Origin of the sequence: Neobacillus sp. KR4-4 (assembly GCF_042136325.1) — a bacterium.
GTDB lineage: Bacteria > Bacillota > Bacilli > Bacillales > Cytobacillaceae > Neobacillus.
Map to the genome: position 1 here is coordinate 1 of NZ_JBHHJU010000008.1, position 57,671 is coordinate 57,671.

At 40.1% G+C, this 57,671-nt stretch carries 49 protein-coding genes, 21 tRNA genes, 2 rRNA genes and 3 pseudogenes (1 of these 75 running past the window's edge); 66 read left to right on the forward strand and 9 right to left on the reverse strand.

The window, feature by feature from the left end:
- From ACE198_RS10055 to ACE198_RS10170, 24 genes are all read left to right on the forward strand, one after another.
- A 23S ribosomal RNA gene (locus ACE198_RS10055) occupies positions 1 to 177 on the forward strand; the annotation flags it as partial.
- Between the two features lie 76 nt (positions 178 to 253).
- Positions 254 to 370 (forward strand): 5S ribosomal RNA (gene rrf, locus ACE198_RS10060).
- Between the two features lie 39 nt (positions 371 to 409).
- A tRNA-Glu gene (locus ACE198_RS10065) sits at positions 410 to 484 on the forward strand.
- 39 nt (positions 485 to 523) lie between these two features.
- Positions 524 to 599: transfer RNA gene (locus ACE198_RS10070), tRNA-Val, on the forward strand.
- A gap of 21 nt (positions 600 to 620) precedes the next feature.
- A tRNA-Thr gene (locus ACE198_RS10075) sits at positions 621 to 696 on the forward strand.
- 21 nt (positions 697 to 717) lie between these two features.
- Positions 718 to 790: transfer RNA gene (locus ACE198_RS10080), tRNA-Lys, on the forward strand.
- A 38-nt stretch (positions 791 to 828) separates the two neighbouring features.
- A tRNA-Leu gene (locus tag ACE198_RS10085) sits at positions 829 to 910 on the forward strand.
- A gap of 39 nt (positions 911 to 949) precedes the next feature.
- A tRNA-Gly gene (locus ACE198_RS10090) sits at positions 950 to 1,024 on the forward strand.
- Positions 1,025 to 1,030: 6 nt separating this feature from the next.
- Positions 1,031 to 1,119 (forward strand) — tRNA-Leu (locus tag ACE198_RS10095).
- A gap of 17 nt (positions 1,120 to 1,136) precedes the next feature.
- Positions 1,137 to 1,210, forward strand: a tRNA-Arg gene (locus ACE198_RS10100).
- 6 nt (positions 1,211 to 1,216) lie between these two features.
- Positions 1,217 to 1,293: transfer RNA gene (locus ACE198_RS10105), tRNA-Pro, on the forward strand.
- A 17-nt stretch (positions 1,294 to 1,310) separates the two neighbouring features.
- Positions 1,311 to 1,383: transfer RNA gene (locus ACE198_RS10110), tRNA-Ala, on the forward strand.
- A 7-nt stretch (positions 1,384 to 1,390) separates the two neighbouring features.
- Positions 1,391 to 1,483, forward strand: a tRNA-Ser gene (locus ACE198_RS10115).
- A 160-nt stretch (positions 1,484 to 1,643) separates the two neighbouring features.
- Positions 1,644 to 1,717 (forward strand) — tRNA-Asp (locus ACE198_RS10120).
- Between the two features lie 46 nt (positions 1,718 to 1,763).
- Positions 1,764 to 1,836, forward strand: a tRNA-Phe gene (locus tag ACE198_RS10125).
- A 13-nt stretch (positions 1,837 to 1,849) separates the two neighbouring features.
- A tRNA-Trp gene (locus ACE198_RS10130) sits at positions 1,850 to 1,923 on the forward strand.
- 15 nt (positions 1,924 to 1,938) lie between these two features.
- Positions 1,939 to 2,014, forward strand: a tRNA-His gene (locus ACE198_RS10135).
- 17 nt (positions 2,015 to 2,031) lie between these two features.
- Positions 2,032 to 2,106 (forward strand) — tRNA-Gln (locus tag ACE198_RS10140).
- An 8-nt stretch (positions 2,107 to 2,114) separates the two neighbouring features.
- Positions 2,115 to 2,188 (forward strand) — tRNA-Cys (locus ACE198_RS10145).
- Positions 2,189 to 2,199: 11 nt separating this feature from the next.
- A tRNA-Gly gene (locus ACE198_RS10150) sits at positions 2,200 to 2,273 on the forward strand.
- A gap of 9 nt (positions 2,274 to 2,282) precedes the next feature.
- Positions 2,283 to 2,356: transfer RNA gene (locus ACE198_RS10155), tRNA-Ile, on the forward strand.
- Between the two features lie 9 nt (positions 2,357 to 2,365).
- Positions 2,366 to 2,440: transfer RNA gene (locus tag ACE198_RS10160), tRNA-Asn, on the forward strand.
- 5 nt (positions 2,441 to 2,445) lie between these two features.
- Positions 2,446 to 2,519 (forward strand) — tRNA-Arg (locus ACE198_RS10165).
- A 219-nt stretch (positions 2,520 to 2,738) separates the two neighbouring features.
- A complete protein-coding gene (locus tag ACE198_RS10170; RefSeq protein ID WP_375375456.1) occupies positions 2,739 to 4,388 on the forward strand; it encodes a catalase in 1,650 nt (549 codons plus the stop codon).
- Between the two features lie 317 nt (positions 4,389 to 4,705).
- Here the strand turns inward: ACE198_RS10170 and katG are convergent, their stop codons facing one another.
- Complete coding sequence (gene katG / locus ACE198_RS10175) at positions 4,706 to 6,922, reverse strand: catalase/peroxidase HPI (RefSeq protein WP_375375457.1); 2,217 nt, start codon at positions 6,920 to 6,922, stop codon at positions 4,706 to 4,708.
- 982 nt (positions 6,923 to 7,904) lie between these two features.
- On the opposite strand from katG, the gene ACE198_RS10180 reads away from it, so the two are divergent.
- The 3 genes from ACE198_RS10180 to ACE198_RS10190 are packed head-to-tail and all read left to right on the forward strand — an operon-like array spanning position 7,905 to position 12,666.
- The gene (locus tag ACE198_RS10180; protein ID WP_375375458.1) at positions 7,905 to 10,484 is read left to right on the forward strand and encodes a PD-(D/E)XK nuclease family protein; all 2,580 of its coding nucleotides are present in this window, start codon (positions 7,905 to 7,907) and stop codon (positions 10,482 to 10,484) included.
- Positions 10,442 to 10,648 carry a hypothetical protein gene (locus ACE198_RS10185; protein ID WP_375375459.1) on the forward strand — a complete coding sequence of 69 codons (207 nt, stop codon included), beginning with the start codon at positions 10,442 to 10,444 and terminating at the stop codon, positions 10,646 to 10,648. The genes ACE198_RS10180 and ACE198_RS10185 overlap by 43 nt, the downstream gene beginning before the upstream one ends.
- A complete protein-coding gene (locus ACE198_RS10190) occupies positions 10,645 to 12,666 on the forward strand; it encodes a UvrD-helicase domain-containing protein (RefSeq protein ID WP_375375460.1) in 2,022 nt (673 codons plus the stop codon). The genes ACE198_RS10185 and ACE198_RS10190 overlap by 4 nt, the downstream gene beginning before the upstream one ends.
- On the opposite strand, the gene ACE198_RS10195 is transcribed toward ACE198_RS10190, so the two are convergent.
- Positions 12,601 to 13,041: a 3'-5' exonuclease gene (locus tag ACE198_RS10195; protein WP_375375461.1), complete on the reverse strand. Its 441-nt coding sequence runs from the start codon at positions 13,039 to 13,041 to the stop codon at positions 12,601 to 12,603. The genes ACE198_RS10190 and ACE198_RS10195 overlap by 66 nt on opposite strands.
- A 13-nt stretch (positions 13,042 to 13,054) precedes the next feature.
- Between ACE198_RS10195 and ACE198_RS10200 the strand changes: the two genes are divergently transcribed.
- The 6 genes from ACE198_RS10200 (at position 13,055) to ACE198_RS10225 (ending at position 19,779) form a co-directional block, all read left to right on the forward strand.
- Complete coding sequence (locus ACE198_RS10200) at positions 13,055 to 13,891, forward strand: PD-(D/E)XK nuclease family protein (protein WP_375375462.1); 837 nt, start codon at positions 13,055 to 13,057, stop codon at positions 13,889 to 13,891.
- A gap of 82 nt (positions 13,892 to 13,973) precedes the next feature.
- Positions 13,974 to 14,975 carry a helix-turn-helix transcriptional regulator gene (locus ACE198_RS10205; RefSeq protein WP_375375463.1) on the forward strand — a complete coding sequence of 334 codons (1,002 nt, stop codon included), beginning with the start codon at positions 13,974 to 13,976 and terminating at the stop codon, positions 14,973 to 14,975.
- Positions 14,976 to 15,065: 90 nt separating this feature from the next.
- Positions 15,066 to 16,445 carry a PD-(D/E)XK nuclease family protein gene (locus ACE198_RS10210; RefSeq protein WP_375375464.1) on the forward strand — a complete coding sequence of 460 codons (1,380 nt, stop codon included), beginning with the start codon at positions 15,066 to 15,068 and terminating at the stop codon, positions 16,443 to 16,445.
- Between the two features lie 669 nt (positions 16,446 to 17,114).
- Positions 17,115 to 18,113 (forward strand): DnaD domain-containing protein, encoded by a 999-nt coding sequence (locus tag ACE198_RS10215; RefSeq protein ID WP_375375465.1) that lies wholly within the window; start codon positions 17,115 to 17,117, stop codon positions 18,111 to 18,113.
- Positions 18,110 to 19,369: a DnaB-like helicase C-terminal domain-containing protein gene (locus ACE198_RS10220; protein WP_375375466.1), complete on the forward strand. Its 1,260-nt coding sequence runs from the start codon at positions 18,110 to 18,112 to the stop codon at positions 19,367 to 19,369. Before ACE198_RS10215 ends, ACE198_RS10220 begins: the two co-directional genes overlap by 4 nt.
- A gap of 41 nt (positions 19,370 to 19,410) precedes the next feature.
- Positions 19,411 to 19,779, forward strand: a complete 369-nt coding sequence (locus tag ACE198_RS10225) for a hypothetical protein (protein WP_375375467.1) — start codon at positions 19,411 to 19,413, stop codon at positions 19,777 to 19,779.
- Positions 19,780 to 19,919: 140 nt separating this feature from the next.
- Here the strand turns inward: ACE198_RS10225 and ACE198_RS10230 are convergent.
- Positions 19,920 to 20,390: pseudogene (locus tag ACE198_RS10230) on the reverse strand (catalase/peroxidase HPI); the annotation flags it as partial.
- A 1,301-nt stretch (positions 20,391 to 21,691) separates the two neighbouring features.
- Between ACE198_RS10230 and ACE198_RS10235 the strand changes: the two are divergent.
- Together ACE198_RS10235 and ACE198_RS10240 are read left to right on the forward strand one after the other, a co-directional pair.
- Positions 21,692 to 21,991, forward strand: coding sequence for a nucleotide pyrophosphohydrolase (locus ACE198_RS10235; protein WP_375375468.1), 300 nt, complete (start codon positions 21,692 to 21,694; stop codon positions 21,989 to 21,991).
- 394 nt (positions 21,992 to 22,385) lie between these two features.
- Positions 22,386 to 24,320 carry a DNA/RNA helicase domain-containing protein gene (locus ACE198_RS10240; RefSeq protein WP_375375469.1) on the forward strand — a complete coding sequence of 645 codons (1,935 nt, stop codon included), beginning with the start codon at positions 22,386 to 22,388 and terminating at the stop codon, positions 24,318 to 24,320.
- Between the two features lie 351 nt (positions 24,321 to 24,671).
- On the opposite strand, the gene ACE198_RS10245 is transcribed toward ACE198_RS10240, so the two are convergent.
- The gene (locus ACE198_RS10245) at positions 24,672 to 25,373 is read right to left on the reverse strand and encodes a toxin regulator (protein WP_375375470.1); all 702 of its coding nucleotides are present in this window, start codon (positions 25,371 to 25,373) and stop codon (positions 24,672 to 24,674) included.
- Between the two features lie 263 nt (positions 25,374 to 25,636).
- Between ACE198_RS10245 and ACE198_RS10250 the strand changes: the two genes are divergently transcribed.
- The 3 genes and pseudogenes from ACE198_RS10250 (at position 25,637) to ACE198_RS10260 (ending at position 27,738) form a co-directional block, all read left to right on the forward strand.
- Positions 25,637 to 25,807, forward strand: a complete 171-nt coding sequence (locus ACE198_RS10250; RefSeq protein WP_375375471.1) for a hypothetical protein — start codon at positions 25,637 to 25,639, stop codon at positions 25,805 to 25,807.
- 96 nt (positions 25,808 to 25,903) lie between these two features.
- Positions 25,904 to 26,375: pseudogene (locus ACE198_RS10255) on the forward strand (electron transfer flavoprotein subunit alpha/FixB family protein); the annotation flags it as partial.
- Between the two features lie 181 nt (positions 26,376 to 26,556).
- Complete coding sequence (locus ACE198_RS10260; protein ID WP_375375472.1) at positions 26,557 to 27,738, forward strand: methyltransferase domain-containing protein; 1,182 nt, start codon at positions 26,557 to 26,559, stop codon at positions 27,736 to 27,738.
- Positions 27,739 to 27,849: 111 nt separating this feature from the next.
- On the opposite strand, the gene ACE198_RS10265 is transcribed toward ACE198_RS10260, so the two are convergent.
- Together ACE198_RS10265 and ACE198_RS10270 are read right to left on the reverse strand one after the other, a co-directional pair.
- The gene (locus ACE198_RS10265) at positions 27,850 to 28,611 is read right to left on the reverse strand and encodes a hypothetical protein (RefSeq protein ID WP_375375473.1); all 762 of its coding nucleotides are present in this window, start codon (positions 28,609 to 28,611) and stop codon (positions 27,850 to 27,852) included.
- 138 nt (positions 28,612 to 28,749) lie between these two features.
- Positions 28,750 to 29,802 (reverse strand): C45 family autoproteolytic acyltransferase/hydrolase, encoded by a 1,053-nt coding sequence (locus tag ACE198_RS10270; protein ID WP_375375474.1) that lies wholly within the window; start codon positions 29,800 to 29,802, stop codon positions 28,750 to 28,752.
- 94 nt (positions 29,803 to 29,896) lie between these two features.
- Here ACE198_RS10270 and ACE198_RS10275 point away from each other — a divergent pair, with 94 nt between their 5' ends.
- From ACE198_RS10275 to pqqE, 10 genes are all read left to right on the forward strand, one after another.
- Positions 29,897 to 30,373, forward strand: coding sequence for an AP2/ERF family transcription factor (locus ACE198_RS10275; protein ID WP_375375475.1), 477 nt, complete (start codon positions 29,897 to 29,899; stop codon positions 30,371 to 30,373).
- A gap of 530 nt (positions 30,374 to 30,903) precedes the next feature.
- Entirely contained in the window at positions 30,904 to 31,254 is a 351-nt protein-coding gene (locus ACE198_RS10280) for a beta/alpha barrel domain-containing protein (protein ID WP_375375476.1), read from the forward strand.
- A gap of 300 nt (positions 31,255 to 31,554) precedes the next feature.
- A complete protein-coding gene (locus ACE198_RS10285; RefSeq protein WP_375375477.1) occupies positions 31,555 to 32,490 on the forward strand; it encodes an NADP-dependent oxidoreductase in 936 nt (311 codons plus the stop codon).
- 336 nt (positions 32,491 to 32,826) lie between these two features.
- Positions 32,827 to 34,758, forward strand: a complete 1,932-nt coding sequence (locus tag ACE198_RS10290) for an outer membrane protein assembly factor BamB family protein (RefSeq protein WP_375375478.1) — start codon at positions 32,827 to 32,829, stop codon at positions 34,756 to 34,758.
- A gap of 120 nt (positions 34,759 to 34,878) precedes the next feature.
- Positions 34,879 to 35,343 carry a hypothetical protein gene (locus tag ACE198_RS10295; RefSeq protein WP_375375479.1) on the forward strand — a complete coding sequence of 155 codons (465 nt, stop codon included), beginning with the start codon at positions 34,879 to 34,881 and terminating at the stop codon, positions 35,341 to 35,343.
- A 417-nt stretch (positions 35,344 to 35,760) separates the two neighbouring features.
- Positions 35,761 to 36,015 (forward strand): hypothetical protein, encoded by a 255-nt coding sequence (locus tag ACE198_RS10300; protein ID WP_375375480.1) that lies wholly within the window; start codon positions 35,761 to 35,763, stop codon positions 36,013 to 36,015.
- Positions 36,003 to 36,929 (forward strand): pyrroloquinoline quinone biosynthesis protein PqqB, encoded by a 927-nt coding sequence (gene pqqB / locus ACE198_RS10305; protein WP_375375613.1) that lies wholly within the window; start codon positions 36,003 to 36,005, stop codon positions 36,927 to 36,929. Before ACE198_RS10300 ends, pqqB begins: the two co-directional genes overlap by 13 nt.
- 5 nt (positions 36,930 to 36,934) lie before the next feature.
- Positions 36,935 to 37,675: a pyrroloquinoline-quinone synthase PqqC gene (gene pqqC / locus ACE198_RS10310; protein WP_375375481.1), complete on the forward strand. Its 741-nt coding sequence runs from the start codon at positions 36,935 to 36,937 to the stop codon at positions 37,673 to 37,675.
- Positions 37,676 to 37,722: 47 nt separating this feature from the next.
- Complete coding sequence (pqqD, locus tag ACE198_RS10315; protein WP_375375482.1) at positions 37,723 to 38,064, forward strand: pyrroloquinoline quinone biosynthesis peptide chaperone PqqD; 342 nt, start codon at positions 37,723 to 37,725, stop codon at positions 38,062 to 38,064.
- Positions 38,039 to 39,181: a pyrroloquinoline quinone biosynthesis protein PqqE gene (gene pqqE, locus ACE198_RS10320; protein ID WP_375375483.1), complete on the forward strand. Its 1,143-nt coding sequence runs from the start codon at positions 38,039 to 38,041 to the stop codon at positions 39,179 to 39,181. Before pqqD ends, pqqE begins: the two co-directional genes overlap by 26 nt.
- A 68-nt stretch (positions 39,182 to 39,249) precedes the next feature.
- Here pqqE and ACE198_RS10325 read toward each other — a convergent pair whose 3' ends face one another.
- The gene (locus ACE198_RS10325; RefSeq protein ID WP_375375484.1) at positions 39,250 to 39,630 is read right to left on the reverse strand and encodes a YkvA family protein; all 381 of its coding nucleotides are present in this window, start codon (positions 39,628 to 39,630) and stop codon (positions 39,250 to 39,252) included.
- A 316-nt stretch (positions 39,631 to 39,946) separates the two neighbouring features.
- On the opposite strand from ACE198_RS10325, the gene ACE198_RS10330 reads away from it, so the two are divergent.
- The 3 genes from ACE198_RS10330 (at position 39,947) to ACE198_RS10340 (ending at position 42,695) form a co-directional block, all read left to right on the forward strand.
- On the forward strand, positions 39,947 to 41,212 hold the full coding sequence (locus ACE198_RS10330) for an MFS transporter (protein WP_375375614.1): 1,266 nt from the start codon (positions 39,947 to 39,949) through the stop codon (positions 41,210 to 41,212).
- A 115-nt stretch (positions 41,213 to 41,327) separates the two neighbouring features.
- On the forward strand, positions 41,328 to 42,452 hold the full coding sequence (locus tag ACE198_RS10335) for an NADH:flavin oxidoreductase (RefSeq protein WP_375375485.1): 1,125 nt from the start codon (positions 41,328 to 41,330) through the stop codon (positions 42,450 to 42,452).
- A gap of 24 nt (positions 42,453 to 42,476) precedes the next feature.
- Positions 42,477 to 42,695, forward strand: coding sequence for an RpnC/YadD family protein (locus ACE198_RS10340; protein WP_375375486.1), 219 nt, complete (start codon positions 42,477 to 42,479; stop codon positions 42,693 to 42,695).
- A 411-nt stretch (positions 42,696 to 43,106) separates the two neighbouring features.
- Here the strand turns inward: ACE198_RS10340 and ACE198_RS10345 are convergent, their stop codons facing one another.
- A complete protein-coding gene (locus ACE198_RS10345; RefSeq protein WP_375375487.1) occupies positions 43,107 to 44,069 on the reverse strand; it encodes a helix-turn-helix transcriptional regulator in 963 nt (320 codons plus the stop codon).
- Between the two features lie 111 nt (positions 44,070 to 44,180).
- Between ACE198_RS10345 and ACE198_RS10350 the strand changes: the two genes are divergently transcribed.
- The 3 genes and pseudogenes from ACE198_RS10350 to ACE198_RS10360 form a co-directional block, all read left to right on the forward strand.
- Positions 44,181 to 44,660 (forward strand): GyrI-like domain-containing protein, encoded by a 480-nt coding sequence (locus tag ACE198_RS10350; RefSeq protein ID WP_375375488.1) that lies wholly within the window; start codon positions 44,181 to 44,183, stop codon positions 44,658 to 44,660.
- 12 nt (positions 44,661 to 44,672) lie between these two features.
- Positions 44,673 to 45,134 (forward strand): phage tail protein, encoded by a 462-nt coding sequence (locus tag ACE198_RS10355; protein WP_375375489.1) that lies wholly within the window; start codon positions 44,673 to 44,675, stop codon positions 45,132 to 45,134.
- Positions 45,135 to 45,386: 252 nt separating this feature from the next.
- Positions 45,387 to 46,343 (forward strand): annotated as a pseudogene (locus ACE198_RS10360) (isocitrate/isopropylmalate dehydrogenase family protein); the annotation flags it as partial.
- 88 nt (positions 46,344 to 46,431) lie between these two features.
- Here the strand turns inward: ACE198_RS10360 and ACE198_RS10365 are convergent.
- Positions 46,432 to 47,886, reverse strand: a complete 1,455-nt coding sequence (locus ACE198_RS10365; RefSeq protein ID WP_375375490.1) for a sigma-54 interaction domain-containing protein — start codon at positions 47,884 to 47,886, stop codon at positions 46,432 to 46,434.
- Positions 47,887 to 48,330: 444 nt separating this feature from the next.
- Between ACE198_RS10365 and ACE198_RS10370 the strand changes: the two genes are divergently transcribed.
- From ACE198_RS10370 to ACE198_RS10425, 12 genes are all read left to right on the forward strand, one after another.
- Positions 48,331 to 49,854 carry an aldehyde dehydrogenase gene (locus ACE198_RS10370; protein ID WP_375375491.1) on the forward strand — a complete coding sequence of 508 codons (1,524 nt, stop codon included), beginning with the start codon at positions 48,331 to 48,333 and terminating at the stop codon, positions 49,852 to 49,854.
- A 21-nt stretch (positions 49,855 to 49,875) separates the two neighbouring features.
- On the forward strand, positions 49,876 to 51,084 hold the full coding sequence (locus tag ACE198_RS10375) for an LLM class flavin-dependent oxidoreductase (protein WP_375375492.1): 1,209 nt from the start codon (positions 49,876 to 49,878) through the stop codon (positions 51,082 to 51,084).
- A 20-nt stretch (positions 51,085 to 51,104) separates the two neighbouring features.
- The gene (locus ACE198_RS10380) at positions 51,105 to 51,230 is read left to right on the forward strand and encodes a hypothetical protein (RefSeq protein WP_375375493.1); all 126 of its coding nucleotides are present in this window, start codon (positions 51,105 to 51,107) and stop codon (positions 51,228 to 51,230) included.
- Positions 51,231 to 51,310: 80 nt separating this feature from the next.
- Positions 51,311 to 51,724, forward strand: coding sequence for a thioredoxin domain-containing protein (locus tag ACE198_RS10385; protein WP_375375494.1), 414 nt, complete (start codon positions 51,311 to 51,313; stop codon positions 51,722 to 51,724).
- A 64-nt stretch (positions 51,725 to 51,788) separates the two neighbouring features.
- Positions 51,789 to 52,964, forward strand: coding sequence for an LLM class flavin-dependent oxidoreductase (locus ACE198_RS10390; RefSeq protein ID WP_375375495.1), 1,176 nt, complete (start codon positions 51,789 to 51,791; stop codon positions 52,962 to 52,964).
- Between the two features lie 62 nt (positions 52,965 to 53,026).
- The gene (locus ACE198_RS10395) at positions 53,027 to 53,440 is read left to right on the forward strand and encodes a thioredoxin domain-containing protein (protein WP_375375496.1); all 414 of its coding nucleotides are present in this window, start codon (positions 53,027 to 53,029) and stop codon (positions 53,438 to 53,440) included.
- 53 nt (positions 53,441 to 53,493) lie between these two features.
- Positions 53,494 to 54,054, forward strand: a complete 561-nt coding sequence (locus ACE198_RS10400; protein WP_375375497.1) for an NADPH-dependent FMN reductase — start codon at positions 53,494 to 53,496, stop codon at positions 54,052 to 54,054.
- A 23-nt stretch (positions 54,055 to 54,077) separates the two neighbouring features.
- Positions 54,078 to 54,572 (forward strand): flavin reductase family protein, encoded by a 495-nt coding sequence (locus tag ACE198_RS10405; RefSeq protein WP_375375498.1) that lies wholly within the window; start codon positions 54,078 to 54,080, stop codon positions 54,570 to 54,572.
- A gap of 126 nt (positions 54,573 to 54,698) precedes the next feature.
- On the forward strand, positions 54,699 to 55,007 hold the full coding sequence (locus ACE198_RS10410) for a hypothetical protein (RefSeq protein WP_375375499.1): 309 nt from the start codon (positions 54,699 to 54,701) through the stop codon (positions 55,005 to 55,007).
- Between the two features lie 53 nt (positions 55,008 to 55,060).
- Positions 55,061 to 56,284 carry a CaiB/BaiF CoA transferase family protein gene (locus tag ACE198_RS10415; RefSeq protein ID WP_375375500.1) on the forward strand — a complete coding sequence of 408 codons (1,224 nt, stop codon included), beginning with the start codon at positions 55,061 to 55,063 and terminating at the stop codon, positions 56,282 to 56,284.
- A gap of 87 nt (positions 56,285 to 56,371) precedes the next feature.
- Positions 56,372 to 57,634: a 3-isopropylmalate dehydratase large subunit gene (locus tag ACE198_RS10420; RefSeq protein WP_375375501.1), complete on the forward strand. Its 1,263-nt coding sequence runs from the start codon at positions 56,372 to 56,374 to the stop codon at positions 57,632 to 57,634.
- Positions 57,634 to 57,671: the beginning of a LeuD/DmdB family oxidoreductase small subunit gene (locus ACE198_RS10425; protein ID WP_375375502.1), read on the forward strand. Its footprint extends 505 nt past the window's final position; 38 of the gene's 543 nt are visible here — the first part of the coding sequence; it begins with the start codon at positions 57,634 to 57,636; its stop codon lies beyond the right edge, outside the window. Before ACE198_RS10420 ends, ACE198_RS10425 begins: the two co-directional genes overlap by 1 nt.

The following is a 57,671-nucleotide window of genomic DNA, read 5'->3' on the forward strand; positions in this document are numbered from 1 at the left end:
CTATGTGCGGACGGGATAAGTGCTGAAAGCATCTAAGCATGAAGCCCCCCTCAAGATGAGATTTCCCATAGCGCAAGCTAGTAAGAACCCTGAAAGATGATCAGGTTGATAGGTCAGAGGTGGAAGCGTGGTAACATGTGGAGCTGACTGATACTAATCGTTCGAGGACTTAACCAATTTTAAGGTGAACTCTGAGTTTACAAACTTCTTCTGCATTATCTAGTTTTGAGGGAATGATTCCTCAATTAAATAGTCTGGCATCAATGGCGAGAAGGTCACACCCGTTCCCATACCGAACACGGAAGTTAAGCTTCTCAGCGCCGATGGTAGTTGGGACACGCGTCCCTGTGAGAGTAGGACGTTGCCAGGCTAACCCTTTTGGGTTATTTTTTTCGTCAATATTTAATAGGGCCCCTTGGTCAAGTGGTTAAGACACCTCCCTTTCACGGAGGTAACACGGGTTCGAATCCCGTAGGGGTCACCAAAGTTTTTTCACGCAAGTGAAAATAACTTTCAATATTTAGGAGGATTAGCTCAGCTGGGAGAGCATCTGCCTTACAAGCAGAGGGTCGGCGGTTCGATCCCGTCATCCTCCACCATATTTATCTTTTATAGATTACGCCGGGGTAGCTCAATTGGGAGAGCAACTGACTTGTAATCAGTAGGTTGGGGGTTCAAGTCCTCTCGCCGGCACCATTTATTTTTTTTGCTTTTTTTGAGCCATTAGCTCAGTTGGTAGAGCATCTGACTTTTAATCAGAGGGTCGAAGGTTCGAGTCCTTCATGGCTCACTAGAGTTTTTTGCGAAAGCAAAATAACTATTAATATTGCGGGTGTGGCGGAATTGGCAGACGCACCAGACTTAGGATCTGGCGCCGCAAGGCGTGGGGGTTCGACTCCCTTCACCCGCATCAAAGTTTTTTGCAAGAGCAATATAACTTACAATCTTTGCGGAAGTAGTTCAGTGGTAGAACACCACCTTGCCAAGGTGGGGGTCGCGGGTTCGAATCCCGTCTTCCGCTCCAACTTACGCCGGTGTGGCGGAACTGGCAGACGCACAGGACTTAAAATCCTGCGGTAGGTGACTACCTTACTGGTTCGATTCCGGTTCTCGGCACCATTTAAATTAATTCATATGCGCCCTTAGCTCAGCTGGATAGAGTGTTTGACTACGAATCAAAAGGTCGGGAGTTCGAATCTCTCAGGGCGCACTTTAACGGGAAGTAGCTCAGCTTGGTAGAGCACTTGGTTTGGGACCAAGGGGTCGCAGGTTCGAATCCTGTCTTCCCGACCATGCTTCTAATAATATATGGGGTCTTAGCTCAGCTGGGAGAGCGCCTGCTTTGCACGCAGGAGGTCAGGGGTTCGATCCCCCTAGACTCCACTTATTCGGAGGAATACCCAAGTTTGGCTGAAGGGATCGGTCTTGAAAACCGACAGGCGGGTCATACCGCGCGGGGGTTCGAATCCCTCTTCCTCCTCCATAACTCGTAATCTATTCTTATTGTCGCGGGGTGGAGCACGTTCGAATATGCTACTTCGAATAAATCTACAGCGCAACGATTGAGCCGCTGCTTGAATAAGCTTTCTGAAATCGGGGCGGTCAGTATCAAATCGTGGAACATGCTCCAAATTTAAAACTCTGGTCCGGTAGTTCAGTTGGTTAGAATGCCTGCCTGTCACGCAGGAGGTCGCGGGTTCGAGTCCCGTCCGGACCGTACTTTTATCCCCAGTAGGTAACTACTGTTGATATAGATTTTGTGTGGCTCAGTAGCTCAGTTGGTAGAGCAAAGGACTGAAAATCCTTGTGTCGGCGGTTCGATTCCGTCCTGAGCCACCTTTTTATATGGAGGGGTATAGTTTAAAGGTAGAACGAAGGTCTCCAAAACCTTTGGTGTGGGTTCAATTCCTACTACCCCTGCCAAATGATTCTATAATGGCGGTTGTGGCGAAGTGGTTAACGCATCGGATTGTGGTTCCGACATTCGTGGGTTCGATTCCCATCAGCCGCCCCATAAATTTTATAAACTATTGGGCTATAGCCAAGCGGTAAGGCATCGCACTTTGACTGCGACATGCGTTGGTTCAAATCCAGCTAGCCCAGCCATACATAAAGGCAGCATAGCCAAGTGGTAAGGCCGAGGTCTGCAAAACCTCTATCCCCGGTTCAAATCCGGGTGTTGCCTCCAATTTAATAAATGCGGGTGTAGTTTAGTGGTAAAACCTCAGCCTTCCAAGCTGATGTTGTGAGTTCGATTCTCATCACCCGCTCCACATAAATATGGGCCTATAGCTCAGCTGGTTAGAGCGCACGCCTGATAAGCGTGAGGTCGATGGTTCGAGTCCATTTAGGCCCATCATATTGTTCCGCAGTAGCTCAGTGGTAGAGCTATCGGCTGTTAACCGATCGGTCGTAGGTTCGAGTCCTACCTGCGGAGCCATAAATGCGCCTTTAGCTCAGCTGGATAGAGCATACGCCTTCTAAGCGTAGGGTCAGAGGTTCGAATCCTCTAAGGCGCGTAAAAAACAAAGTAAAAACGCTTATCTAAGCGTTTTTTTTGTACACTTTTTTAACAACCCCCGCAATCATTTATGAAGAAATCCGGGGTATTTTGCTGGAAGACTCGAGCAAGTACCTTTAGTAGGTGTTTTTTACCTGCTTTTCCAGCTTATTCTAACGCTGAATAAATTCACTATTAAGAGGAAAAATAAGGATAACTTTTTTAGGGAGGACTTATTTTGACAGAGAACAAAAATGTGAATGCTTCAAATGAACAAGATATAAATCGGGAGACGTTGACGACGCGCCAGGGCCATCCCGTGATAGATAACCAAAATATCCGTACGATTGGAAATCGTGGCCCAGCGACACTTGAGAATTACCATTTTATTGAGAAAATTTCCCACTTTGATCGGGAAGAGGTCCCAGAACGTGTGGTCCATGCACGAGGATCGGGAGCATTTGGTTATTTTGAAACCTACGGAAAAGTGGGCGATGAGCCGGTAGAGAAGTATACACGCGCGAAAGTGTTCTCTGGAGCAGGGAAAAAAACTCCGTTAATGGTGCGTTTCTCCACAGTGGCAGGTGGGAAAGATTCGCCCGAAACTGCACGTGATCCACGTGGTTTTGCGGTGAAAATGTATACGGAAGATGGGAACTGGGACCTAGTTGGGAATAATTTAAAAATTTTCTTTATCCGTGATGCGATGAAATTCCCTGATATGATTCACGCATTTAAAGCGGATCCAGCATCAAACGTCCCGAATCCACAGCGGATGTTTGACTTCGTTTCTCGTACACCTGAAGCAACGCATATGATTACATTCCTATTTTCTCCATGGGGGATTCCAGCAACATACCGCCATATGCAGGGCTCTGGTGTAAACACGTATAAATGGGTAAATGAAAAAGGCGAGGCGGTGTTGGTGAAGTATCACTGGGAGCCGAAGCAAGGAATTCGTAACCTAACACAAGAAGAGGCAAACTCGATTCAAGCAAAGAACGTTGGTCATGCGACACAAGATTTATATGAAGCGATTGAACGAGGAGAGTATCCAGAATGGGAGCTCTATGTTCAGATCATGACGGATGATTACCATCCAGAACTGGATTTTGACCCACTCGACGATACAAAGCTTTGGCCAGAGGATCAGTTCCCATGGTTACCGGTAGGCCGAATGGTCCTTGATCGGAATCCTGTTGATTTTCATGCGGAAATTGAGCAAGCTGCCTTTGGTACAGGGGTGCTGGTGGATGGAATGGATTTCTCTGACGATAAAATGCTTCAGGGGCGTACATTCTCTTACTCGGATACGCAGCGCTATCGGGTAGGTGCGAACTATCTGAGTCTGCCGGTGAACGCACCGAAAGCACCTGTTCGCACAAATCAGCATCGCGGCCAAATGGATATTCGTAACCCGAAAGAATCAGGAGAAAACCCACATATTAACTATGAGCCATCGATGCTCGGCGGATATACGGAAACAAATAGTGATAACCGTGCACCGCACCAGCCAGTATATAACGCAGCAGCCATGAGCGCGCCGATTGATCGTCCAAACAACTATGGACAAGCGGGCCATACGTATCGAAGCTTGGATGATTGGGAGCGCGATGAATTAATCAAAAACCTGTCTGAAGCACTGGCAATATGCGACAAACGAATTCAAGATGCCATGATCCATCATTTCACCCAAGCCGATGAAGACTATGGCCGCCGTGTGAAGGAAGGGATGGAGCAGGTAATGAAAGAAATCCAAGAAATGAAGACGGAAAGTCAAGTTCCAGGCCGTGAAGCGGGTAAATCGAAATTTGGTCAGGGAACCATTGCAGCCAACGAAGCAACAAAAGAGGCTGTACAGAAAGGGCACGAAGCGGGTCCTTATTAATCATGATATTTCTGATACTAATGATAAAAACCGCCGTCAAATCGACGGCGGTTTCTTCTATTTAATATAACGGATTATTGATTTCCAAATATAAGGGAAGAAATTCCGGCTAATTTGGAAAATACCACTATTTCCTTAAAAATAAGGGGAGTATTTCCGCTTATATGATTCAAATCGTTGGGTTTTGAGTATATTTAAAGCTATTAAGCGGAATATCTCCGCCTATTTTAGCTTTTTAGCCCTCATTTTTATAATTAACCGGAAATTCTCCGCTTATGACTTCTTCTATCTACGCCAAATTCAACATAGCCTCTGGCTTACTTACCAGCAAATTGAGCTTTTTTCTGTTCAACGGCCTTCAAATCAAAGCGGTCAGCATTCATCACCTTCACCCAGGCAGCGATAAAGTCACGGACAAACTTCTCTTTGTTATCATCTTGAGCATACACTTCTGCAATGGAACGGAGGACGGAGTTGGAACCAAACACGAGGTCCACTCGAGTCGCTGTACGTACAACTTCACCTGTTTTGCGATCGCGTCCTTCATAAACGTTTGCTCCGACAGGCTTCCACGCCACACCCATATCAAGCAAGTTCACAAAAAAGTCATTCGTGAGTTGGCCAACTGAATTGGTGAATACGCCATGTGCCGTGCCCCCATAGTTGGTACCCAGTACACGCAGACCACCAATAAGAACGGTCATTTCCGGTGCCGTAAGGTTTAACAGTTGAGCTTTATCAATGAGCAGTTCTTCTGGACTTACACTGAACTGCTGCTTTTGATAGTTGCGGAAACCATCAGCAACAGGCTCGAGCACGTCAAAGCTTTCTGCATCTGTTTGTTCTTGGGTCGCATCACCGCGTCCAGGAGCAAACGGAACATTTACATTGAAGCCTGCCGCTTTGGCTGCCTTCTCGATGGCGGCACTACCGCCAAGGACAATCAAATCGGCCAAGCTGACTTCTTTTTCGAATTCCTTTTGAATGCCTTCCAATACCTGAAGCACTTGTGCTAGTTGTTCCGGTTGATTCACTTCCCAATCCTTTTGTGGAGTAAGGCGGATTCGGGCACCATTGGCACCGCCGCGATGGTCAGAGCCGCGATAGGTACTGGCAGAAGCCCAAGCCGTAGTTACTAGCTTGCTTACAGTTAATCCCGAGTCTAAGATTTTTGCTTTCAGCTCGGTAATATCCGCAGCTGTTAACTCATAATTACCAGCTGGTACTGGATCCTGCCAGATGAAATCCTCTTCTGGAACTTCCGGACCAAGATATCTTGCTTTAGGACCCATGTCACGGTGTAACAATTTGAACCAAGCGCGGGCGAATACATCAGCAAATTCATTCGGGTTCTCGTAGAAACGACGACCTATCTTCTCATAGATTGGATCATGACGCAACGCCATATCAGCCGTGGTCATCATTGTTGGCACTTTAATCGATGCATCTTCGGCATCTGGGGCAAGATGCTCGTCAGCAGGGTCGACAATCAGCCATTGCCATGCCCCTGCAGGACTTTTTGTCAGCCACCATTCATAGCCATATAATAGCTCAAAATAACCATTATCCCACTGTGTTGGGTTCGCGGTCCATGCACCTTCAATACCGCTCGTGATTGTGTCACGGCCTTTGCCGGAACCGTAGGAGTTGATCCAGCCTAAGCCTTGTGCTTCAATTGGAGCCGCTTCTGGCTCTCGACCAACATGAGAGGCATCACCTGCACCATGGGCCTTACCGAATGTGTGACCGCCGGCAATCAGGGCAACGGTTTCTTCATCGTTCATTCCCATACGGGCAAAGGTTTCACGAATGTCCTTGGCACTAGCCACCGGATCTGGTTTACCGTTTGGACCTTCCGGGTTTACATAGATAAGCCCCATTTGAACGGCCGCAAGTGGATTCTCCAGGTTACGATCACCTGTATAACGATTATCCCCAAGCCATTCCGTTTCCGTACCCCAATAAATATCTTCTTCCGGATGCCAAATATCGGCACGTCCTGCTCCAAAGCCAACTGTCGGGCCACCCATGTCTTCAATCGCGACATTACCGGCTAGGACAAGCAAGTCGGCCCATGAAATCTTGTTCCCATACTTTTGCTTGATTGGCCAAAGGAGTCGTCGGGCCTTATCTAGGCTTGCATTGTCAGGCCAACTATTAAGCGGTGCAAAACGCTGGTTGCCAGTTCCGCCGCCGCCTCGTCCATCCCCAGAACGGTAGGTACCGGCCGCGTGCCATGACATACGGATAAAGAAAGGACCATAATGGCCATAGTCAGCAGGCCACCAATCTTGACTGGTTGTCATGAGATCACGAAGATCTTGCTTCAGCGCAGGATAGTCTAACTTTTTAAATTCCTCTGTATAATCAAAGTCTTCACCCATTGGGTTTGATTTTCTGTCATGCTGACGGAGTATATTCAGGTTTAACGCGTTAGGCCACCATTCCCGATTGGTCGTACCACTTGATTTGACACTAGTCGCACCGCCGTGAAACGGGCAGCCCTCGATGTTTCCATTTTGTTTACCATCCATATTTCTTATCTCTCCTTTTATGTAAATTTATTTATATATAATTATGTTTCTAGTAAAAAACTTAGACACATTAATTATAATAATTATTAAATAGTATTTATAATAATTATTATCTAGTTGTTATAATAAATTAGTGAAAATAAAAAGTCCAGAAAAATGTGGCTTAAAAAAAATTACAGTAACAAGAAGGTGGATCATGCTGTTGAAATGGAATACAGAATTTTGAAGTTTCATAGATGGATAGTGAGTAAAAAATAAGAAGAATCATTGGAAGATAGAATAGAAATGGATGAAAAAGATGTTTTCAGAATTTACTTATATTCTCATTATAATGAAGTATATTGTAAGTGGGCAAGTTATATGAGTACTTAAAGAGAAATCATCTTGGTGATATGTTCACAAAATTTAAATATTTATCAAGTGACAGCATCCTATGTCCTTTGAAAAAAGTTATATATGGCATTAATAGGTACTCGATATTCTCATAGAAATGTAGTTGGCAAGTTATGAAGCATATTGTCCAGAACAGGGAGTACATGAGGAATTGGCTATGGGTTCACACTGGAAATTTTTACGGACAGGCAGCAAAGTTACGGTCAATGGACAATCTCAGAAAATTGATCTAAGCGACTTGTGTGGAGGAAAGAAAGTAGAGGGACAGTCTCCTATTGTTATTTTATATAACCATAGAACTGTCTCTTTTTTGTTTTTCTTTTATCGAGGAACAAACTAGAAATCTCTATTTTTTAATGTGTTAAATCTTATGCCTTAAAATGAAACTGCAGGAATGTAAGTATTTTATTATGGTTCAGATTATAGATATAAACATGTTATTAAAAGGGTGGGCTATTTTTGGTATACCTTTTTGTGTAAAATAAAGGAAGTAAATAATAAGTTATTCTTTCTATTTTTTATCCCACAAAAACCTAATGACTTAAAAGAGAAAAAGTTTATGAACATAAAATACGAGGAGGGTACCATTTTGAAGATTACGCTAGGCTATTGGCTAGATTCGACCACGTATCCGGATGCACTTGGAGATCAAGAGGCATCAGTCGGTACCGTAGTAACAGGCTTTAACGGCTTAATCGGCATTATAGAAACACAGTTAGGGCTAACCGTACCGAATGTATCGGAAAACCTACGGATTGCAGAGTGGCAGGAACTTATTCGTAAACAGGATTCTGGTAAAAAGCTATTCTCAAAATCTTTTGAGACTGATTCTTGGAACACAGCGAAGGAATTGTTACGTCGCCGGGATGAGTTAATGTTAGCTGGATGGAACCCTTTAGTACATGTTGGCGGGAGTGCATGGATCGATACACTGGCAGAGCTGGAGCTTGCTAATCCTAACCGTTTATGTGGTTTTCCTGATCGAGTCCGAGGTTTAATCTCAAGGTTACAAGAGCAAGTGCAAGTACAAATCGAGAAAATCAATATTGTTGATGAAGATAAAACACTATGGGATCCCTGGTGCATTCAATTAATCGATTTATTAAAGGAAATAGGGGTAGAAACTCAGAATGTATCAACCATGTTTGAAAAAGAAATACAAAAGGATTCATATACTGACTTATCCCTTCTACAAAAGGTAATGGCAGGGGAAAAATCGTCCGAAGTGGCGAAAGGGGATGGGAGCTTGCTCCTTATTCGTTCCGAACAGGAATGGGATGCTGCAGACTTTTTGATCAGCTGGCTGCAGCAAAACACCTCGGAAGATACGGTATTCATTAAAGGGGACGGGTCATTATTCCTTGATGAGCTTCTCAATAGGCGGGGAGTACCGGCAGCAGGAGTGGACGCTCTTTCAAAATGGCGTGCAGTTCTTCAAGTTTTACCGCTTACCATCGATACTTACTGGGAACCGTTAAGGGTGGATAGGATGCTCGAATTATTAACAATTCCAACCTCTCCTGTACCAGGAAAGATCAGGTATAAATTAGCCAAAGTATTAGCCGCAAATCCAGGAATTGGCGGGCCACTCTGGGTGCAGGCAATTCAGGACGGAATAAATGCCTACGAGGAAATATGGACCGCAGAAGGTTTGGACGAAAAGGAAGTGAAGAAACGGAGAAAAAACCTTGAAGCAAGGCTTGATTTGTGGGTGAATCATGAGTATTATGACCCAACCGAAGGCATTCCCTTTGAACAACTAATGAATATTTGCCAAAAAGTTAGTCAATGGGCGGCATTGAACTATCAAACAACAAACGACCTTATGTTTGTACAAGCTACACAATATGCCCAAGAGGTAATGGAAGGACTAAAATCCCTTGGGGCAAAAAGGGTGACACGTTTGCAAGTAGGGCGCATTCTAGAATCTGTTTTAGGTGAAGGAGCCAAATTGTCCGGTTACACACAGGAAGCAGCCCAATGGCAAGTCGTCAATCATCCAGGGCAAATCTGGGGTAAGGCAGAAAACATCATTTGGTGGGGTTTTCATAAAAACATGTCCGGACCTAGTGTCAGAACTTGGACATCGAAAGAACGGGGATGGTTAAGGGAACATGGGGTCAACCTCCTTGAAGAGGACGTGCGGCGTCGAAGAGAAGCAGCTGCTTGGCAGCGGGCGGCACGTTTGTCTGACAAAAGGCTGATTCTTTTTGCTCCTGCAAAAGTGAAAGGCAAAGAAATTTCTATTCACCCATTATGGGACGAAATACGCTATGCCATTGCAAAAGATCACAATACTGAGAAAAAAATTACCATTGAAGCGGCTGATATACGGAAACAATCAAGGTTCTCAATTCCGGGAATGGAATTTGAAAGAACTCCATTACAAACAACCAAGATCCCAGACCCAATAAGAACTTGGAGGGTTCCTGAAAATATCGTCGTGCCTCGGGAAGTTGAATCTGCAACCAGTTTCGAAGGGTTAATCGGTTGTCCTTTAAAATGGACCTTTACATATGTTGCGAATGTGAAACCTGGTAAGATCCTTTCTTTACCACATGAATCCATTATGCTTGGAAATCTAGGACATGTGATATTGGAAACCCTTATTACTGAAAAAACCGACTGGAGCGAGGAAGAAGTAGGTATACGAACGGGGGACTTGTTTGATCAGTTGACACCGAGGCTGGCTGCGACATTACTAGAGCCGCAAAATGGAATTCTTCGCAGTGAAACCCGATTTAAACTGCAGAAATCCTTGCAGAAATTTTTTAAAGTGTTGAATCATGCTGGGATTACCATCCAAGATACCGAAATAGAATTACAGAAAACATGGAGTGACGGAGTTGAGTTCAACGGCAGATTGGACCTTATCGGAGAAACCGCATCAGGGAACAAGATCTTGTTTGATGCGAAATGGTCGAGAAAACCAAGTAATTACAAAGTTCGCTTGGAAAACTTATCGGTACAATTAACTCTTTATCATTGGCTCTTAGCCGAAGATGACAATCAAGAACTTCCTGTTGCCTACTTTATGCTGCGCAGCGGTGATTTCTTCAGTTTGCCGCATGGGGATTTCCCTTCTGACTACCACGTAGCGGGTCCATCACTTTTGGAGTCTCATCAGTGTTACGTCAATCTGTGCAAGATATTTGGTCACAGCTCTTAAAAGGGACGATTATCGCCCCAGGTGTTCCATCCAAAGGGAATACGGACAAGAGAACGGAAGATGGCCAGGAGTTGAGTGAAGATTCATTTGTAACAACGATAGACCCGCCATGTGCCTATTGCGAATATCAGAATCTTTGTGGTTTTAGGAGGGTGAGGAAATGAGCGGAAAGTTAAAGCTGTTAAGTGCTGGGGCTGGTGCGGGCAAGACCTCCCGTTTATCGGACGAAATTTTAACATCCATTCAAAATGGAGTGCCGGCAGAAAATATTATGGCCACCACATTTACAACGAAAGCAGCGGAAGAACTCATTGAGCGTGTTCGTCTCAAGTTGCTAGAATCGGGCGATAGCACATCTGCTGCAAGAATTCTGGATGGGTATGTTGGTACTATGAATAGTGTATTTGGACGGCTGTTACGGGAATTTGCCCTTGAAATGGGGTTATCACCTGTACAAAAAGTGTTGGCAGAATCAGAAGCTAGTTCACTTTTTCACACCATTGCAGCAGAAGTCATTGATAAATTCTACCGGGACTATCGCCAGGTTTTCATTCGTCTCGGGTTAGAGGATTGGCGTGATCATGTCCTTAAGATCTTATCACTAGCTCGTGAAAATGGATTGGAACCAGAGGATGTTCAAAACTGTGCCGACTATTCATGGGAAATCATGTCTGCATGGCTGCCCGGGACATTAGCCAATCCTGATCAGCTGGAGGAAGATTTAAAGGCAGCCTTACGGGTGGCAAAATCAGAACTGCCTGGTGGAGATTCAACGAAGGCGACTGCACAGGTTGTTGAAGATATTGATTCGGCGCTCAAGGAATGGGAACACAATGGCTACATTTCTTGGCAGCTATGGGCAAAATTAAGCAAGTTAAAACCTGGAGCGAAAAGCCGAGATGCAGTCTCACCGATTCATGCAGCTTCATCTGTGCATGATCGTCATCCAAGGCTTCATCAAGACATGAAAGACGCAATGGATGCTCTTTTTTCTTGTGCGGCAGAGGCTATGGAAACCTATGCGGTGGAAAAGAGCAAACGCGGATTAATCGATTTTACTGACCAAGAGGCATTAGCCCTTACTTTATTGCAAAACGAACAACTTGCCGAAGTGTTAAAAGACCGGATCTCCGATGTATTCGTCGATGAGTTCCAGGACTCGAGCCCGTTACAAATCGCTTTAAACATGCAGCTTCGTAGGATTGCCCAAAGAGCAACATGGGTAGGAGATGTAAAACAGGCAATCTATGGCTTTCGAGGAACAGACCCCGAGTTGATGCAGACGGCAATGACAAGCATTCCTGATTTAGCAATTGAAGTATTGGATGCCTCCTATCGCTCTCGCCAATCATTAGTTGAATTCGTCAATGCGATTTTTGTTCCAGTTTTTGAAGCTAGAGGTATGACAGCGGAGCGAATTGCATTAGATCCAAAGCGGGCTGACAAACAAGAGCAGGCCATGGCAGTTGAAATGTGGTCTTACTTGAATTCTAAAAATCAGCTAAGCGATGCTGCACATATCGCAAAAGGAGTAAAAACGGTCTTAGCTCAAAAAGATAAATATATCATAGTGGATAAAATATCCCGTGAACCACGACCTTTAAAAGCAGGAGATATCGCGATTCTTTGCAGAGCGAACGATGAGTGCGTGAGGGTGGCAGAGGCACTCTCCAAGTTAGGTATTTCCGCAACTGTAGGTGAAAGTGGATTACTAGCTACTCCAGAAGTGGTGTTCGCCGCAGCCGCCCTACGTTATTTAGTCGACCCTAACGATACATTGGCGCTTGCTGAATTAATCCACTTTTCTTCAGACACTTGGGGTGAAGGGCGTTGGTTATCCGGCTGGCTTGATCAGGAGAATCGAGAAGAGATCATGGCTGCGGAGCCATTCATCCAAGCCTTAGACCATGCAAGAGGAAAAATGGTTCAAATGAGTCCTTCTGAAGTATTGGATTTAGCATTAGTAACGGCAAAAGTGGATGAAGTCGTATTAAGATGGGGACAAGGTGATCAACGTCTAGCGAACTTAGATGCCCTTCGGAAAATTGCGATAAAGTATGAGGAGACGGCCGCAACCAATGGAAGCGCGGCCACAACAAGTGGATTTCTTTTATTCTTAAAGGTTCCGGATGACCTTGTTACCAGACTCATCGGTCAATTCATCCATCCAACCTACCTTTGAAAAATCACGAGCTGTTAGCACAAGGTAATCTCTGGCCCTTGTCATTCCTACATACATCAACCTTTGATTTTCATCGGTTAGTTGCTGAACCCTCTGTTGAAGTTCAGTTGCAGCTTGTACATAAGTATCTAAACGGACATTACTTGATTGTGCTCCGTATGGCCAAGGCCAATAATAAAGCCTGCGTCCATAAAGTGGATTTTCTACATTAAAGCCCGTTGTACTAACGGCTGTCACCCGGTCAAATACAGGCGGTTTTTTCTTACCCACAGCCGATCTTTCTAATGAATTCAGGATGACAAAAGGCCACTCTAATCCTTTTGCCTTATGATAGGTTAATACCCGAACTGCCTGATCATCAGTCGATTCTGCCACAAGGTTTAATTCTTTGTCCTTTTCGACAGTACTTGGGATTGCAGAGGCTGATCAAGAGGATGCTTCCCTAGATAATCAAGTGGGGAAAATCATAGTTAAGGGTAAGCCATTTGCTTGTAAGGTACGAGTGTTATCAATTGATGAGGATACAGAACGAACCGCTGAATCTGAATCAACTGGACATTCTGAAATGGTCTATGTCGGAAAAACGGTAGAAACTTCACCATTTGTTCCTGCACGCTTTAGCCCAAGCGGACAAAAGAGTGAGGAAGAATTAAACCTCCAACAGCAGCCTGAACTGGAATCTAGTGGTTCAAAACTTCATCGTATTGGCAATCGTCTTCCGCTTTCAGGAAACCCGGATATGACCGTGCTTGGGGAAATGGTCCATGCCTTTTTAGCTGCTGATAACCATGGCAATTCCAACGAAAATAGATTCCGAATGGCACAAGCCATGAGAACCAGGTATGACATTCACGCACTAACAGAAGATGCCATGCTTGAGGCATCGGACCGGTTGGAGCTATTTATTACACAACAGTACCCTAATCTTCTTTCTAGACACAACGAATGGCCAATTCACTTGCGGAAAGGACAGCAGAAGGCTTCCGGCTGGATTGATTTGTTGATCCTTACACCACAGGGTTGGGTCATTATCGACCACAAATCATTTCCTGGAAAAGAAGCGGACTGGCTTTTACGTGCTGCAAGTTACCTGCCTCAGCTTCAAACGTATGCAGAGGCATTATATAAAGCAACTGGAAGTCCCGTTGTAGAAGCATGGATCCATATGCCGGTAGTAGGGGCGATGGTTCACTTTAAGGAAGAAGAATTGAAATCAAAAGCCTAAAAATTGTAGAAAAGCAGCCTTTCCCCATCCAATTTCTGATGGGGAAAGATTGGTTTTCAAGTAAAATATCGGAGGAAAGAAAGTGAGTGAAAATAATACAGGAGTACGGTTATTAGCGTTAAAAGACATCTTTCGTAAAGAAACGGATGAAAATCATGAATTATCGATAAAAGAGCTTGTTGATAAGTTGAAAATCGAACTGCCGGGAAGCACAGCTGATCAAAAAGCGGTGAAACGATACATTCAAACCCTTCAGGCTTCAGGGTTTGATATCATTGAAAACGAAGATAAATATGGGAAAAAATTTTACAGTCATCAAGAAAGGCTATTTGAAAACTATCAATTAAGGCTTCTGATTGACCCCATCCTATCTGCACGATTTATAACGGAAGAAGAAAAAAAGACTATTACCAACAATGTAAAGGAACTAACGAGTAAACACATTGCTAAGACTTTGCCAGACCCAATTGTCTATCAGCAATCGATTAACCAAGACTACCAATTAATTAAGTTACATATTGATAAAATTCATGATGCCATCTACCAAAGTAAAATGATTGCGTTTCAATATGGGGATATGGATATTCATAAAAACTTCCAGTTACGGCATGGAGGAGAAATGTATCAAATCAAGCCCCATGCCCTCATTTGGGAATCCAATTTTTATTACCTGATTGGTGATGATATTAAATATAGTGAAGAGAACAATCCACGAAATTATCGGTTAGACCGGATGAGGAACGTAACCATTTCTGATGAAAGATTTGCGCGTAAAAGAAAAGATTTAAGTACATATGTTCAAAATTCGTTTCATATGTTTGGCGGACAAGATGATTGGATAACCCTGCAATTTAAACTCGAACAAAATGTCCTCAATGGTGTCATTGATAAATTTGGTATTGAGGCAGATATTCGGAAAGTGAACGATGAGGCATTCACCTTAAAGGCAAAAGCAAAACTGAGTCCAGGACTCAAGGCTTGGATCCTCGCGTGGGGAAGTATGGTGAAGGTCATTTCCCCACAAACCCTTGTGGATGAGATAATAGAAGAGATTGGAAAAGTAAAAGATCAATATAAAGAATAGGGTGTACCATTTTCAGTATACCCTTTTCATTATAATAAGTAGTAATAAGAGGATTTGTTTCAAGGTCATTGAAATATGGAGGAATACATAATGAAATCACTGAAAAGAATGCTTTATGAACTAACGATGGACAAAGAATTTGTCGCTTTAAAATTCCTGATTGATCGCCCGAATGTCTTTCATGTTGTTGGGGCTACCCATTTAGAAACTTGGCATTCAAGATTCTTATCTTGGCTTCTAGATCCCACAGAAAGACATATGCTAGGCTATTATCCGTTCCAGAGATTCTTAATGGCTATTGCCGAATCCGCTGAAGAAAATATTGACGACATTACCGATTTAGCCATGCTCAATGTAAATCAATTGAGAAATCCTGAGGTTATAGCCGAAAAGGATATCAACAAACTTGATATCGATGAGCAGGAAACCATCGAGGAAACAGAAAAAAACGACGACAAAGGGAGGCTGGATGTCTTTTTTAAGGTAAATATCGTCGATGAAAAAGACCCTGGCAGGGAAAAAAAGTTAATCCTTGCTGTTGAGCAAAAGGTATATGCCAGGGTGGATGTAAATCAATGCAATAAATACTTAAGAAAATTTGAAGAGAAGTTTAAAGACGAAACGTTTATGCTAGTAGGCTTAGTACCAAAAAGCCAAATAAAAGAATCAAATGAAGCCACGTTTGGCAGTTCCAAATGGTTCGGAATCGACTATCAGCAGCTAGTAGACATTGTTCTAATGCCTTGCCTGGAAAATCCTGATTTAAGTATTTATGCCAAACCTATTATTCAACAATATGTAGATGCATTACGGATGCCTTATAAAGGCAAACGGGAGAAATTGGCTACCATTGAAGAAGAACGAACTCTGGTCCGTTCCATATATGATCGCTTTGAAGATGTGTTTAAAGCGATTACGAAAATATCAAATGAAGAGGACAGTGATGAAAGGAATTATGTCAGCACTGTTGTGAACGATACTTATGGTGAAGTATTTAGAACAATCAAATGGATCCTTAATGAGGAAAACGATGTTGAAGAGATATGGAATTTTTCAACTGGATTCCAAAGAAACATTTTTAAGAGATGGGACGAACTCCAGATGCTAATTAAACATGAGGGAAAAGAAACTGTTATCTATGGAAAATCTGTTCCGGAACTTTGGAAAGAGACATTACAGTGGATTGAAGAGCATAATCTCCCTCTACGTCAGCTTATAGAAGAAGGCTTTATTCTTGGAGGCGGAGACAGAGGAAATCGTTATGCTATAGCGTTTAAACCTATCCATAAAAACAGAAAAAAGTTTGCCTCCATTCATACCTATGAATCTATCATAACGGGTGAGACATATTACATTGAAACCAAAATTAACCCTGAAAGTGGTATGAAAACCATTGCTAAACTATTTAAAAAACTAGGTGTAGAGGTAAAGACTCCATTATTAGAGAATAGTGTCACCGTACCTTTTTAAGAAGACATAAGATGTTCAAATGGGAAAGGGTAGCCTTTAAGCAGCGTTGGCTACCCTTTTGTGCTAGAAATAGAATGTTCAACATCCCATTAACAACTTCAAGTACAACAGTTATTCGGATTGTTTAACATTTAATCCTGAAGCCACCACCAACAGGCAGCTTTTATGAAGGTTTAAAAAAAAATCCCCTGGATTTATCCATGGGGCGAAGTCAACGTATCGGGATTAAAGTTTAATCAAATAAACGGACTTCCCAAATCAGAGATGGGAAAAAAATGTTCCATTGTAGAAACACCCTATCAGGTCTATGCGAATCGTATTATATTGTTCACCTAAAACAGGATAAATAGCTTCGTATGAAAATACGCACAAAAGTGACTGAAATGGCAAAAAACGCCTTCAAAAATCAAATTTGGAGGCGTTTTTTGACGTTTACGCTCTAAAATAGCCCTCAAATATGAAAAATGGTCATTCGCTAGATTCCACCGATTCCTATAAATTGTAGAAGAACTGAGACGAGGACTTTCACTTAAAGCCTCGCAAAGGACAAGGTGATGAAAAGGTGTCATAAATTATCCACATATTAATGAAAAACATATGACCTTTTTCTTCATCTATTTCTATATAAAGTTTGAAGAAATTTTAGTAGAAGAAAGGCAGTGGTGGAAGATGGCAAAGTATCGTATGGTGCGCACGGATTTTTGGAAGAATCCAATGGTTTCTGAGGAGATGAGTCCGGAGGACAAATATTTCTATTTGTATCTACTGACCAATCCAGAAACAACACAAATTGGAATCTATAAAATTACCAAAAAACAGATGGCTTTTGATTTGGGTTATTCGATTGAGAGTGTTCATGCGTTAATGGAACGTTTCACCGACCTTCACAAATTGATTCGTTACAATCCAGAAACAAGAGAACTTGCCATTAAAGACTGGGCAAGAAATAACCTGCATAAAGGCGGGAAACCGATCATGGATTGTATTTATTCCGAACTAAAGGAAGTGGTGGATACCTCGCTGATTCGATATGTTTCGGAATCCATTCTTAAGGAAGAAATGCGTAGTCTTTTTGATTCGTTTTGTGGACAAGAAAAACTGTTATTTGACGGGGAATATAGAGGACAAGATGAAAGTTATCCATACATAGAAGAGGATTTCGAGCAGCTAGATGATTCGTACTCGTCTCGTTATACGGTACGTGGACAAAAAGAAAATGAAAATAAAAATAAAAATAAAAAACAACAAGAATCTCTCCAACCAAATATAGTGGAAAATCCAGACAGCCAGCATCCGTCACGAATGAACCAAAAAGAGGTGGTTGTTAAAGAAATTGTGGAGTTTTGGGACAACAATGGATTTGGTTTCACGAACGTAAATGCGAAACAGCAGCTGTTATCTTGGTTAGATGATTCTAGCTTCTTGCAGCCGAAAGAGATCATTTTAAAAGCCTTGAATATTGCTTGTGCCAGTAACAAACGAAAGCTGAACTATGTGGTTGGAATTCTAAAAAACTGGGAAAATGAAAATCTATTGACCGTAGAAGAAATCGATTCGTATCAAGAGAAGCAAAGGCCTGTACAAAGGCAATCAACTGCACCGTTTTCTGCAGGAAGAGATATTCCACGTGGAATTAATCTCGATTTTACGGCAGGTGAAGAGGAATGAGTATCGCGGAAAAAGCGTTCTTAGGAAGCTTGATGAAGGCGGAGTATTTACTCAAGGATACCGTGGTCCAACCTGAACAGCTGGAAAGTACACGGCATAAAGAAATCATGCGAAGAATGGTCGAGTTTAACCGTGTAGGGAAAAATGTTGATTTGATTACCTTTACTACCTTACCCGACCTCGAATTATTCGGGGGTATGTCTTACCTTTCTGAGCTGTTATCGTATGCGGACGTGGAGAAATTTGATGCAATGGAGAAACTGATTCTTGACTCGTGGAAGGAACGAGAAAAGAGAAACATCCTAACCGTTGCTGCGATGAATGATTGGGAAATCGCCAAAGTCATTGCCGAATTGGATAAAATTAACCAAATAAAAATGGATGATCACACCTCCCTGCAAAATGCGTTGGCAGACATCTATGAGGCTCCCTGGGAAGATCAAAAACTCACGGAACAGGCAACAACGGGTATCGAAAACCTCGATAAAGTAACGGGAGGCTTTCGGAATGGGGAAGTGACGATTCTCGCCGCAAGACCATCAATGGGAAAAACCGACATGATGCTCCATTTTGCCAAAATGTCGGGCTGGGCAGGATTTCTGCCCCTCGTCTTTTCCTTAGAGATGCCTGAAAAGCTGATCACTTCGCGATTAATGGCTTCGACTGGGGGCTTTAACCGGGCTAAAATGCGGGATCCAAAAAGAATGCTCAATTCAAATCAAAAGAATAGATGGTCAGATGTGATTAGTAACCTCAGTGAAACCCATATCCAAATTTTTGACGGGGGTGGCCAAACGATTGCAGAAATGAGAGCAAAAACGAGAAAGCTGATGAATCAATTTCCACACAAGAAACCAATCCTGTTTATCGATTATCTAACCCTCATCCGTTCAGGACAATTTTTCGGAGGGAATTCTCATTTACAAATCACTGAAATATCGAAATCCCTGAAAACGATGGCAAAGGAGTTTGATTGCCCCGTTATTTGTTTGGCGCAGCTTAATCGCTCAGTGGAATCACGAGCCGATAAACGGCCGATGATGTCTGATATTCGAGAATCGGGCAGTGTGGAGCAGGATGCCGATGTCATTTTGTTCTTGTATCGTGAAGCGTATTATGACAAGAACTCGCAGGATTCATCCCTTGAAATCATTATCTCGAAAAACCGAAATGGTCCCGTTGGAAGCCTCGCTGTAAATTACAACCAGGAAACAGGGAGGATTGAGGAACGAAAGGAATCGAATCTGCCGTTGTAACCTCTATTTAGCCGAAATAACTTATATTGAGGTGTGATCACATGATTGTGAAAGATCTTTACATGGATTGTCTTCGTCATGAAGAATCAGCATTGGCCCATTACATTCACCATTTATTGGCGGAGAAGAAAATTTCATTAGATGACCATATGTCAAAAATCGACTTAGACCAAGCGGACCATCAAAAAGTAAAGGGAATGATTCAAACCAATGAATTAGGTTTTCATAGAGTTGGCATCTACTCGCTGAAAATGAACCACAAGGATTTTGTCTTTATCTTTGCTGCCAACCAGCGAGAGGCCATTCAATTCTATTCTAAAAGTTTTCATCACTCCCCAGTGAATTGTCATGAATATTCACTAGATTTTAAGCTTACTAGAGGAAAGGGCGACATTTCTTTTGGGAGATGAGGAAGGAATTCTTGAGTTTTCCGGCTATTGCGGGATATTTTGAGAGGGAAAGGTAAGGGAATTATTAATCTCTATTTGAATGGTGCCTGGCATCAAAGACAAAAACAGTCGTCAAATCAACGGCGGTTTCCTCTTGAAACTTACTTACTTGCTAATTGAGCTTTTTTCTGTTCAACCGCCTTAAGATCAAAGCGATTAGCATTCATCACCTTAACCCAGGCAGCGATAAAGTCCTGGACAAACTTGACAAACTTCTCTTTGTTATCATCTTGAGCATACACTTCTGCAATGGAACGGAGGACGGAGTTTGAACCAAACACGAGGTCCACTCGAGTCGCTGTACGTTTCACTGCACCTGTTTGCGATCGTGTCCTACATAAACGTTTGCTCCTACAGGCTTCCACGCCACTCCCATGTCAAGCAAGTTCACAAAGAAGTCATTCGTCAGTTGGCCGACAGAATCAGTGAATACGCCATGTTCTGTGCCGCCATAGTTTGTACCCAGTAAGTACACCCATACCACCAAGAAGAACGGTCATTTCAGGTGCAGTAAGGTTTAACAGTTGAGCTTTATTGATTAGCAACTCTTACGGACTTACACTGAACTGCTTATTCGGTTTTTGCTAAAAGTGATTGAAAGAAAAAGTTGTTGGCTAACATCTGAAAGATTATCTTTTGTCACATTTTGGTACATGAAATTTTTTATCATTTACACAGATTATTTGATAAGCTGCTCAAATTTATGGGCAGCTTCTTTTTGCATAGTTGATAACACATGGGTGTATGTGTCATATTATCATATTTTTTTCGCATCCATTCGTTTTTTCTATGCTAACTTAAATTAGGTGTGACAAAAGATAGGTGTATAATATATACCTCTTTTATTATATGGGTTTATTGATATAGTTTTTTATATCCAAAATTTTAATAAAAAAGGTGTAAAATTATCAAGTATTGATTGCTGAGTTAAATGAAAAGTTAGATGTTATTAAAGAATACAGTGCAGGCATGGACATGGGGGCTGCCAGCTACCAACGTTACATATGAGATATTGAAAGACATCTTGATACTTCTAAGGAGAAATATACTATAGCTTTTGTTTGCATAATCAATTCTGGGAAGTCCACGGTTATTAATAGTTTGCTTGGTCAGAACGGGGAAGGTTGTTCTGACACACTGCAAATCGTATCCGCATTCGGAACCGGAATTCCAACCAGCAAACTGTAGCGGTTCTAGAATTTGAAGACGGGGCATCTGAAGAAATATCGTGGCTTGAGGCAAAACTGCTATCTAGTCAAGTATTTCTTGATGATCATCCGTACTTAACCCAATGTCAGGTTATCTTGTACATCTCTTAAATAGAATTATCAAAACCCTTTTTAGGAAAACACCCTGCATACATCATTACGTTGCTTTCGATCATCTTCATCTGTGCGCTGTTTGTACCGAACCAATCCGCTTACTCCCAATAAACTCCAACACCCGATATTTTATCTATGGGACTAGCTCTGGGAATCTACCTTGCATTTCCTTGCTTTATTCGATTAACATCTATTTTTTTCTATTGCAAAACCTAATAAAACTTCTAGGCTAGTCCCCGGGTGTTTAAGAACTTTACTTCATCGGCGGACTGACCCTTTTTTCCTCGCTATTATGAAGGCTTATCTATTCTATTCAGTCACTCACAGATAAGGTAAATCAACCTTTTGTGAGTGTTTTTTTTATTTAGGGATAAAAAAGTTAAGCTTTAATTATCACTTACATTAAAAATAGAGAAGCATCTGGCGAAATTAGCTATCGTCATTAATCGTATATGTGTAACATTTTTGTGCATTTATAAAACATCAAGTGTTAAAATAAGGTAATTAAGAAAATAGTACTACCTTCAGAGTGGTTCATAGGAGAGAAACTAATGAAAGAAATAATACAGAAAGTTATAGACTTCCGTGATGAAAGAGACTGGAAAAAGTATCATAATGAAAAAGATTTGGCCATTTCAATTTCACTTGAAGCAAATGAATTGCTTGAAAACTTTCAATGGCGAACTAGTGAAGAAGCAATTGCAGAATCTAAACAAAATATTAAAGAGGAAATGGCTGATATTCTAATTTACCTTGTTCAGCTAGCCGATAAGATGGATATTAATCTAGAGGAAGAGGTCTCAAACAAACTTGTTAAAAACGCTATAAAATATCCAGTGAATAAAAGCTAGGAAAGAGTTGATTATCTACAATGAGACGACTTCTAACACGAGAGATTTGATGAATGATGAGCTTGGACCTATGTTAAACATAAAAAGCGATACTCTTTAAATGTGGGATAAGAATTTTTGCAGTATTGGTAAGGCTAAGTATGAATTAAACGTTGAAAATATTGAAATGAAGTAACGGTTATTATTACCTGTAAAATAGTCATCTATACTGAGCCATTGCAAAATTGTATTATTGTATTTATATGTCTAGACAAAAAATAAAGAAAATTAAATCTATATTTTGAAAAATTTATTTATTTTTATATTCCCTGTAGCCAATTGACAATCACGTTTTCTTGAATCATTAGAGGATTAGTCAAGCGGATACAAAAATGTAACTAGGAGTTGAGGGGAAATGATAATATATGAAGCTACAAAAACCGAATTTATATCTGATGTTACAAACGAATTATTAGTTGAACGCTTATATAATTCTTATCAAGAAAAGATTGGCAGAACGTCCAAACAGGAAATTGTATCATGGGAAAATTCCCTTCAACGGATGTCGAATGTTATGCAAGACAAAGATATACCAAATGATGCATCTGTTGCGATTGAATTTAAAATCCCAAATACATCCAAACGGGTAGATTTTATAGTAGCAGGCAACGATGGAAGGCAAGATCATGTTGTTATTGTGGAATTAAAACAATGGACTGAGGTAGAGAAAATAACAACAAAGGATGCGCTTGTAAATACATATCTCGGAGGTGCTAAGAGAGCGGTTGCACATCCTTCATATCAAGCTTGGTCGTATGCTGCATTAATTAAAGATTTTAATGAAAATGTTCAGGAGCAAAAGATAGATCTTAAGCCGTGCGCATATTTACATAATTATAGAAAAGTTGTTAATGATCCACTAACTGATGAACATTATCAAGAGCATATGAATAAAGCACCGATTTTCGCAAAGGGTGAAATTCTAAAATTAAGAGATTTTATAAAAAAATACGTCCGTAAAGGTGATCATAATAAATTAATATATCAAATAGAGCATGGTAGAATTCGCCCTTCAAAATCATTGCAGGACTCTCTTACAAATATGTTAAAGGGTAATGAAGAATTTGTTATGATTGATGAACAAAAAGTGTTTTATGAGGAGGCATTTCATTCAGCCCTTAAATGTTTAAAATATAACAAGAAACATGTAATGATCATTGAGGGTGGACCTGGGACTGGTAAATCTGTAATGGCTATTAATTTATTGGTGAATTTGATTAATAAGGGCTTAATGGCACTATATGTTTCAAAAAATTCAGCACCCAGAGAAGTGTATGCCTCTAAGTTAAAGGGTACTGTGAGAAAAACAGAAATTGATAATTTATTTAAGGGGTCGGGTAGTTTTACTGAGTCAAAATTAAATGAGTTTGATGTAATTGTTGTGGATGAAGCCCATCGTTTAAATGAAAAATCAGGCTTCTATGGTAATCAAGGGGAAAATCAAGTAAAAGAATTAATTAAGGCCTCAAAATTTACTCTTTTTTTTATTGATGAAAACCAAAGGGTAACATTAAAGGATATTGGAAGTATCGATATGATTAAAAAATATGCTTATGAGTTAAATTCAGAGGTTAGAATCGGAAAATTAGTGTCACAATTTAGATGCGACGGTTCTGATGCATATATTGCATGGTTAGACGATGTACTACAAATTAGAGAAACGGCAAATACTCATTATTATGGGGTAGATTATGACTTTCGTGTAATGGACGACCCTCATGATATGTTACATGAAATTGAAAAATTAAACAGGATGAATAATAAATCTAGGATGTTGGCTGGGTACTGTTGGGAGTGGCCAACGGGTGAGCGGACTAACACAATGTATAAAGATATCGTTATTCCTGAGTATAATTTTGAAATTAGCTGGAATTTGAAAGATAGTATATGGGCAATTGACCAAAACTCTGTCAGTGAAGCGGGGTGTATACATACTGCCCAGGGTTTAGAGTTTGATTTTGTAGGAGTAATAATTGGACCAGATCTTCGTTACGAAAATGGTGAGGTAATTACAGACTATACAAAACGGGCAAAAACAGACCAATCACTAAAAGGAATTAAAACAATGGCTAAAGATAATCCGGAGAAAGCACAAATAGTTGCCGACCAGATTATCCGAAATACCTATCGAACGCTTATGACACGCGGTCAAAAAGGTTGTTTTATCTTCTGTACTGATCCGAAGTTAAATTCATATTTCAAAAAGAGGCTTCAAAAGACCCAAATCTATGACGATTTATCTCCGACAAGTCATTCTAAAGTGGCTGAAGATGAAGAAGGTTATAATTAAAATCATTAAAGGATTTGGAAAAAAATTATCCTTTTTAAGTAGTCACTAATTTGTAGGTTGTACCGACCCAAATACTTAACTGAAATAATATAGTGGTGGAAATTTCCCGTAAAATTGGGAAAGTCCCTCGGTGCTTTAATACGTTACTTTACCTAAGGACTGACCCTATTTTATTTGATGACTCGGCTCATTTGAATCCATAATTCCGAATAGTTCATAATAGTTGCTCGTAAACTGTTGATAGATGGTGTATTAGGCAAAAATGGGCAATACCCTTGTGAGGTCTATGTGAAATTAAAAAGCCCTCAAAATGAGGAGCATTTAAAGATAGTAGGTTTATTAAAACCTGCATTACTGATCAATTTTATCAATTGAGATACCGGGAATGGATATTTTTCCACCCAATGTAGAATCATAAGAAATCAATCCGGTAGATTTACCATAGATTGTAATAGTGTCATTTTCTAAGACTCTAGATGAAACAACCGAATCATCAAATGCGTCAAATAATACTCTGTCGTAATTATCATTAACAGCTAATCTTATTTGAGTTTCACCATCGCCTTCAATAACTTGGATAACTGTCCCACGGAATTTTACTTTTTCATCGACATATTTATCTGGGGTTCTTGCTAACTGATTATATGTAATTCCAGTATTGTAACCTTGTTTTTCCTTAGCTTCTTGCTTTTTCTTTTCTTCAGCAGCTTTCTTTTTAGCTTCTTTACGTGCAACTTCTTCCTTACGCTTTTCTTCGGCTAAGCGTTTTTCTTCAACTGCCTTTGCTTCTGCTTCTTTCTTTTTACGATCCTCTTCTTTCAATTTAAAAAAAGGAGCTGCTTCTTCCACTTTTACTTGTAAATCTTTATTGTCTGCTTTTAGATTTGCTACTGTTTTAGTTTTAGCTGATAGTTGTTTTTTTAAAGTGTCGATTTTACTATTGGCCTTATCAAGTGCATCTTGAGAAGGGCCGCCAGATGCACCAATAACCAAAGCAATTATTGCAGTTAATACATACTTCCATCTCTTTTTCAGGAAACCTAATACCTTCATGTCAAAACATCCTTTCAATATAATAATATAGTAATCAACTAAATAATACCAAAAATATAGAAAAAAAGAACTAGTGAATTGGGATTTATTCTAAAAATATCCATAAATCAATAAGTAAAAAGACCCTATTCTAAAGAAGGAGGTCTTAAAATGTTGAGGCTTCCGAACTACCATATCTTTACTTAAGGGATAATCTATTCAAAAAATATCATTATTCAAAATCAACATGGGACACAATTCAAAAAGAAGAAATTAAATTAGGAATGACTGAAAAACAAGTTAGACTTTCATGGAATGATCCGAATGATATTAATAATTACACATATAGTTGGGGTTCATTTGACCAATGGATTTATGATGACATTCTTAGCGCAAGTGGTGCAATTTATTTATATTTCAAAAATGGAAAATTAGAGTCGTGGCAAGATTTTTAAATGTGTTGCCCCTCCCATAAAAGTGAATGTCTATATTTTTTTGTAAATAAAAAAAGGAATTGTATTGATAGAATTTTCATCGTAGTTAAAGTATTGGAAACCGTTCTACTAAAGGAAGAAGATATCCGGACAAAGGTCTTGGAAAATTGTAAAAGAAAAGGTTAGGAAGGTAAGAATAGACGAAGCGGACATCGTTGTGGCTGGAGGTAAAGGCTTAGGCAGATACGAAGGATTTCAGTTAATACACCGGTTAGCGGAAACCCTTGGAGGAGCCGTTGGTGTGAGCAGGGATGTGGTGGAAGCGGGGTGGATTGCTCATCCTCATCAAGTAGGGCAAACCGGTGTGACGGTAACGCCAAAGATTTATTTTGCGATTGGGATTTCTGGTGCGATTTAACATATTGTGGGAATGAAAAATTCTGGTTTAATTATTACCATTAATAATGACAAAGAAGTCCCAATCTTTCAGAACTGTCATTATGGAATTGTAGGCGGTGCCTTTGAGATCGTTCCTATTCTAATCGACCAGTTTAAGTATGCACTTTCTAGTAATAAGGTGATGAAGTAAGTTAATGCTGATTAATTACCATTATTCCTCTGTCAATCGTGAGTGAATTCTTCCATTTTCTTTACTTCACTAAGGAGTAAAGCTTTTTTTCATGCTATAATTAGTACCAGATAATAATATCAACTAATAGGTATTGACCCTGTTGAAACAAACTAAATACGCCTAAACTGGAGATAATACTATGTTTATAGATAACAAATTAAAGTCACAAAGTGTTTCTGCCTATTTTAAGTCACTGGGTATCAAAAACTGCTTTACCAAAGAAGACTTTTGGAGGCATGTAACCGAGGTTGACTCCTTCTTGGCAAAGGAACTCCAACCCATTATGGAGCGCAAACTAAAAGGAAATCTTTATGAAGTGAAAAACCGAACACCGGCCTTCAGTTTGGCGGTAGAATCATGGACGATGAATTTCCATCAGTCCTTGCTCAACTGGATCAGTCAGCAAACTCATTTAAAGCCGAAGAGGATTTTGGAAATTGGGTGTGATAATGGGTTGCTGTCTTGTTGGTACGCCTCGATTTTTCCAGCTGCGGAGATCGTTGGCATTGAACAGTGTCGAAATGGAATTCAATGTGCACAGCAGTTGGCCATAAAGCAAGGGCTTAATAATGTGAGTTTTTACCAAATGGAATTTATGGAGGTAACTGAGCACTTTTCCCTGAATTCTTTTGATTTAATCATTTCATCACGGACCTTTCATGAGATTATGGGGCCTATCATGATTTCAAACTATTGGTCACTTCAAGAGTACATGAAGGAGAATCCAACTTATGGTGACAGTCGTTATTTAGAAATCGTCCATCGTTTGTTAACGGAGGATGGATTGTTTCTCTCTTGCGAACAATTGAAAAATTCCGCAGATCTCGGAAGGTGGGCAAATGTGCTTCAGGATGCGGATTTACATATTCAGTGGGATGACAGTGGTACCATCGAATACCATGAAATAGGAGTAGATAGGCTGTCTCCTGTGATTGTGGCCACAAAAAGGGAAACCAGTCTTGAAACCTTGAAAGGTATGGAACACCTATATACGAAAGGTTACCCGCTTGTATTGGAGGAGGGTAGGTCCTATAAAGGAGGGACAGCGGAATTTGCTTATCAACAGCTGGGGGAGAAAACATTCTACACAGGGATTCAATTGAAAGTGAGGAACCATTGGCATGTGTTTCGACTTGAGCTTTGGGAGACAGATAGGTTTTTGCTTGTCTATAACTATGGAAATATGGGGTATCATGAATTGGATATTTTACCTGCCGGCGCATATGAAGAGGCACACCGGTTAATGGAGGAGGCGGTTGGGGAGTTCGGTCACCTTGGTCCGTTTGTTCGGTATCACAACCTAGATGAACGACCAGAATAGCAAAGGTAGTGGGTCAGTCCCCCACTGCGGTAAAGCTTTACATCACCGGGGGACTGACCCTTTTTTTTGGGTCATTTAAGTACTGTTTCATAATCTAAAAATGGTTAGTTCTTAAGCAGTTTGTTGTTTATTTCTTCTAGTTTGTTCAACCTTTTTATTTGATTTTGATTTTTTTGATTTTGATTTAGAAACTCTGAAGAATAGAATCAATCCTGCTGTAAGCATAAGAGTCCACACAAGTGCAAATGTATTACCGCTAAAATAGATTCCTACTACAGGGATTAACAGTAATACGATACTTTTTAAATAATAATTTACTTTAGGGTTTACGGCCATCAATACTGAAATAGCAACCAGCAGCGAAGGGATGAGGTGATTACCCAAAAAGGAATGATTCATATAATTTACATAGAAGTAGTAGCCAAAGGATCCTATAATAGCTACTAAGGAAAGATAAAATCGTATAATCGGATTCTTATAAAAGAGAATCCAGACGGCAATAAAATTTATTCCTGCACAAATGCCAGCTACATATAATATCTGAGTAAAATTACTTATAGGATTTCTTGCAAAGTCCATAATATATTTGAAGTTATAACAGACTACTCCTATTACAAGGATTTTGAAGAGAAGTTTTACCCAAGACAGCTCCAATTTCTTTTTCTTTTTTGACAATCGGAACCTAGATAGTGAGTTTCCTCCCGATGTGCTTGCAGTAACTGTGTTTTTCTTTTTCCTACCCAAAAACCATTTTTGAAATCCGCTATCAACTAGTTCCTCATCAGCTTCAAATCTACTAGTGTAATCGCTTGTATTATATTCTTGGTCATTGCCTTTTTCAATATGTTGTTCTGAATCAGAATTAAAATCCAATTTTATATTCACCTCAAGTATTTTTTTTATATTATACCTTATTTTAATATAAGTAATGATTACAAACTCCTTTTTATATTCCCATTGCTTTTGTTGATTAAAAAAATAAGAAGTGATAAAGGAGGGGGGCTGCCCCCGTTAGATTTCTTCCATATTCACAAAGGGCAGGTGTGTGTCTAGTTCCCCTTTGATTCGTGTGATGTTTATATTTTCTCCCTTAAGCCAATGGTCAAAGTCAAAAATCAGTGGAAGCTTGTCTCCGCCCAGGGCTAGCCATGCTTTCAATTCTTTTGGAAGGTAGGCTGCAGTATGTATGGTACCTGCCCATGCTCCATATTTTTTAGAGAAAACACCCTTGTCTGTGTCGTTCATCATTCGAAAAGCCTTATATGGATCGGTAGTGCTGCTTTCCTGTCTTTCCATAGCCTGTGATCGTTGCAGAGAGTCATCCAGCCGGAAGCGATTTTCATGTTTTAGCTCATTAAAATGATTGGTACAGAAATTAGCTTGATGGATTGCTATTTCTCTGGGAGAGGCCTCTACGACTATGGACTCACCACGTTGGTCCAATAAGACATAGTTGAACGAGCGGCGATGTGGAATTTCTTTTAGTAGTGAAATAGCTTGATCTACATTGGCACAATTTTCTAAGATAATCCTACCAATCATATTACAAATAAATCCGTCATCTGACCTTACACGATTAACTAAGTTGTAACCCATCGCTAATCCTTTTTCATTGATCCCATCTGTACGTCCGGTGATTTGCATGGAGGGACCAATTACAGCATAGCCCTGATCAGTAGGTTGATAGAGAACATAACGCCCTTCATAGGAGAGCGGGTCATTATCATAGTTACGAATCATGTAATCAGTGTCTGTGAAAATGGAGCACCCACTTTTTCCGTATTCAAGATAATAGCCGCCAAATTCCCTAACGGCATCTGCCATTTCCATTTCTAATGAATCTGCCAATCCATTTAGCTCATCCCAAATGCGGGGAGCGAAATGTAGAAATATCCTTTTGACTACCATTGCATCTGTTATAAAATTCCGCAATTTGGATTTGGAACCCCATTGTTTTTTACGGTTTTGCAAAATGAGAGAATCCTTTAATAGCTCGCCCTGCCTATACCCAAAATCATAATGATTACCGCGAAACTGAATGATTTCACTAAATACGCTTTTCAAATCTACTCCCCATTTATCATGCAATTAAGGAAATTCTACTGGATGAAGGAAAGAAAAGCAAAATTCATCCTCCAAATATAAGTATGTAACCTTTGTGTCAACAAATGGACAATGGCAGGCAAGTATTTTTATAGGAAGAGGAAAAAGAAAGACTATAGGTCTTTTTGATTCTGAATATGAAGCTGCTGAGGCGCATAATAAAGCAGCACTAGAATTCTGCGGGAAAAACTGTATTCTAAACTTATTAGACGAAGGTGACAGACCTGAGAACCTTGATTTTAAGAGAAAGTTTTTCCAACACAAAAGTGGGAACAAGTCTATTTATTTTGGTGTCTCTAAACAAAGTAATTCTAATAAATGGATTGCAAGAATTAATACAAAAAATGGGCGTGAATTAATTGGTTCCTTCGATACAGAATGGTTGGCTGCACTTGCATTTAACAAAAGATCGATGGAACTATTCATTGATAATTCGAAACTAAATAAATTATCAGAGGTACATGAAAGAGAGAGGGAGACGTATGTTCAAAAAACAAAAAAACCTTCCTCAAAGTTTTCTGGAGTTACTTAAGGTAAACGAGATAAAAGGTGGAACGCATATGTAAGAATGAATGGAAAAAGAGTCCATATAGGGAATTACTTTACCGAAAATGAAGCAGCAAAAGCATATAATGATTTTGTATTGAAACATAAATTAGATAAGCCATTAGATGACATTTAATGTTAGGTAACCACTCTAATTTACATTACAAGAGGAAAACTTGAAAACGGTGTTTTAAGTTTTACTTATAGTAAAAACAATCCTTTAAAAGGTAGACACGTAAAATATGCTAGAGAAGCAGAGCCTACTATTTATAATTATAAGCACCATATTTCTTTCAAAGATCTAGAAGCTTTGGGCAATAAATATCCAAGTATAATAGAAGAATAGTAGAATTATAACTCGTATTTGAAATTAGTAAAACCCGTCATAGTAGTAGATGAGGGGGTGATATTTTTAGGACATTCGTCGTGCGGAAATGGTCGGAGTATATGCCATTTTTATTGATTAAAAAATTGTCTTAGAAAATTACACCTTTTAATCAAAGTGACAGTTGAAGCTTGAACTGCACCTTAAACGGAATAATAGAACGAATCTCGGAACCTGAATTTAAAGAGGAAGATTCATCATTAACCTTGGCCGGCTGGACGAAACTTTTTACTAATAAACCAACAATTGCAGTCGGTTCGGTTGGAATTAACCGCGCCTATCTGAGTAATCAAGATAATGATCAAGTAACAATAGAAGACAATCTCAAAATTGTCGATGAAAAAATCAAAGCAGGCGAATTTGACTATGTAGCCATGGGCCGAGCAATCCTAGCTGATCCAGAATGGGCAGTAAAACTCAAAAATGGTCAACTTAATCAAGTCGTTCATTATACGAAGGAATCGGAGAAATATCTGATTTAATTACATATAGCTTTGACTCCAAAAATGAAAAATACAATCCCTACGTTATTTAGGGATTGTATTTTTTCTGAGTATTTCTTCTATATCAATAAGGGGTACAGGTAGACTTATCAGATAACCTTGCAGAAAGATTCTCCTATGATTTAGATGATGGGTACTTGGAGGAAAAAAGGTAGCTTAACACATATGATTGGTTTCGCATATACCCATGATTCTGTAAACGCTAACGAGAAGGAATGACTTCTTAAGTTAAAACGAATACTAGTGCTGCAGATATAATTCAAAAAGGAAGTGCTGGTCATGCGTGCTGTTGTCATCAATGAATATGGCAGTAAAAATGTGTTGGTCGAGCAGGAGCTGCCGAAACCAGAAATTAAAGCTAACCAAATACTTGTTGAGGTGTATGCAACTTCCATTAATCCAATTGATTGGAAGCTTCGTGCAGGTTACTTGAAGCAAATGCTTGATTGGTCATTCCCAATTATCCTAGGCTGGGATGTAGCTGGTAAAATCGTTGAAGTGGGAAGTGACGTGAAATCTTATCAGGTCGGGGATGAAATTTTTGCGCGTCCAGATACTACCGCTAAAGGTACTTATGCCGAATTTACGGCTGTAGATGAGGAATTGCTTGCGAAAAAGCCTAGTAATCTGACATTTGAAGAAGCAGCCTCCATTCCATTAGCAGGTTTAACCGCTTGGCAGTGTTTAGTGGACAATACAAAAGTTAAACAAGGAGATAAAGTACTCATCCACGCCGGAGCTGGTGGTGTAGGAAGTTTGGCCATTCAAATGGCTAAACATTTAGGCGCCCATGTCGCAACAACCGCAAGTGAACAGAATGAAGCCTATGTAAAAGAGCTAGGAGCAGAGGAATTCATTAACTACCGTACGCAACACTTTGAAGAAGAATTAAGTGAATATGATGTGGTCATTGATACAATGGGCGGCGACATCTTAAATAAAAGCTTCCAAGTATTAAAGCCTGGAGGCAGACTAGTAACGATAGCCGGACAACCCGATCCAGCATTAGCAGAAAAGTTTCAAGTAATGGCAAGCTCCTATTGGTTAACGCCAAATGGTAAACAGCTAGGTGAATTAGGAGAATTACTTGAAAAAGGGATTCTTAGGCCTCAAGTGGGTAGTATATTTGGCTTTTCTGCAGAAGAGTTACAAAAAGCACATGAACTAAGTGAAACACATCATGCCAAAGGGAAGATTGTAATTAAAGTGAAATAATTAATAGGAACACGTGGACAGAAATAATATCCACGACAAGATTTTAAAAAACTTATCATTTCTACTATAGTTCGTCCCTGACCCACTAGCCTCTCTGTAATTTTGGCTGGGGTCTTTTTTTATGCCTAAAATGAGTAATGGGTCGTCCAACAGTACAATTAAACTAAAAGAGTGAAGGTAGAATTAGTCACTATTTGCATAATTTTTGTGCCTTAGGTAATTATACCAATGTTCTTATAAAAATTTGAATAACTTAAGGAGGTTTAAAGTCTGAAAGTGGAAAAATTCATCATCAAAAATCGATGTTTTATTTCATAATGTCAGGAGGGTATTTTCGTGAAGCGATATTTAAAGTCATTAGGTTTAGTTTTGCTAGCAAGTATGGTTATAGTTGGCTGTCAGTCGAATAATGACAAGAATAATGCAAAAAACAAAAAAGAGGAAACCAAGGAATCCAACCAGGCAAATCAGGAAGATGTGACAGGGTTCCCAAATTGGGGGTATGACCTTCAACATACCCGACATGTGCCCTATAAAGAGATTACTAAAGATAATGTGAAAAAAATGGGGATTGCATGGCAGCAGGATATCTTAGATTGGAATAAGGATATTCCAAATTTACAAGAAGATTTCCCTGTCGTCCACGACGGGGTCATGTATGTGACTAGTTCGAAAAATCATGTATTTGCCATCGATGCCGCAAGTGGAAAGAAGCTTTGGGCATGGACACCGCCCAAGGACGTACTTGATCATATTAATGGTTTGCCATGGCAGTCCAATGTGGCAAGCAGGGGTGTCGCAGTGGCCAATGGGAATGTATTTGTCTTGATGATCGATAATCGTCTGGCCAAACTGGATGCGAAGAGCGGAAAACTGTTAAAAATGGTTAACTTTTGGGATTATGAACCTACGATCAAATTAGAAAACAGATACTATGAATCTTCAGCTCCGATGTATTATGATGGCAACGTTTACGTTGGAAGCAGCGGCGGTGATAATGGTACACGAGGTTTTGTTTGGGCGTTTAAAGCAGATACCCTGGAACCGCTATGGAAAGAGCCATTTTGGACCGTTCCTAAAAGAGGAACGGGCTGGGCGAAAGGTAAATTTACGGGGGGTGGTTCCGTATGGACACCGATGTCGTTTGATCCAGATACTGATATGATGTATTTTGCAGTAGGGAATCCAGCTCCGGACTTTTACGATGCAGATAGAAAAGGAAAAAATCCATATACCGATTCTATCACCGCTTTAGATAGTAAAACAGGGAAGTTGAAGTGGTATTCTACTCAAGTTGATCATGATATATGGGATTATGACGCTGCCGCAACACCGATGATTCTCAATGCAAAGGTCGACGGGAAAAAGCAAAAGGTTGTGGTTGAAGGCGGTAAGAATGGAAAGTGGTATGCGTGGGACGCAAAAACAGGGAAGACTATTTATGATGGGGTACCATTTGTAAAAATCCAGAATTCGAACGTACCAAGCGATGAGAGTAAAGCTGTACTTCAATGGCCAGGGACTCCAGGTGGAGAAAGTTATGCTCCACAGACATATGACCCTGACACCAACTATGTGCTTATTCCAGGTATTAATAGTCCTAATTTAATGGTAGCCGCTAAAGATGCAGAAGAGATTGCAAAAGATAATAATACCTTTCCAGGAACAAAGATCCTTCCTTTGCCAAAGGATGTTGAGGTTTCTGGTACTATTACAGCAATTGATATGAATACAGGGAAAAAGGTCTATCAAAATAAAACAAAGGATCCGATGTATGGCGGATTCACAAGTACGGCTGCCGGTCTTGCCTTCTACGGAGAATTGGATGGAAAGGTAAATGCTCTTGATATTAAAACAGGTAAAGTATTATGGAGCATGCAAAGTGGAGGAAAACAAATCAAAATGGCACCTTCCATATATACTGTTGACGGCAAAGAATATGTTGCAGTCATTACTGGTGGTACGAAAGTTGTTGTTTATGGTCTCGGAGGTAAGTTAAAACCTGGAGCTATAAATAAAAATGCAAAATTACAAGGGGAAGCAGACGTTGTTATCGATCCGGAAAAGGTTTACAAAAAAAGTTGTATTTCCTGTCACGGGGATAATCTTCAAGGCGCAACAGCACCAAATCTTCAACACATAGGTAAAACGATGTCTAAAGAGGACATTTTGAATAAAATTCTTAATGGTGGCGACCGCATGCCAGCAGGTATGGCCAAAGGTGCAGAGGCTGAAGCACTAGCGGAATGGCTATCCAAAAAGAAATGATTTTTACTCCTGAAACAATCCGAGTCTGATTCTCTTATTCGGACTCAGATTGTTTCTTAAAAGGATCATTATAAATTGGCGAAACATCAGATATTCACGAAAAATAAGGATGGTGTTAAAATGAGGAAATTACCGATTTATACCCTGCGATTCATTGGTGCCGCCTTATGCATTTCCTTACTCTTTGGATTTGCCTATCCAACATTGACCAATGCTCAGTCAAGTAATGGTTTAGGTTCATCCGAGGATAACGGAATCAGGTTAACTATCAATGATTATTCGATCATAAACCACGGCCAAGACATTCAGTTGCATTATACGATAACCACAAATTCAAATATTCCAGTTAGTCCGGAAACTAAAAGTTTGATTGGGAACCCGTATATTTGGATTGGGAATACGTTAGTTCGTGAGGAATCAGAATCGTTTCAGAAAATAAGTGATAATGAGTATAAAGGAACGATCATAGCACAGCTGCAACATTACAGATCCGATAATTCTGAATTATCATTTCATACACATGGAATTATGAATCAAAATGGACAATGGACCGTTAATTTTCATTTAAGAAGCAGTCAGTACTGAGATAAAACAACGTGAGTTAGATCATTTAATAAATCATTATATTAGTAAGTAGATAATCATAACGTAAACAACCTGAGTTCAATCATCATCCGGACTCAGGTTGTTTCTTTTTTTGTTCTTGTCCCTTTTTGCAATATATTGCAAAAACCAATGCCATATAAGGACAACTTCATGTCAAAATAAAGGTTATTTTGAGATATTTCTCTACATATGATTATTTTGAAAGAGAAAATCAGACACTCCCGCGCAGGTTTCAATGTGGGTGTCATGAAAGGGGGTAGCAAATATGTGGGTGAAGCCTGAGTATGAAGTGATCAATACATCTCCTGAGGTGACAATGTATGCCTATATTGGCTAGCAGCACACCCCGCTTGCGTATGCATTTAATAGTTTTATAAATCAATGGAGGTAGGGCATATGAAAATAAAGCGGTACCTAAAATCAATAATTGGCTTGATTATTGGGTGTGCAATGGCCGGAGGATGGCTGGTCGTCGATCTCCTGCTCCCAGAACCATTGGGTGACTATCTCCTGTATCCCCTCATGGCTGTAGTGAATATGGCGATTGGGTGGCAAGTTGGAAGGGCATTAGGTAAACGTAGGGATATTGGCAAAGAAGGTATTCAAGTCTCTAGTGAAAGGACTGAAGCCAAATTCGAATTAAAGTCTTAGGAGCAGCGGCTGGTGGCGGCTTTCCGCAGTGGAACTGTGCATGTCCAAATTGCCATAGTGTCCGCGAAGGAAACGATTCGCACCAGCCGTTATTACAATCATCGCTTGCTGTAAGTGCGAATGAAATGGATTGGTATCTCATCAATGCGGGACCGGATGTTCACAAACAGATTGAATCGTTTACTGCCCTGCATCCGGGTCCAGGTATAAGAGAGACTCCGCTGGCTGGTGTTATTTTAACTGATGCCGAGTTCGACCATACGATTGGGTTATTGTCATTACGGGAGGGTTCTTGTTTAACCATCTATGGAACCGAGACTGTACGAAAGAGTTTGCAGTCGTTCTTTCCAGTGTTACCCCTACTGGAAAACTATTGTTCATGGGAATGGCAGTCTCTTCACCCTGATCATCGCAAGCGAATAGAACCTACGGGTGTAGGAAAAGAAGAAACCATCGTCATCGAGACGGTCCCCGTTTCTAAAAAACCACCGCTTTATACCCGGTCAAATAAGGAGGAGAATGACACCGGAGATTGTTGGGAGGTCGGGCTGGTTCTTCATAATGAGAGTACCGGCAGATGCCTTGCTTACTTTCCTACCTTAGAAAGGATCACCCCAGCTATAGAAGCTTGCTTCCAGAAGGCGGATATCTTGATGGTGGACGGAACCTTTTGGTCAGAAACTGAATTGGTTGAGTTGGGTGCAACCAAGCGCGATGCAAGAAATATGGGACATTTACCAATTAGCGGGCCATCGGGCATTGCTGAAAAGCTTGCCAAATACTCAGCCAAACGGAAAATTCTGATTCACATAAACAACAGCAACCCGATTCTAAATAAGGACTCAATAGAAAGGCATACATTGGAACGGCTTGGTTTTGAGATTGCCTATGACGGTATGGAAGTGGAGGTGTGAACATTTTGGATCAAGGTGATTTCGTTAGCCTAGAAAAGGTGTTAAATGAAACAAAGGAAGAATTATGGACGAGGGATGAATTCACAGAGCAATTAAAAGCTGTTGGAAGTTCCTTTTATCATGACAAACATCCATTTCATGTAGCGATGCATGAAGGAAAATTAAGCAGAGAACAGATCCGCGGTTGGGTGGCTAACCGGTACTATTATCAAAAATCAGTTCCGATTAAAGATGCAGCTATTCTTTCTAGGCTGCCATCAAGGGATATGCGCCGTGAATGGATTGGGCGAATTATTGACCATGACGGAACGCAAGGGGAAGAAGGTGGAATTGAAGCATGGCTTCGGCTTGGTGAAGCTGTGGGGTTATCCCGGGAAGAAGTTGCACAGGAAGTCAGAGTCGTTCCGGGTGTTCGATTTGCCGTGGATGCTTATGTAAACTTCGCGAGGACAAAACCATGGATCGAAGCCGTCGCTTCCTCCCTAACCGAATTGTTTTCTCCTGATTTAATGTCAAAGAGAATGAAGGTCATTGAGCGACTTTATCCGTGGATTGACCGTGCAGGACTGGAATATTTTCAAAATCGCCTTTCACAGGCGCCGCGTGATGCCGATACAGCCCTTAAACTTGTGTTAACCTATTGCCAAACTCCAAAAGATCAAAGGAGGGCTGTTGCCGCACTGCGTTTCAAGTGTGATGTGTTGTGGGCACAACTTGATGCCATCGAAAACGCATATCCCCTATAAGAGTGAACGATGATTTTATCACTTACCCGAAAAATAAATGAAAGGTGGTGGAGTCAATTTTAGCTGACAGTATTCCAAGACTCGCAGCAAAGGCGCGATTAAAATTTGATAAGGTGAGGGAGAAGAATCTTCTTTTGTTACCGGAAAAGGTCGTGGTCTTGAACGAAACGGCTGCATCTATACTTACTTTATGTGACGGAAGACAAACCGTGAACACTATCACTGAAAAAATAAGGGCTTCCCTAAAGGCAGACACAGAAACTGCAGATACAAGTGCTCTGCCTGATTTGAAAACGATGAAGGCAGATATTTCTGAGTTTCTCCGGGAAATGGAGGATCAGGGTTGGGTGGTGATCCATAAACATGGTTCAGTCGATAACAAAGAATAATAAGGGAGCACCCCCTCCATATTCCTTGGTCGCGGAGTTAACTCATCGCTGTCCTTTGCATTGTCCATATTGTTCGAACCCTTTAGAAATGATTTCAAAGGCAATGGAAATATCTACCGGGGAGTGGTGCCGTGTTTTATCTGAGGCGGCTGATCTGGGAGTTGTAGAAGTTCATTTTTCCGGTGGTGAACCTCTTTTACGAGACGATTTGGAAGTTTTTATCCGCCATGCAAATAAATTAGAAATGTATACCAATCTCATAACCAGCGGCATGGGATTAACAACTGAAAAGGCTGCCCGGCTCTGTGATGCCGGACTGGAAAATGTGCAGGTGAGCTTTCAGGCAGGCGATGCAAAGCTTTCAGACATCATCGGCGGTTTTAAAGCTTTTGACAAGAAAAGGGAAGCGTGCAAAGCGGTAAAAGAAGCCGGATTGTATTTATCATTAAATGTCGTGTTGCACCGAATGAATATTGATCATTTGGATGAGATTATTAAACTCGCCGAGGAGGTGGGGGCTGAACGTCTGGAACTGGCGAATACACAGTATTATAACTGGGCATTGCTCAATCGGGAGCAGCTGTTGCCAAGCCGTGTTCAGATTGAGCGTGCCCGTGAAATCTATGACGCCGCAAAAGCGCGCATTGGGAAAAAAATCGAAATCATTTGGGTTATTCCTGATTATTATGCTCAGGCACCTAAGCCTTGTATGGGGGGATGGGGGACGATTGGCTTAACGGTAGCACCAAATGGGGCAGTCCTTCCTTGCCCGACAGCCGGGATGATTGAGGGTTTTTCCTTTGAAAATGTTCTTGATTCGTCACTAAGTCATATTTGGTATGAATCAGAGTCTTTTAACCATTTCCGCGGTGAAGAATGGATGCCAGAACCCTGCCTTTCGTGTGAACTAAGACATCAAGATGGAGGTGGGTGCCGTTGCCAGGCTTTTGCTTTAACTGGGGACGCTTATGCGACGGATCCAGTCTGCCAATGGGCGCCAAAACATTATCTGATTGAAAAAGCTGTAGAAGACGCTAATTGCACCCCCATTATACAGTCATCTCCTATCATCTATCGGAGATTTCAGCTAGACAGAACCGTATCAAAAAAAACATAAAACTCTAAAAAAATATATGATTGTAAATTTGGTGCTAAGGGACTGCGTACATAACCTTTGCACCTTTTTTATATGACCCATTTGAAAAGAACCGTGGTGGCGAGACTGATCCAAACGAGGAGAATAACAATCGCTGCGGCCCAATTTTTCCGCAGCATTATAGGCGTTCGGGAGGCCATCACCCTGCATTCTTGCAATACTTGATTCGGTATCAGGGTAAACACTCCTAATATCCCCAAGGGAAGCAGAATAACTTCATCCAAATAACCTAATACGGGAATAAAATCTGGAATAAGGTCTATGGGGCTTAACGCATAGGCAACAATCAATAATGAAAATGCTTTAGCATACCATGGTGTTTTCGGATGACGGTATGCGAGATAAACAATATAGATATTTTGTTTAATATTTTGTATGAATTCCTTCCATTTGTTTGGATGCTTAACCATGTCGCTTCCTTCCCTCTCTAATAAACTATCCTCGTTTTTCATGTGTCAGCCAGATCCTTTCGGATTATTTTGCTTCGAACATCACCATTTTAAACAACTTATGCTGTATCCGCTATTTGGGTTATTGTTTTCTAAAGACATAATGCATCCATTGTGATGTTTCCTTAATAGGTAAACCGTAATGGATGTGAATAATTGACAGGAGAATTTGGAACTCTTTTAAGTAGAGTAAATAACCAATGGTTTACCGATATCCCCTCGTAATTATTTAAAATGATGGAAGAAAAATAGAAAAGAAGTGATAAATTTGAAGTTTGTGTTTGGTAAGAACGATGAAGAAGGAGGCGGACAAATTCATCCGGCGGCCAAAAAACTTATGCTGGTCAATGCTATTCGAAGTATTGGACAAGGCATGCTAGTTGTTGATTTGTCTCTATACCTCGCTGCACTGGGTTGGAGCACAGCGGCGATTGGAAGTGTGCTTGCTGCCGGAGGTTTGCTTGGTGTAGGACTAGCCCCAGTCATAGGTATTTATAGCGATCGACTAGGGAGAAAACCCTTTATCCTTTTTTCTGAACTATTAACAGCCGGATGTGCGTTGATTGGGATATTATCTACAAATACTATTTTGTTATTTATGGCAATCACACTTTCAGGTTTTGGGAAAGCGGACGCCGGTTCTCCCAGTCCTTGTGCCCCGGCGGAGCAGGCTTGGCTGGCGGCCTTTATCCCAAAAAAAGAGCGTGGAAAGGTATATAGTCTGAATAATGCTCTTAGCTTTTTCGGAATGGCGGCAGGTGCAGTGCTGGCGGGGATCACGGCCTTATGGAATCATAATCTTAATGGAGATACTTCCTATCGCCCTATATTCTTCTTTATCTTCGTTATATCCTTTGTGACAGCGTCAATCATTTTAACCATTCAGGAAGGAAAAATGGATAAACAACCAGGATATATAAAAGAGGAGTCAGGGAATCAAGAAAAGAGAATCCTAAGCGAAGAAAATTCTGCGGTCTTTAAGCTCGCAGCCATTAACATCCTTAACGGGATTGCCATTGGACTTACGGGACCCATGATGTCATATTGGTTTTCGGCTAAATTCGGGGTAAGCAGTATACAGATTGGAGGCACATTGGCTGTCACTTTTTTTGCGACAGGTGTTACCTCGGTCTTACAAGCAAGATTATCCAACAAACATGGGACAATAAGGTCCATTGTGCTGGTTCGTTTCATTGCAAGCCTGCTTTTGATTTTGATGCCCTTGCTATCATCCTATGCACTTGTTTCTGTCTTGTATATCATACGAACGGCTTTAAACAGAGGTACACAAGGGGCACAGCAAGCGTTGAGTGTGAGTTTGACTCGTGACATGCGCCGTGGTTTCGCATCAAGCATCAATATCTTTTCAATCAGGCTGCCCATCTCGATTGGACCGTATTTTACCGGCTATCTTTTTGGATTTGGTTCACTGGCCCTGCCTTTCTACATAGCTTCTGGTTTACAATTCAGTTTTGCTTATTTATATGGAAAAGTCTTCAGCTCCTACGAAATTCGAATGAAATCCCATGCTTCATCGGGGTAATCAGAGTGTTGAACTAATTAGTATAAACATAGAACTTATCAGTTTATATTTATAAATTAGAATTATAGAATAAAGGGAGCAGGATCAAACGAATAAATAAAAGGAAGTGCTCGCCTTGGATCAAAAGTTTGCAGGTCATACTTTGTTACAATCTGTCCCATTTGGAAATGAAAGGTTAACTAGCCGGTTAGTGATGGCCCCAATGACAAGAATGTTTTCGCCGGAAGGGATCCCGGGAGAAAATGTTGCACAATATTACCGAAAACGTGCCGAGAATGGGATTGGGCTCATCATTACGGAAGGGACAGCGATTAATCACCCAGCTGCAGTCATGAGCCCCAATATTCCCCGATTTTATGGGGAGAAGGCCTTAAATGGCTGGGCAAATGTAGTGAAGGAAGTCCACCAAGCAGGCGGCAAAATCATTCCACAATTATGGCATGTAGGTGCTGCCCGAAAAGCAGGCAGTGAACCAAATATTGACGCACCCCCAGTCAGTCCGTCTGGATTTACGTTAAAAGGCCAGAGAAATGAGAAAATAAAGGCTTTAACGAAAGACGAAGTGGCTGAAATGATTGATGCCTACGCTGAAGCGGCCGCAAATGCAAAGCGTATCGGCTTTGATGGAATTGAGTTGCATGGTGCACACGGATACTTAATTGATCAATTTTTTTGGGAACTAACGAACAAACGTACAGATGAGTATGGCGGGGATATAGAAGAGCGATCAAAATTCGCAGCAGATATCGTTCGGGCTTGCCGGAGAGAAGTCGGGCCTGATTTTCCAATTGTCTTTCGTTATTCACAATGGAAAGGAACCGACTATCAAGCTAAATTAGCAAAGAACTCTAAGGAGCTGGAACAATTGCTTACCCCATTGGTTGAAGCTGGTGTAGATATTTTCCACTGCTCTACAAGACGAATATGGGAACCTGAATTTAAAGAGGAAGATCCATCATTAACCTTAGCCGGCTGGACGAAACGAATAACCAATAAACCAACAATTGCGGTCGGTTCTGTCGGAATTAACCGTGCCTTTCTGAGCAATCAGGATAATGATCATGTAACAATAGAAGACAATCTCAAAATTGTCGATGAAAAAATCAAAGCAGGCGAATTTGACTATGTAGCCATTGGCCGTGCCATACTAGCGGATCCAGAATGGGCAGTAAAACTCAAAAATGGCCATCTTAATCAAGTCGTGCATTATACGAAGGAATCCGAGACATACTTGATTTAATTACATATTGAAGAGGTACGGGAAATGAGTGCAAAAGAGGCAGATAAGGTGATGGAAATTATTAATTCATATGAAAAACGGGGAAGAGAACTTGGAAATCAAGAAGGCCTTGAGAAAGGCAGACAAGAAGGAAAACTGGAAGCAATTAGGACAGTTGCAAAAAGGATGATAGAAAAGGGGAAGCCCATTCAAGAAATTGCTGAAATAACAGAGCTGAAAATAGAAGAGATTGAGCGGCTGTAGGATGGGGGTCAGGCACCTTTTTGGGTAATCCGTTTGGACAAGCCGCTACAGCACAGTTCATTGACCTGATATTCTCAGTCGTCGAAAAACTGAAGTTTTAATTCATCATCTTGACTCCGCATGACTGATGAAAAAAGAAATCAGCCAGAGCTTTGCTGCCTAGAATAAATTTGACTTTAATCACGAAAAAGGAAAAGAAAATTGTATCGGACACAAGAGTTCCTGCCTATCAAATTAATCAGGGAGCCGAAGTAGCGCGGGTGTGACCCTTCATGCAACAAATGTTCCTCTAATGTAAACAGCACCATCCACACTAATTGGAATGGTGCTGTTTCTATTTAAAAAGATTACCTCACTTGATTTTGTCACGGTTCACCTAACGCATCTATATGTGGTTTTAACTAGCGCCAATTATGGGGAATATAGGAATAATCTCTCTTTTATACCATCCAAGACTTCTTCCGGCATTTCCCTGACCTTGATATCCCCACCTAGGAAAAGCAGCCAATTGGTTATTTCGGCCATTTCTTCTATGTTATTAATATTGATAAAGGTCTTTAGAACCGCCGTGGTTTGGTAAGGATCCGTATAGGAAATGGAAACTTTTAAAGGATGGTATTTTTTGAACTGGGCAATCGCCCTTGGACCCAATTCAAGGACCAGATTGATTATAGTTTCCTGCTTGTTGAGTCTTTCCAAAATCCTTTTCTCACTTAGTCTTTGCTTCGTAGTGTAAAGTTCTACATTGGTGAGATTGTCGACAGGAAAAATTCGTTGCTTCTCTTCCATTAAGTCAAAGCCTTCAATTAGCCAAAAGCTTTTTTCACGGTACAGGTGTAAGAGATATATGGGGTAAGAATTAATTATTTTTTCTTCTTCAATCGTAATTAATAAATAACGATCCATCAGCAGGAGTTGAATTAGTTTTTCTAACATCGGATGGGGAAGGTCTGATAGATCAAGCAGGTCGGGATTATGGGGGTTCGTCCCTTCAAAAAGCAAGATTTGATTTAACAGTACAAGGTCTTCTTGCTGGTATTCTGAGATGAGGCCAAGTAATTTTTCAGCTAATGACTGTCGACTCTTTAAATAGGGGAGTTGTTGATTTCTTGTGGCCATAAAGGCGATAAATAGAGCTCTAATTTCATTATCCGTAAAGCGAACGGTGGGTAGGACAGAGTTGTTCATGACAAAATAACCCCCATCCCTTCCAACTTCAGCGACTAGCGGCATCCCCATGGCTTCAATTTCTCTGATATCCCGAATGGCGGTAGAACGAGAGATGTTAAATTCCTGCATAATTTCGGTAATGGTAAAGTGGGCACGGTTGTTGATATACCGCATGATGGTATTAATCCGTTCAACTTTTTTCATCGTGGCCTCCAAAACAGTATCATTTTTTGACATGATTTAACGCTATTATAAACTCATCAAATGAAAAGAGAAATCATTTGATTCCATTTTAAAAAAAGGAAGGTTTTGAATATGACAAATTATACGATTGAAGAAAAAGACAGCTTTACGGTGTTAGGTTTTGGAACGGAGCTAAAGAGTAATTACACGGACTATGCGGGTATAACCAAAGAAAAATCAGACTTTTGGCAGGCCGTCAAACAAGATGGCACACTTGATACGTTAAAATCTGTTGCGACAAATGACTACGTTTTTGCTGTGAACGAAGCGGTGAATAACAAGATGATGCATTATGCAGGCGTTATGACAGAGACTTCGCTGCCAGAGGCAACTCGAATGATCCAATTTCCTAAAGGTGAATACCTAGTTGTTAAAGGGGAAGGGAACAATGCGGAAGAGTTGAGCAATATGCTTACTGGTATTGCTTTCGGTCAAGCTTTGCCAGAAGCACAGGAATTTGCCTATGTGGGCGGGCCCAATACGTCGGTTGTGATGGGGCTGCGAAACGGTTTAGTATTTGGTGAAATGTGGATTCCTGTTGTCAGGAAATAAGGAGGGATGGAAATGTCCTATCGTGTTGATTTTAAAAATGTATCTACGGTGGGTTTAGAGTCTTCACCAGTCGCAGAAGCGCTTGCTGGTTTACGTGCAAATGAAGCTCGTTACTTTATGAATAAATACAAACATGAATTTACGGTAGAACCAGCTAGTGAAAGCCAAGAAACCCTTGATTATGTGAACCAAATTTTAAAAGAACGTGATATTGAGTTTGCAGCCAAACCTTTGGAAACGTCGCTTTTTCAAGTGGAAAATATCAAAATGGCCTACGTTTTTTATGAGGATGGGCTTAGTGTCAATGCCATGTATACGATTGATAACCCAAAGAAGCGGGCCGTTGGTTTTAAGCTTTCTGAGGGGATGGAGGTACCAAAGGAGTTAGAAGGGAAGTTTAAGTTTGCCAGGCAGAAGTCGAAACTAGCTGGAACGATAAGGGGTTCGTTTTTTGTCATTAAAGGAGAATATTAAAGTAAACAATACAACTATTCATATAGCAGCACTCTCTATCAAATAGAGGGTGGTTCAAATAGTTCCTCTAACATGGAGTTAAACATTGTATGGGGAGTAGATAGACCTGTTCGTTTCTCTTATATCATTGTTTTGATTTATAAACTAAAAAATTATGAGTTCCAGATTCCTTATTTATGGGTTTGGAACTCATTTTTTATCGTTCACTGACAGAAGACTCCTTCATCAATTTTGTAAAGGACGTAGCTGTTTTGGGGATGTGAATATTATACAAGGCACGGAAAAATGATGGATGAGGATGGACTGCAACAGCTTCAATCCTTTGATGCTATATATCTTGGTGCTGTAGGTTATCCTGGTGTTCCTGATCATATTTCTTTATGGGACCTTTTATTGAAAATCCGCAAAGGGTTTGATCAGTATGTAAATCTGCGTCCCATTAAATTGTTAAAAGGAGCACCATGTCCACTAAAAGATGTAACCCGCGAGCAGGTTGATATGCTGGTAATTCGTGAAAATAGTGAGGGTGAATATGCTGGAGCAGGTGATTGGCTTTTTAAAGGAAAGTCCAATGAAGTTGTATTACAAACAGGAGTTTTTTCAAGATTGGGTGTGGAAAGAATTATCCGCTATGCATTTGAAGAAGCTAGAAAACAAGGGAAATCACTCACCAGTGTCAGTAAAGGAAATGCATTAAATTATTCAATGGTCTTTTGGGATCAGGTTTTTGAAGAAGTGGCAAAAGAATATCCAGATGTTCAAACAAACTCTTACTTAGTCGACGCTGCAGCAATGTTTTTTGTTAAACAGCCATGGCGTTTCGAAATTGTTGTCACTTCGAATTTATTCGGCGATATTATTACAGATTTAGGTGCTGCAATTGCAGGAGGACTAGGTCTTGCTGCGGGGGCAAATATCAATCCTTCCCGTGAATTTCCATCGATGTTTGAGCCTATACATGGATCTGCACCAGACATTGCTGGTAAAAATATCGCTAATCCCCTTGCAGCTATCTGGTCAGCAAGCCAAATATTAGATTTCTTTGGTCATGAAGGCTGGGGGAGAGAAATCTTAAGATCAATCGAACAAGTATTGGTAGAAGGAAAAGTACTTACCCCAGATATGGGTGGTAACTGTACAACTAAAGAAGTTGGAGAAGCCGTGGCAGGAAAAATTCGTTATCATCATGCGGAGAAAATAAACGGGTAGAACGAGAACTGGTGCTTAACATTTAAAACTCCCTTCAATTAATGAAGGGAGTTTATATTTTTAGATACTGAAATATTGCAGCATTTTTTTATACTAAATTATAATTATGAGTCTTGATAATTTCATCTTCATATTTTTTTAGACGATCATAAAAAGATTGTCGAGAAATTCCAAGCAATTTAATTGCTTCTGATCGATTATTATTAGTACGCTTAAGAGCCTGAATTATTAAATCAATTTCCAATTTTCTTATGTTTTCTGTAAAGTCTAGAGAGTTGGTCAGATTAGGTGTAAAAGAGGCATTATCGCTATCAAGGCTTGGCTTTCTAAAACTATATTTTCGATCATCATCAATACTGGTTCCAGGTAAATCTGTAATTTGAATCTCGCTAGTTTCTGCTAAAACAAAGCCATGTTCTAAAGCGCTTTTTAACTCACGGACATTACCCGGTAGTGGTTGGTTTATTAAAAATTCTTTAGCTTCTTGACTAATATCCGATTGCTTATTGTATTTATAAGAAAACTCTCTCAAAAAATGTAAAATAAGAATTTCAATATCAGATTTTCTCTCACGCAATGGTGGAATCTGTATTGTAAAGCCATTAATTCGATAATATAAATCTTCTCGAAAACTATGATTTGCAATCATTTTTTCAAGATTCCGATTGGTTGCAGTAATTACACGCACATCCAATGAAATAACTTTACTTCCTCCAACTCTAACTAGTTCCTTCTGTTGAAGTACCCTCAATAACTTAGCTTGCAGGTGATAACTCATATCGCCAATCTCATCTAGGAAAATAGTGCCTCCATTTGCTAACTCAAATTTCCCTTTGTTTCCGGTTTTTTTGGCTCCGGTAAAAGCTCCCTCATCATAACCAAAAAGCTCACTTTCTAATAATGACTCTGGAATAGCTGCACAGTTAATCGTTATATAAGGTTTTCCCTTACGATTCGATAACTCATGAATACTTTTAGCTATTAATTCTTTTCCAACGCCACTTTCTCCTCGAATCAAAATCGGAATATCTGTTGGTGCCAACCTTTTTAGCTTTAAAAGTTTTTCAGCAAGAGGACTTCCCTTGGAAATAATAAAATCATTCATTTCTAAAGGTAACATTTGAACGCGATGCAGTTCATTTTCTAGATAATTAATATATTCGTTTAAATAAACACTTTCAATGGAAGACTTTAACTTTTTCATTTCAGAGTCATCCCAATGTGTAGCAACAGCACCTACCACTTCTCCTTTATATTTTAAAGGTGAGGCATGTACAATGAAGTTTTTATTAAGGACATAAATATGATTGAGAATTTGAGGCTCCCCAGTATGTAACGATTTTGCAATGATAGAATTTGGAATTAAATCTTCTACATTTTTGCCGATCCATTCTTCTCGAACAATACCGAATTCTTTTTCAGCTGCTCGGTTAATGAATATAAAGTCCCCATTTTTATCTATAATTTCAAAACTTTCATAGATGGAATCAAAAATATTTGTCAAAAAGGAACTTATTTCAAAAACATTCAAGGAAGATAACATTAGATCACCCCAATTAAATTAAACGCCTACATATCTGAAAATAATATATTTTTTGATAATTGTCAATTTAATATACAAATGTCTAAAATATTGACAAAGCTAATCTAGTGGATGTCTATAAATCATACAAATTTATAGACATTTTACTAGAATTAAGTTGGCATGATAATTGCATTATTATAGATGAGTAATCGGGAGATTACAAAATTCTGTATTTCACAAATGAAATTGGTTGCAAAGGCTTTTTAGAAAGGGGGATAGTTATAAGAAATGCAGAAACTTAAACGAGCAAATCCTTAGTACAACCATATAAGAGGTATAATATTCGTTCATTAATTCGCTTGTGTAGACACAAAACCATGATGCAAAATAACCGAAGTAAAAGCGGTGTATCTCTAACAAACTAAAAAAGAACATTTGAGCAAATAGGAGGAAATAAAAATAATGAGTACAACAACAAAAACAGTTTATCAATTACCATTTACTGGGATAAAACAATATAAAATGTTCATTAACAACGAGTGGGTTGAAAGCGCTTCCGGAAAGACTTTTGATTCCGTAAATCCATTTACGGGGAAAGTTTGGGCAACAGCTCCAGCAGGTGAAAAAGAAGATATTGATCTAGCAGTCCAGGCAGCTAAAGCTGCATTTGAAACAGGAGAATGGTCTACATATAATGGGGCCCAACGTGGTGCACTACTTCGTAAACTTGGTGACCTGATTGCGGAAAATGCAGAGAGTCTAGCAATCAGTGAAGTGGTTGACAATGGAAAATTAATTCGAGAGATGCTTGGCCAGACGAAGTCACTTCCAGGCTGGTGCTACTATTTTGCTGGATTAGCAGACAAGATCCATGGGGAAAGTATTCCTGTTGATGTTCCTAATATGATTAACTACACGGTTCGCGAGCCTCTTGGCGTCATTGGTGCGATTGTTCCATGGAACTCTCCATTGCTATTAACCCTTTGGAAATTATGCCCGGCTTTAGCTGCTGGAAATACTGTGGTCGTCAAACCATCTGAAGTAACTCCTGCATCCTTACTGGAGTTGGCAAAATTAATTCAAGAGGCTGGTTTCCCGCCTGGAGTTGTAAACTTTGTTACAGGTTTTGGCCATACAGCAGGTGACGCATTGTCCAAGCATCCTGATGTACGTAAAGTTGCATTTACTGGTTCTTCCGCAACTGGAAAAATAATTGTAAAAAACTCTGCAGAGCACTTTGCGCGAGTTACTTTAGAGCTAGGTGGAAAATCTCCTAACATCATTTATGAAGATGCCGATCTTGCAAATGCTGTAAATGGCGTATTAGCAGGCGTATTTGCAGCTTCTGGACAAACATGTATGGCTGGTTCAAGGGTACTTGTTCATGACGCTATTTATGATGAGTTTGTTGAAAAACTTGTTGAAAGAACAAGTCAAATCAAACTTGGTAACCCGCTTGATATGGAATCTGAAATGGGAACGGTTGCTTTCGAAGGCCAATATCAAAAAGTACTTGGCTATATCAAAATTGCAGAGGATGAAGGAGCTACACTTCTTCACGGAGGAAAGCATCCAACGGCACCTGATTTGAAAGACGGATACTTTGTAGAACCAACAATCTTCGGCAATGTGACCAATGATATGCGAATTGCACAAGAAGAAGTTTTTGGACCAGTCGTTGTCTTAATCCGCTTTAAGGATGAAGCAGAAGCCATATCTATTGCAAACGATACACAATTTGGTTTGGCAGCTGCGGTTTGGACGAAAGATGTTCAAAGGGCCCACAGAATGGCAGCAAAAATTAATGCCGGAACTGTTTGGATTAATAATTACCGTAAAGTATCTTATGCTTCCCCGTTTGGAGGCTACAAATCCAGCGGAATCGGGCGTGAAAATGGTTTGAATGTCATTCATGAATATACACAGATTAAAAGCGTTTGGGTAGATACAGGAAACATCATTACCGATCCGTTTAAAATCATGTAAGTAAAAGAGGGGGGAACCATAATGAGCAGATTTGATATTTTCAGAGAATCAGGAAATCCAATGTTTAATGATAATCAACTAAAATTGGGGATATTTGGACCTAACGTAAACAACTCTTGTTCTATGACCCTAGCAGAAACCACGTTTAAGCCAAATTTCGAAACCAATGTTAAAATTGCCAAAATGATGGAGGCCGCAGGATACGAGTGTATCGTTCCTGTAGCCAGATGGCGCGGATTTGGCGGACCAAGCAATTTCAATGGCCAATGTATGGAAACGTACACATGGGCAGCAGCTATGGCGGCCGTTACTAAAAAAATTTATCTCTTCTGTACGTCACATTTACCAACAATCCATCCGATTGTTGCATCTAAAATGATTTCAACCATTGATGGAATTTCAAAAGGCAGAATTGGTTTAAATACCGTTAACGGCTGGTTTCCTAGTGAGATGGGAATGTTCTCTGGTAAGAAACTGGAACATGATAAAGGATATGAATTTGCAGCAGAATGGCTGGACATTGTCCTAAAAATGTGGTCTGAACAGTTTTTTGATCATAAAGGAGAATTCTTTGAGATAAAAGATGGCTGGCAGGAGCCAAAACCAAGTCAGAGTCCACGTCCTGTGCTTATTAATGCAGGCTCTTCAAAAGCTGGAATGCAATTTGCAGCGAAATACGTAGATTTCCATTTCTCATTCATTGAGTCAATGGAACAGGCAAGCGATTGGACAAATCGAATGAAGAAGCTTGCTTGGGAGGAGTACAAGAGAGAAATTAATACATTCACAACTAGCTTTGTGGTCTGTCGTCCTACAGAGAAGGAAGCATGGGAATATTACAATTATTATGTAAGGGAAAAAGGAGATGACGAGGTAACCGATATTATTTGCCGCTTATTCAATATAGATACGGCATCTCAATCTGCTGATTTCAATAAGAAATTCAGAGAAAACTTTATTGCTGGCTGGGGAGGATATGCCCTAGTCGGATCACCTGAGCAAGTGGCAGATAAGTTAATAAAAATTGCAAAAGCTGGTGTATCAGGAACACTCCTATCATTTGTAGACTATCTTGGAGAGATGCCTTACTTTAACGAAAGTGTTCTGCCGTTGCTAGAACAGGCAGGTGTGCGTAAACCTATCAAGCAAACAGAAGTTTTAACCGCTGAACATATTGGAGTACAAGCTTTAAGAGCGGCTGCAAAAGAGGCAGCTGTTTCATTAGGGTAACTTGTATGGGGGTTTTGGAAATGTATCAGTGGATTTTGCAAGATTACTATATGCGAGAAAATGAAACTGATGAAGTAACGGACCTCATTTGTAAACTCGTAAACATTAAAGTAGACGATAAAAGTAAAATTTTTAAACAAAATTAACTGTCAAAACCAACCATTGAATAAATAAAAGAATTTATTCAATGGTTGTAATGAACCAATAAATGATGGGGGTTTCTGGTATGGATAAATGGGTGTTATATGGAAAGTCAGGGAATCCTGCTTCGGATATTGCAAAAGCGTGGTTGAAAAACAACGGGATACCTTCCAAAGATTATAGTGTTTTTCAATTAACAAGAGAAGAAATTGCAAGATTGGCGGATCTCCTGCCTGGTGGTGCGAAAGAACTTGTGTATCCAGATATATTTTCTTTTTGGATGATTAACCCGCAGAAAAAAACCGAAAAAGATTATATTCAAAAGATTCATAGCGGTGAATTAGCAGAGGAAGAAATAAGAGATATTCTTGCGACTTATCCGGCACTAGTGATTTCCCCTATTATTACAGATTATAAAAGAGTATTAATCGGGTATGATCTAGAAACAATGGTCTCTACCTTCCGTTTTGTAAAGGTGAAAGATGTAACTATGGCATAATATTATGTTTCTAATAACCCGATATGGGATAGGAATTTAAAAATTATTAAGGGGGATCAATGAGATGAGCAGATTTGATGTATTTAGAGAAGCAGGAAATCCAATGTTTAATGATAATCAATTGAAATTGGGGATATTTGGTCCAAACGTAAATAACTCTTGTTCCATGACTCTAGCAAAAACGACATTTAAACCTGACTTTGAAACGAATGTAAAGATTGCCAAAATGATGGAGGATGCTGGGTACGAATGTATAGTACCAGTTGCACGTTGGCGTGGATTCGGCGGCTCCAGCAATTTCAATGGCAGCTGTATGGAAACGTATACTTGGGCAGCAGCTATGGCTGCTGTAACGAAAAAAATCTATCTATTTTGTACTTCCCATGTTCCTACGATGCATCCAATTGTGGCATCTAAAATGCTCTCAACCATTGATGAAATTTCAAAGGGAAGAATTGGCCTAAATACGGTGACAGGCTGGTTTCCAAAAGAAATGGATATGTTTTCTGGTAAGAAAATGGAACATGACAAAGGATACGAATACGCAACAGAATGGATGGAAGTAGTTTTAAGAATGTGGTCTGAACAATTTTTTGATCACAAGGGAGAATATTTTGAAATAAAGGATGGCTGGCAGGAGCCAAAGCCATCACAAAGTCCAAGACCTGTATTAATTAGTGCTGGAACATCCAAAAAGGGCCGAGAATTTTCTGCTAGATTCTCTGATTTTAACTTCGGATATATCGAATCAATGGAGCACTCTGCAGAATGGACTAATTATATGAAAAAACTGGCATGGGACCAGTATAAGAGAGAGATTAATACATTTACAACTGGTTTTGTTGTATGCCGTCCAACTGAGAAAGAGGCAAAAGATTTCTATAACTATTATGTTCGTGAACAAGGAGATTGGGAAGTAGCTAATATCATTTGTGATATGTTTGGAATTGAGTCATCATCAAACTCTATTGAATTCCTAACAAAGGCTAGAGAGAACTTTATCGGCGGCTGGGGAGGCTGGGCATTTGTAGGAACACCTGAGCAAGTAGCTGATCAAATGATCAAGCTATCTAAATCGGGTGTATCAGGAACATTGGTTTCTTTCCTAGATTATGTTGAGGAAATGCCTTATTTTAATGAAAATGTATTACCTCTATTAGAACAAGCAGGGGTTAGAAAACCTGTTAAGAAGGAACAGATCTCGGAGCGGGAGATTGACTTAATTGGTGCACTAAAGTAGACGAATAAATAAGGATCTGAATTACAAAAACAATAAGGATAACATGAATGGAGGTCAATAATATGGATCAATGGGTTCTTTATGGACGGTCTGGTAATCCATCATCTGACATTGCAAAAGCGTGGTTAACGAATAATGGAATTCCGTTTGAAAGTACTAGTATCTATGATTTAACAAAAGAAGAAATTGCAAAATTAGCTGATTTGATTCCTGGAGGGGCGCGAAAATTAGTATACCCAAATGTTTTTTCCTTTGCAATGATTAATCCTCAGAGGCAGACAGAAAGAGCATATATTGATAAGATTCAAAGCAATGATTTATCAGAGGAAGAAGTTCGAGAGCTCTTGGCTGATATGCCTTCACTTGTGATTACACCACTTATCACCAACTATAAAACAATTTTAGTAGGATACGATCTTGATTCGCTAGTTAATACCTTTAGGTTTGTAAAGGTAAAAGATGTAACAATGGCTTAAGTGCTTCAAGTAAGAGGCAGTTTACATTTTTTTGTAAAGTAGGTGTAGGATAAGTGCAAGTACTAGGGATTTGTGGAAGTTCAGCATCGAGCAGACGTACTCGGGCGTTAATTGAAAGCGCTTTAGAAGGTGCAGAAGCTGCGGATAATGATATTAGTATTGAAATCATTGACCTGTCACAAGCAACTCTTGATTTTTGTGATGGGAGGCCTATAGAAGAATATAATCTGGACACACAGCGAGTATTAGAAAAGGTAAAAAATGCTGATGCTTATCTTTTTGGCTCTCCCATGTACCGTGGAACAATGACGGGGGCGCTAAAAAATTTAATTGATTTAATCCCTGATGATTATATTAAGGGGAAGTCGGCAGGTCTTGTCGCAACAGGTGGCAGTGACCACCATTATCTAGGGCTTGATCTTGGGTTCCGAACGGCCTTGGCATTCTTTCGGGTCCATACAATTCCAGGGGTGCTCTACCACTCACGGTTTACAGTGGAAAATGGAAGAATAGTAGAAGATAAGATAAGAAACCAGGCGGAACAGTTTGGTAAAGATTTAGTTCGATTAACTAAAATTACTGAGGGAATGGTCCTGGGGCCATCATTATATTAAACAACATTTGGGAGGTATGAGATTTGAGTAACAGTGATGCAGTATCAGTATTTAAGCAGATTATGGGGAGCTATCCAACGGGTGTAACAGTAATAACAACAACAGATTCAGAGGGAACTCCATGTGGACTGACAGTCAATTCATTTGCTTCAGTGTCTCTAGATCCATTACTAGTTTTATGGTGTCTCGATAAAAGATCAGGTTCTATAGAAACATTCCAGCAATCCGAAGGTTTCGCTGTTCATATTCTAGCAGCTGATCAAAGTGAATTGTGCTGGGCGTTCGCAGGAAAAGATCCTGATAGATTCTCTAAGGCGGATTGGTCCATTTCTAAAAATAACCTTCCTGTCATTTCTAATTCCTTAGGAGTAATGGAATGCAAAAAAGTTCAAACGGTTGATGCTGGTGATCATTTGATTTTTATCGGCCAAATCATCGATATTGACAAACAGGATAAAGAACCTATGTTATATTTCCGTCGTAATGTTGGATTAATCCCTGCTGGCTGGCCGGCATAACATACACTCTTAGTAAAACGGATAGTTAATCCATAACTATCCGTTTCTATTAAGTAAGCAAATGGGGACGAAATTGACGTTTTTTCTAGCCTTTTTAGGCTGGCAGGAAACGAATGGGGGATTAAATTGAATAAACAAACAGAATTTATCCATTTGCCTGACTTACAATTTATTCAATTATGCATTACTCATTTTGGAATAAATCGAGGCGTTTACAATACGATTGATGCTTGGTTTTTTGAAAATGGAGTCATAGATATATTAAAGCGAAGAAAAAGAATTTATCATTTTCTTTCACAATGTCAGAGTAATTTAACAAAAGACGGAAAAATCAAATTTGGTCATGGAAATTTATCAAAAACGTTAACGGAATACTCACTAAACTATTATAAATCTTTTTCTCAAGTGACGAAAATTACGAACAAAGCACAATGATTTCGTTTAACTGTTCTTTAAGCTTTTAATACAGAAGGTTTGGAGGTATTTACATGAAGCAAAAAGCCTTAACAGGTTTAAAAGTATTAGAAATGGGTCAATTAATTGCAGGTCCTTCAGCAGGACGTCTTTTTGCAGAATTTGGAGCAGAGGTAATTAAGGTAGAGAATCCAAAAGAGGGTGACCCCATTCGTAAATGGCGTATCGTTGAAAATGGTACCAGTTTATGGTGGTATGTTCAATCTCGGAATAAAAAGTCTATAACACTCGATTTAAGACAGGATGAAGGACAGGAAATCATTAAAAAGTTAGCTATGGAAGTAGATATCATAATTGAAAACTTCCGCCCCGGAACATTGGAAAAATGGGGAATAGGTTATGAACAGTTAAAGGAAATGAATCCTGGATTAATTATGATTCGGATAAGCGGCTATGGGCAAGATGGACCATATAAAGATAAACCCGGGTTTGGATCTATTGGTGAAGCGATGGGCGGTTTACGATATTTGACTGGTTATCCCGATCGTCCGCCAACAAGAGTGGGAATCAGTATTGGGGATTCAATTTCCTCCCTATACGCCGTAATTGGAGCGTTAATGGCAGTCTACCATCGTGATGTTAAGGGGACTGGACAAGGACAAAGTGTAGACGTTGCATTGTATGAGTCTGTTTTTAGTTTTATGGAAAGCATGCTGCCTGAATATGACAGGACAGGAATAATCAGAGAGCGGACAGGAAGCACCCTGCCGGGAATTACTCCTTCCAACACATACCAATGTAAGGACGGGAAATATGTTGTCATTGGTGCGAATGGCGATGGTATTTTCAAACGCCTGATGACAATGATTGGACGAAGTGAGTTTGCAGAGGATCCTCGTTTTAGAAACAATGCAACAAGAACGGAACATGCGGAATTCTTAGATTCTACAATAGAAGAGTGGACACGCAGTTTAAACCTTAAAGAAGTTTTAGAAATACTTGATGAGGGTAAGGTTCCTGCCGGTTCCATCTACTCCATTGCAGATATTGTTGCTGATCCTCATTATCAAGCGAGAGAGATGATAAGGGAAGTATCAATCGACGGAATTGGAAAATTAAAAATTCCGGGAATTGTTCCAAAATTAAGTGAAACACCAGGTGATATAGATTGGGCGGGGCCGAAGTTAGGTCAACATAATGAAGAGATATTTAACAATATCTTAAAATTGAGCAAAGCTGAAATTGATAGGCTGATAGAGAAAGGGATTATTGGGAAATCAGAAGAGATAAAAGTATAAGAATTTAGCAGATTAACGAATGTGATTTCCTATATTTTCACAGTTTTAAGTAAATAAAGGAAGGGATTGATATGTATGGGAATGACGATGTCAGAGAAAATCCTGGCCAAGGCTTCTGGCCGATCTGAAGTAAAGGCAGGAGATATCGTGTGGGTAAAAGTCGATATTGCCATGATGCATGATTTATTGGGACCATGGCTGGTGGATGGTGCCTTCAAGCGATTAGGAGGAAAGTTGTTTGATAAGGAAAAAGTAGTCGTTGTTTCGGATCACTGTACTCCGCCAGCCACTGTGCAGCAGGCTGATATTTTAAAATACACACGCGACTGGGCACGAGAGCAAGACCTTTCCTATTATTATGAATTTGAAGGTCCCTGCCATCAGGTAATCGCAGAACACGGCCATGTTCGGCCAGGCCGTTTGATACTTGGAACAGATTCACACACATGTATGGCGGGGGGATTTGGAGCATTTGCGACAGGCATTGGTTCAACAGAAATGGTCGGAGTGTTATTAACTGGTGAAACATGGCTGAAGGTTCCAGAAACGATAAAGGTAGTTTGGGATGGAAAATTGCCTGATGGGGTTTTTTCGAAGGATATCGTACTTAAGACAATCAAAGACCTTGGACACTCAGGAGCAACCTATCAATCATTGGAGTTTTCCGGAACTGCCATCGAAGGCCTTTCAATTGATGAGCGTCTTGTTCTATCCAACATGGCTGTTGAAGCAGGAGCAAAAACTGGGCTCATTGAACCTGATGAAAAGGTAGTAAACTACTTACGGTCAAAGGGTGTAACCGATGAAATTGAATTGGTTAAGAGTGACTTTGATGCTACATATACACGCGTACTTCATTATAATGCTTCCGAATTAGAACCGCAGGTAGCTTGCCCGCACGAAGTCGATAATGTACATGATATTAGCATGATTGAAGGAAAAGACGTGGATCAGGTTTATCTGGGTTCCTGTACAAATGGACGGATCAGTGATCTTAGGATTGCTGCACAAATCTTGAAGGGCAAGAAAATTTCAAAAAACATTCGCTGTCTGGTTGTGCCAGCTTCCCAGCATATTTGGATGCAGGCTAATAAAGAAGGGATTTTAGATATTCTGACCGAAGCTGGCTGTATTGTGAACATGCCATCGTGCGGGGCGTGCGGCGGATTTACAAGTGGGGTAATTGGAGCAGGAGAAGTGGTGATGTCCTCTTCCAATCGAAACTTTAAAGGACGCATGGGCAGCCCGAAAGGTGCAGTGTATCTGGGTTCCCCTGCCACAGTCGCTGCAACAGCGATTGAAGGAAGGATTACCGATCCTCGTAAATATTTACTAAAGGAGGTCTACTAATGGCAGTAATCATAAGGGGACGTGTTTGGAAATACGG

Coding starts and splice junctions, on each gene's coding strand:
- ACE198_RS10190 (WP_375375460.1), top strand. CDS start 10,645: ATGAGCGGAAAGTTAAAGCTGTTAAGTGCTGGGGCTGGTGCGGGCAAG.
- ACE198_RS10355 (WP_375375489.1), top strand. CDS start 44,673: ATGTCCTATCGTGTTGATTTTAAAAATGTATCTACGGTGGGTTTAGAG.
- ACE198_RS10300 (WP_375375480.1), top strand. CDS start 35,761: ATGAAAATAAAGCGGTACCTAAAATCAATAATTGGCTTGATTATTGGG.
- ACE198_RS10395 (WP_375375496.1), top strand. CDS start 53,027: ATGGATCAATGGGTTCTTTATGGACGGTCTGGTAATCCATCATCTGAC.
- ACE198_RS10225 (WP_375375467.1), top strand. CDS start 19,411: ATGATTGTGAAAGATCTTTACATGGATTGTCTTCGTCATGAAGAATCA.
- ACE198_RS10345 (WP_375375487.1), bottom strand. CDS start 44,069: ATGAAAAAAGTTGAACGGATTAATACCATCATGCGGTATATCAACAAC.
- ACE198_RS10350 (WP_375375488.1), top strand. CDS start 44,181: ATGACAAATTATACGATTGAAGAAAAAGACAGCTTTACGGTGTTAGGT.
- ACE198_RS10365 (WP_375375490.1), bottom strand. CDS start 47,886: ATGTTATCTTCCTTGAATGTTTTTGAAATAAGTTCCTTTTTGACAAAT.
- ACE198_RS10215 (WP_375375465.1), top strand. CDS start 17,115: ATGGCAAAGTATCGTATGGTGCGCACGGATTTTTGGAAGAATCCAATG.
- ACE198_RS10245 (WP_375375470.1), bottom strand. CDS start 25,373: ATGAAGGTATTAGGTTTCCTGAAAAAGAGATGGAAGTATGTATTAACT.
- ACE198_RS10220 (WP_375375466.1), top strand. CDS start 18,110: ATGAGTATCGCGGAAAAAGCGTTCTTAGGAAGCTTGATGAAGGCGGAG.
- ACE198_RS10295 (WP_375375479.1), top strand. CDS start 34,879: ATGAGGAAATTACCGATTTATACCCTGCGATTCATTGGTGCCGCCTTA.
- ACE198_RS10325 (WP_375375484.1), bottom strand. CDS start 39,630: ATGGTTAAGCATCCAAACAAATGGAAGGAATTCATACAAAATATTAAA.
- ACE198_RS10380 (WP_375375493.1), top strand. CDS start 51,105: ATGTATCAGTGGATTTTGCAAGATTACTATATGCGAGAAAATGAAACT.
- katG (WP_375375457.1), bottom strand. CDS start 6,922: ATGGATGGTAAACAAAATGGAAACATCGAGGGCTGCCCGTTTCACGGC.
- ACE198_RS10370 (WP_375375491.1), top strand. CDS start 48,331: ATGAGTACAACAACAAAAACAGTTTATCAATTACCATTTACTGGGATA.
- ACE198_RS10420 (WP_375375501.1), top strand. CDS start 56,372: ATGTCAGAGAAAATCCTGGCCAAGGCTTCTGGCCGATCTGAAGTAAAG.
- ACE198_RS10240 (WP_375375469.1), top strand. CDS start 22,386: ATGATAATATATGAAGCTACAAAAACCGAATTTATATCTGATGTTACA.
- ACE198_RS10285 (WP_375375477.1), top strand. CDS start 31,555: ATGCGTGCTGTTGTCATCAATGAATATGGCAGTAAAAATGTGTTGGTC.
- ACE198_RS10260 (WP_375375472.1), top strand. CDS start 26,557: ATGTTTATAGATAACAAATTAAAGTCACAAAGTGTTTCTGCCTATTTT.
- ACE198_RS10385 (WP_375375494.1), top strand. CDS start 51,311: ATGGATAAATGGGTGTTATATGGAAAGTCAGGGAATCCTGCTTCGGAT.
- ACE198_RS10210 (WP_375375464.1), top strand. CDS start 15,066: ATGAAATCACTGAAAAGAATGCTTTATGAACTAACGATGGACAAAGAA.
- ACE198_RS10415 (WP_375375500.1), top strand. CDS start 55,061: ATGAAGCAAAAAGCCTTAACAGGTTTAAAAGTATTAGAAATGGGTCAA.
- pqqE (WP_375375483.1), top strand. CDS start 38,039: ATGGTTCAGTCGATAACAAAGAATAATAAGGGAGCACCCCCTCCATAT.
- ACE198_RS10235 (WP_375375468.1), top strand. CDS start 21,692: ATGAAAGAAATAATACAGAAAGTTATAGACTTCCGTGATGAAAGAGAC.
- ACE198_RS10375 (WP_375375492.1), top strand. CDS start 49,876: ATGAGCAGATTTGATATTTTCAGAGAATCAGGAAATCCAATGTTTAAT.
- ACE198_RS10390 (WP_375375495.1), top strand. CDS start 51,789: ATGAGCAGATTTGATGTATTTAGAGAAGCAGGAAATCCAATGTTTAAT.
- ACE198_RS10340 (WP_375375486.1), top strand. CDS start 42,477: ATGAGTGCAAAAGAGGCAGATAAGGTGATGGAAATTATTAATTCATAT.
- ACE198_RS10250 (WP_375375471.1), top strand. CDS start 25,637: ATGACTGAAAAACAAGTTAGACTTTCATGGAATGATCCGAATGATATT.